Raw genomic sequence first — 57,671 nt, 5'->3', positions numbered from 1 at the left:
GGAATATGTCTTTGGAAAGGGCGGCGGGGACAAGCTGGCGGAGGAGCTGCGTGTATCAGTTCTTGGTCAAATCCCTTTAAGACAGCCTGATTGGAATGAGGACGATTTTGCACCTTCCGTCTATGATGAGAGTCATCCGACAGGGGAAGTGTATCAACACATTGCCAATAAAGTCATTGAACAATTAGCAGTGAAAGCATAATGAAAGCCCGAGTGGACCTTGTGCCACTCGGGTGATGTTTAACTGCCGCTTCCTTGTGAACCGGAATCATTGCTGCTTTCAGAGACTGCTTTTTTTAGCTCATCTTCGAATTTCTTCTTATAGAGAGGGCTGCTCAATGTTTCTGTGATGACTTTCTCTAAGTGCTTTCTGAACTCTTTGCTTTTGACCAGTTCACCGTATTTCTTTTCCATTTCAGGATCCTTGAGAATATCCATCATCATCTGTTGATAGTCAGGGTCCTTCATCAATTGTTTTAACATCTTTTCATGCTGTTGCTGCATGGATTTTGCGAAAGTCTCGGCAAATTTAGAATCCTCAAAGACCTTCTTCCAGAACTCTTTGCCTTTATCAGAAGTCAGTGTTTTCTCTATTGTTTTTTTCACAGTTTGTTCATCCATTACCAAAGCTTCATTCATTGCCTCGTCATTTAATAACTGTTGAATGGCCTTTTTACCGTCATCTGTTTTCAAAATATCGACGACCATTTTTTTCGTTTCGTCATAGTCCATATTAGATGAGGATTGGGTTTTGGGAGCACAAGCTGTTAGAGATAAAAGAAGAAAACAGCTCATTATACGCAAGATGCCTTTTGACATACTGTGGCTCCTTTCGTTACATGTCTTACTTTTAATATGAATGTTTCACGTGAATTTATACATAACAAAAATAGGGGTTGGGTCAATTCAATGAAAAGTCGGGATTTAGTTCGTTTTTTCTTCTCTGTGCTGGCTGTTGGAGCGGTCATTACAAGCGTGGTAGGTTTTGCGCTGGAGTGGGGGAAATATCAGAAGCTGTTTGTATCGTTTGAGATTTTAGAGATTGCGTCTGTGTTATTTTGGTTTATTGGTGTGGGGATGATCTTTAGTGTAATCAGTCAGATGGGGTTTGTTGTCTTTTTGACAGTGCACCGGTTTGCGCTGGAGATTTTCAGGTCGCATTCTTTATGGAATACCATTCAGTTATTCCTTGTGATTTTCGTGCTGTTTGATTTAGCTTATTTGCGGTTTTTGTTTTTCGGGGAGAATGAATCATTTCTTCCATACTTGTGGCTGCCTGTTTTTATCGGTGTGTTTGCATTGATCGTGTCTTATTTTAAACAGCAGCAGTCCTCTAAGAAAACATTTGTTTCTGCAATGTTTCTCATGGTCGTGATCACGTCGTTAGAATGGTTTCCGGCGCTTAGAGTCAATGAAGAGGACTGGCTGTATTTAATGCTATTCCCGCTATTAGGTTGTAATGCGTTTCAGTTGTTAGCTATGCCGCGGTTTTCAAAAGCAAAAGCTACTTAACCTCAGTTGACTTTGTTTTTGTATTAGAGATAAGCTCGCCAACCGTGACGTTTCTTAAATTCTTGTCTTTTAAGTGTTTTAAAATGGCTGGTAAGGCTTGAGCGGTTTGGGTGGCTGAATCTGAGGCGTGAAGGAGAATGATGTCTCCGCTTTTCATTCGATCATTTACATTATGAACAATCTGGTCGACGCCTGGGTTCAGCCAATCTTGAGAATTGATGCTGTAATGGACAACGGTATAGCCATACTGTGTTGCAATTTTCAATACCGTTTCATTAAATTGCCCAGTTGGGGGTCTTAATAATTGAATGTCTTCCAGTCCAAGCTTTTGGAATGTATTTTGTGCACGGACAAGATCACGCTTAATTTCGTTTTCTTCCAGCTGGCTATAATTTTTATATGCATAGCCAAGGCTGCCAATTTGATGGCCGTCCTCTTTAATCCTTTTCACAATATCCGGGTGACGCTCAGCCCAAGAAGCAGACAGAAAGAAAGTGGCGTTCTTTATATCGTACTCTCGGAGGACATTTAAAATAGGAACAGCCTTCTCGTCTCCCCAGCCAATATTAAACGTAAGGGATGCATGTTTTGATGAGGTCTCTCCTTTATAAATCGCTCGGGGTCCTTGTTCTGTTTTAAATACCGACAGCGGCGGTGCCTTTTGTACATAAAAAAAGGTTGCAGCTGCAAGGGCTGCTACAAGAATAATGACTACTTGCTTCAGCCGTTTAATAGGCAACACATATAATCGACTCAATTCAAACACTCCTGCCTTGTCCAAGATTGTTACTTGATTGTATGCAGGACAAGGGTTTAACATGCACAATAAAACTATTTTAAAAAAAGTTCTGAAAAGGCGTTGACCAACAGAATGTTTTCGTGATATATTATTAATCGTCGCTGACACACAGTGACAAACACAAACGCTTCGGGAAATAAACTTAAAAAAAGTTGTTGACATAAGATGAAGCGAAATGTTATATTATTAAAGCCGCTAAGAACGGCGAAGATGATCTTTGAAAACTAAACAAGACAAAACGTACCTGTTAATTCGAGTTTTTATAAAAAAATCCTATGATACATCATAGGTAGTCAGTCAAACGCTGACGAAAAACAAAACTTCGGTTTTGTACTTTTTCGGAGAGTTTGATCCTGGCTCAGGACGAACGCTGGCGGCGTGCCTAATACATGCAAGTCGAGCGGACAGAAGGGAGCTTGCTCCCGGATGTTAGCGGCGGACGGGTGAGTAACACGTGGGTAACCTGCCTGTAAGACTGGGATAACTCCGGGAAACCGGAGCTAATACCGGATAGTTCCTTGAACCGCATGGTTCAAGGATGAAAGACGGTTTCGGCTGTCACTTACAGATGGACCCGCGGCGCATTAGCTAGTTGGTGAGGTAACGGCTCACCAAGGCGACGATGCGTAGCCGACCTGAGAGGGTGATCGGCCACACTGGGACTGAGACACGGCCCAGACTCCTACGGGAGGCAGCAGTAGGGAATCTTCCGCAATGGACGAAAGTCTGACGGAGCAACGCCGCGTGAGTGATGAAGGTTTTCGGATCGTAAAGCTCTGTTGTTAGGGAAGAACAAGTGCAAGAGTAACTGCTTGCACCTTGACGGTACCTAACCAGAAAGCCACGGCTAACTACGTGCCAGCAGCCGCGGTAATACGTAGGTGGCAAGCGTTGTCCGGAATTATTGGGCGTAAAGGGCTCGCAGGCGGTTTCTTAAGTCTGATGTGAAAGCCCCCGGCTCAACCGGGGAGGGTCATTGGAAACTGGGAAACTTGAGTGCAGAAGAGGAGAGTGGAATTCCACGTGTAGCGGTGAAATGCGTAGAGATGTGGAGGAACACCAGTGGCGAAGGCGACTCTCTGGTCTGTAACTGACGCTGAGGAGCGAAAGCGTGGGGAGCGAACAGGATTAGATACCCTGGTAGTCCACGCCGTAAACGATGAGTGCTAAGTGTTAGGGGGTTTCCGCCCCTTAGTGCTGCAGCTAACGCATTAAGCACTCCGCCTGGGGAGTACGGTCGCAAGACTGAAACTCAAAGGAATTGACGGGGGCCCGCACAAGCGGTGGAGCATGTGGTTTAATTCGAAGCAACGCGAAGAACCTTACCAGGTCTTGACATCCTCTGACAACCCTAGAGATAGGGCTTTCCCTTCGGGGACAGAGTGACAGGTGGTGCATGGTTGTCGTCAGCTCGTGTCGTGAGATGTTGGGTTAAGTCCCGCAACGAGCGCAACCCTTGATCTTAGTTGCCAGCATTCAGTTGGGCACTCTAAGGTGACTGCCGGTGACAAACCGGAGGAAGGTGGGGATGACGTCAAATCATCATGCCCCTTATGACCTGGGCTACACACGTGCTACAATGGACAGAACAAAGGGCTGCGAGACCGCAAGGTTTAGCCAATCCCACAAATCTGTTCTCAGTTCGGATCGCAGTCTGCAACTCGACTGCGTGAAGCTGGAATCGCTAGTAATCGCGGATCAGCATGCCGCGGTGAATACGTTCCCGGGCCTTGTACACACCGCCCGTCACACCACGAGAGTTTGCAACACCCGAAGTCGGTGAGGTAACCTTTATGGAGCCAGCCGCCGAAGGTGGGGCAGATGATTGGGGTGAAGTCGTAACAAGGTAGCCGTATCGGAAGGTGCGGCTGGATCACCTCCTTTCTAAGGATATATGGAGCAGCGTACGTTTTTCGTCTTGTTTAGTTTTGAAGGATCATTCCTTCAAACATGTCTCTAGCGAGACAGGATTGTTCTTTGAAAACTAGATAACAATAAGTAATACATTCACATTGAATGCAATGCAAAGTTCATCACACATAGTGATTCTTTCTAAAGTAAGAAATGGTTAAGTTAGAAAGGGCGCACGGTGGATGCCTTGGCACTAGGAGCCGATGAAGGACGGGACGAACACCGATATGCTTCGGGGAGCTGTAAGCAAGCTTTGATCCGGAGATTTCCGAATGGGGAAACCCACTGCTCGTAATGGAGTAGTATCCATACTTGAATACATAGAGTATGAGAAGGCATACCCGGGGAACTGAAACATCTAAGTACCCGGAGGAAGAGAAAGCAAATGCGATTCCCTGAGTAGCGGCGAGCGAAACGGGAACAGCCCAAACCAAGAGGCTTGCCTCTTGGGGTTGTAGGACACTCTATACGGAGTTACAAAGGAACGATATAAGCGAAGAGGTCTGGAAAGGCCCGCCAAAGAAGGTAACAGCCCTGTAACTGAAATGTTGTTCTCTCCAGAGTGGATCCTGAGTACGGCGGAACACGTGAAATTCCGTCGGAATCCGGGAGGACCATCTCCCAAGGCTAAATACTCCCTAGTGACCGATAGTGAACCAGTACCGTGAGGGAAAGGTGAAAAGCACCCCGGAAGGGGAGTGAAATAGATCCTGAAACCGTGTGCCTACAAGTAGTCAGAGCCCGTTAACGGGTGATGGCGTGCCTTTTGTAGAATGAACCGGCGAGTTACGATCCCGTGCAAGGTTAAGCAGAAGATGCGGAGCCGCAGCGAAAGCGAGTCTGAATAGGGCGCATGAGTACGTGGTCGTAGACCCGAAACCAGGTGATCTACCCATGTCCAGGGTGAAGTTCAGGTAACACTGAATGGAGGCCCGAACCCACGCACGTTGAAAAGTGCGGGGATGAGGTGTGGGTAGGGGTGAAATGCCAATCGAACCTGGAGATAGCTGGTTCTCTCCGAAATAGCTTTAGGGCTAGCCTCAAGGTAAGAGTCTCGGAGGTAGAGCACTGATTGGACTAGGGGCCCCTACCGGGTTACCGAATTCAGTCAAACTCCGAATGCCGATGACTTATCCTTGGGAGTCAGACTGCGAGTGATAAGATCCGTAGTCGAAAGGGAAACAGCCCAGACCGCCAGCTAAGGTCCCAAAGTATACGTTAAGTGGAAAAGGATGTGGAGTTGCTTAGACAACCAGGATGTTGGCTTAGAAGCAGCCACCATTTAAAGAGTGCGTAATAGCTCACTGGTCGAGTGACTCTGCGCCGAAAATGTACCGGGGCTAAACGTATCACCGAAGCTGCGGACTGTTCTTACGAACAGTGGTAGGAGAGCGTTCTAAGTGCAGTGAAGTCAGACCGGAAGGACTGGTGGAGCGCTTAGAAGTGAGAATGCCGGTATGAGTAGCGAAAGACGGGTGAGAATCCCGTCCACCGAATGCCTAAGGTTTCCTGAGGAAGGCTCGTCCGCTCAGGGTTAGTCGGGACCTAAGCCGAGGCCGAAAGGCGTAGGCGATGGACAACAGGTTGATATTCCTGTACCACCTCCTCACCATTTGAGCAATGGGGGGACGCAGGAGGATAGGGTAAGCGCGGTATTGGATATCCGCGTCCAAGCAGTTAGGCTGGGAAATAGGCAAATCCGTTTCCCGTGAAGGCTGAGCTGTGATGGCGAGCGAAATTTAGTAGCGAAGTTCCTGATTCCACACTGCCAAGAAAAGCCTCTAGCGAGGTGAGAGGTGCCCGTACCGCAAACCGACACAGGTAGGCGAGGAGAGAATCCTAAGGTGATCGAGAGAACTCTCGTTAAGGAACTCGGCAAAATGACCCCGTAACTTCGGGAGAAGGGGTGCTTCTTAGGGTGTTAAAGCCCCGAGAAGCCGCAGTGAATAGGCCCAGGCGACTGTTTAGCAAAAACACAGGTCTCTGCGAAGCCGTAAGGCGAAGTATAGGGGCTGACGCCTGCCCGGTGCTGGAAGGTTAAGAGGAGCGCTTAGCGTAAGCGAAGGTGCGAATTGAAGCCCCAGTAAACGGCGGCCGTAACTATAACGGTCCTAAGGTAGCGAAATTCCTTGTCGGGTAAGTTCCGACCCGCACGAAAGGCGCAACGATCTGGGCACTGTCTCAACGAGAGACTCGGTGAAATTATAGTACCTGTGAAGATGCAGGTTACCCGCGACAGGACGGAAAGACCCCGTGGAGCTTTACTGCAGCCTGATATTGAATGTTGGTACAGCTTGTACAGGATAGGTAGGAGCCTTGGAAACCGGAGCGCTAGCTTCGGTGGAGGCATCGGTGGGATACTACCCTGGCTGTATTGACCTTCTAACCCGCTGCCCTTATCGGGCAGGGAGACAGTGTCAGGTGGGCAGTTTGACTGGGGCGGTCGCCTCCTAAAATGTAACGGAGGCGCCCAAAGGTTCCCTCAGAATGGTTGGAAATCATTCGCAGAGTGTAAAGGCACAAGGGAGCTTGACTGCGAGACCTACAAGTCGAGCAGGGACGAAAGTCGGGCTTAGTGATCCGGTGGTTCCGCATGGAAGGGCCATCGCTCAACGGATAAAAGCTACCCCGGGGATAACAGGCTTATCTCCCCCAAGAGTCCACATCGACGGGGAGGTTTGGCACCTCGATGTCGGCTCATCGCATCCTGGGGCTGTAGTCGGTCCCAAGGGTTGGGCTGTTCGCCCATTAAAGCGGTACGCGAGCTGGGTTCAGAACGTCGTGAGACAGTTCGGTCCCTATCCGTCGCGGGCGCAGGAAATTTGAGAGGAGCTGTCCTTAGTACGAGAGGACCGGGATGGACGCACCGCTGGTGTACCAGTTGTTCTGCCAAGGGCATCGCTGGGTAGCTATGTGCGGACGGGATAAGTGCTGAAAGCATCTAAGCATGAAGCCCCCCTCAAGATGAGATTTCCCATTCCGCAAGGAAGTAAGATCCCTGAAAGATGATCAGGTTGATAGGTCTGAGGTGGAAGCGTGGTGACACGTGGAGCTGACAGATACTAATAGATCGAGGACTTAACCTATATTCTAATGTGAAAAATGAACGTTGTTATCTAGTTTTGAGAGAACATTCTCTCCATCAGGTTTGGTGGCGATAGCGAAGAGGTCACACCCGTTCCCATACCGAACACGGAAGTTAAGCTCTTCAGCGCCGATGGTAGTTGGGGGTTTCCCCCTGTGAGAGTAGGACGCCGCCAAGCTTTTTGTTTATATCCTTCCAATGGAAGAAGTTACTTTATCCATTCCGCAGTAGCTCAGTGGTAGAGCTATCGGCTGTTAACCGATCGGTCGTAGGTTCGAGTCCTACCTGCGGAGCCATGCTTCCATAGCTCAGTAGGTAGAGCACTTCCATGGTAAGGAAGAGGTCAGCGGTTCGAGCCCGCTTGGAAGCTTTCCTCTAAATATTGTTCTGACAAGGTTTCTCGATGATGAGAAGGCTTTTTTTTATGTCTTTTTTAATTGCTGGGGGACGCAATGGGGACGCATTATCGAATTTGCAATAAGTTTGATATAGCTTCTGCATAACCTAAACGATGATAGACAGATTTGATATTAAACCCAGATATTTTGCCGATTTGATTTATTAGCATAGTAGCATGAGTGTGACGCATATCATGCAAATGAATTTTCTTATATCGTGCTTTTTTGCGAATCGCTCCCACTATTTATTTAAATATAAAAAGGTAGTTGAGAACGTACAATGCTAATTCGTCTAGTTGATGACAGAGCAAGGCATTCCATTGGTCAACGTTGTGCCACATAAAAGATGGAACGGTTCGAAGATAAAAGCAGCTCTTCAAAAAGCATTGAAAAAGTGAAAAAGGTAAAGCCTCTGATCATAGAGAACAGGGGCTTTTTTGATGTTATTTTTCAACGTTCTTTTTTTGAAGTGAATCCTTATCTCAAAATCCTTTTTCTTTTCTCTGTTACTTTATCGAGTGATTCTAGGTATATGAAAAAGTATTGTTTCCACACAATTTTACACTAATTATGTTTCTCCTCCTGAAAATGTAGTTGATAGAATTTCATCTTCCTTTTATGCATTTTAAATGTGTCGAATTTGTGAAATAAACAATTTCCACAAACTAAAATATGTGGTAGGTCTGTCTATAGTAGGTAACACGCTACTCATTGTTATGGTGAGTATTAATAGAAGGAGTTTTCATGATTATTGCCATAACTGGTGTTGCAGATAGTAGTAAAGTTAGAGAGCCAAAAGGTGATCTGCATTATTACTGTACACATGCCTTAGAAATCGGAAATTCTAAGGAAGAGCTTCTCATCTAAATGGACTTTGTAGACAAGCTCGAAAAAAATTACATGGAGGTAATAGGAAATGAGAATTAACCACAATATCGCGGCACTTAACACACTGAACCGTTTATCTGCTAACAACGGTGCGAGCCAAAAGAACATGGAGAAGCTTTCTTCTGGTCTTAAAATCAACCGTGCAGGAGATGACGCAGCAGGTCTAGCGATCTCTGAAAAAATGCGTGGACAAATCCGCGGATTAGAAATGGCTTCAAAAAACGCACAGGACGGTATCTCTCTTATCCAAACAGCTGAGGGGGCATTGACTGAAACTCACTCAATCCTTCAACGTGTTCGTGAACTAGTCGTTCAAGCTGGAAATACTGGTACACAGGATAAAGAGTCTGACCTTCAATCTATCCAAGATGAAATTAAAGCTTTACAAGAAGAAGTAGATGGAATTTCAAATCGTACAGAGTTTAACGGTAAAAAATTATTAGATGGTTCGTTTAAAGGAACCCCAGGAACACCAGCAATTCCGCCGACAGATCCAGATGATCCAGATACAGGTACACCTGCAGTTCCAGCAAGTGGTAATGCTTTAGTGTTCCAAATCGGTGCTAATGCAACTCAACAAATCTCAGTTCATATTGATAAAATGAGTACAGATGCATTGGGAGTGAAAGGTGCTAATGGAATTGTAGCGAATCAAGCGATTAAAGACATCGATGTAAGAAAGTTTGCTGATAATGCAGCAGATGCTACTGACGTTGGTTTTGATACTCAACTAAGTATTGTTGATGCAGCTATTAACCAAGTATCTGCTCAACGTGGAAAACTTGGTGCAGTGCAAAACCGTCTAGAGCACACGATTAACAACTTGGGTGCATCTGCTGAAAACTTAACTGCTGCTGAGTCTCGTATTCGTGACGTTGACATGGCGAAAGAAATGAGTGAGTTCACAAAGAACAACATTCTTTCTCAAGCGTCTCAAGCTATGCTTGCACAAGCGAATCAACAGCCGCAAAATGTACTTCAATTATTACGTTAATCAACCAAAAGCCCCTTTTATATAGGGGCTTTTGTTGTTTGTTTTAAATGTTGGACATGCTCAGTGACAAATAGACAATAGACTCATGAATGGAATAAATCGATTGGTAAGTAAGCCTTGTATCAATTTTCTATACATTCCTTCTTTTTGTGCTTGATTCCTTAGTTCCTTTCTTATATTCTTACTAAAGTGAAGATAATCCTCTCTAACAAAAGACTCTGTACGTTCCTCTTTTTCCCCGAAATTGAATGGTTATTGTTTTTTCCTTTCTGTATCTCCGGGTTTTATTCGCCTTCTTTTTCCTTGTGCGGTATGTATATAAAAAGGAGTAGATGGTTTGAAAGATTTATTTGTAAAGCAAGAATGGTTTGGACATGTGCGTCAGGATGTGCTGGCGGGTATTTTAGTGGCCTTGGCTTTGATTCCTGAAGCGATTGCGTTTTCGATTATTGCGGGCGTTGATCCAAAGATTGGGTTGTATGCTTCGTTTTGTATTGCCATTGTCATTTCGTTTGTTGGTGGACGGCCAGGTATGATTTCGGCTGCTACTGGTGCTATGGCTCTGGTTATGGTTAATTTGGTAGCCGATCATGGATTGCAGTACTTGTTTGCGGCTACGATTTTAACAGGACTGATTCAAATTTTGTTTGGAGTGTGCCGTGTTTCTTGTCTGATGAAATTTATTCCGAGGTCTGTGATGGTTGGTTTTGTTAATGCATTGGCAATTATGATCTTCATGGCACAGCTGCCGCATTTCGTTGGGGAATCCATGGCTATGTATGTCATGACAGGTGGAGCATTGTTGATCATTTATGTATTGCCGATGGTCACAAAAGTTATTCCCTCTCCACTTATTGCAATTATTGTGATGACGATGATTGCTGTATTTGGGCATATTGATGTCAGAACGGTTGGAGACATGGGAGAGCTTCCTAGCTCTTTGCCAACTTTTCTTATTCCCAATGTACCGTTTAGCTGGGAAACACTTGCTATCATTTTTCCTTATTCCTTAGCACTTGCGATGGTTGGTTTACTTGAATCTTTATTAACAGCACAAATTGTAGATGATATGACGGAAACGTCTAGTCGTAAAAATAAGGAAGCGAGAGGCCAAGGAATTGCCAATGTGGTGGCAGGATTTTTTGGCGGTATGGCTGGCTGTGCGATGATTGGTCAATCTGTGATTAATACAAAGGCAGGGGGACGAGGCCGGCTTTCTACCTTTGTGGCTGGTGCATTTTTAATGGTATTGATTTTTGTGCTCGGTGATGTGGTTGTTCAAATTCCGATGGCTGCTCTTGTGGCTGTCATGATCATGGTTTCTATTGGTACCTTTGATTGGAGTTCATTCCAGCAGCTGAAAAAGAACCCAAAAACAGATTCTCTTGTGATGCTTGTCACGGTCGTGACGGTGGTGTTCACTCATGATTTATCAAAGGGTGTTTTTGCAGGGGTGCTGCTTAGTGCCGTATTCTTTGTGGCTAAAATATCAAAACTGCATATTACCTCTACAGAAAGCCAAGCTGGTACATGGATTTATCGAATTAAGGGTCAAATTTTCTTTGCTTCCGTGACTGAATTGATTCAAGCCTTCCATCATGGAAACGACTTGAACACGGTTGTGATTGATTTGTCTGAAGCGCGTATATGGGACGAATCAGGTGTGGCCGCAATTGAACGTGTGAAGGAAAAATATCGTACAGCTGGTGTAGAGGTGGACGTAGTTGGAATGGATACGTCTAGTCAAAAACTTATGAAACAAGTGATCGGATCTTAAAAAGACTTTTCTGTTTGTTACAATAGAACAAGGAAGAAAGTGAAGGATGGAGGTGGCCGGCATGCTTGTCCGTTTGAATCAGGTGCTCGGCCGGATGATGCCGCTCATTACGCCTGTCAGCGTGCTATTTGGTGTATTATTGGCGGCGTATTTAAAAGATTTCACCTTTTTGGTGCCTTGGGTGTTTGCTGTGATGACATTTTCAGGGAGCTTGTCATCTACTTTTTCAGCTTTAAAACATACGGTGATGCATCCATTGCCTTTGATTTTATCGTTTATGATTTTGCATGTGCTGATGCCCCTTTATGCATGGTCAGCGGGGCATTTGATATTTGCGGGCGATTCTATGACGATCACCGGTTTGACGCTTGCGATGGTGATTCCGACAGGTGTGTCTAGTTTAATATGGGCGGCAATGTATAAAGGGAATGTGGGGTTAACGTTATCTATCATATTAATTGATACATTGCTTTCGCCATTGATTGTGCCAGTAAGTTTGTCAATCTTCGTTGGTACACAGGTCCATATGGACATGGTGGCGATCATGAAAGGACTATTCGGTATGGTGGTGTTGCCCTCTATTTTAGGGATGCTCGTTCGTCAGTATGCAAAGCCATCGGTGACAAAAGCAATGAGTCAGACCTTGGCTCCTTTTTCAAAATTAGGCTTGTTTGTTGTCGTATCGATTAACAGTTCTGTTGTCGCCCCATATTTGCGTGAACTGGATGCTGCATTTTTTAGCAAAGCAGCGACTGTCTTTTTCATTGCAATGAGTGGGTATGCTTTTGCGTGGTTGATTGGAAAGGCGATGAAATGTACCCAAGGAGAAATTGTGGCGATTGTGTATACGGGCGGTATGCGGAACATTAGCGCGGGTGCTGTGCTTGCCATTAGCTTTTTCCCGCCTGCTGTTGCTGTTCCTGTCGTGATTGGCATGCTGTTTCAGCAAGTGCTTGCAGCCTTGTTTGGCTTTTTACTTCATCGTTTCGAGCTGAAAGTACCTGCTGTGACTAAGTCTTTATCATGAAAAAACCTCCAACCTTTAAGGTGGAGGCTTTTTTGCGATTAATAGATGAGGTATTTCTTCCGTTTCTTTTCGAATGTCTTTAGATCATGGTGGTATTGTTTCATGATGTGTTTGATGGAAGTGCCTTTATTGATTTCTTCTTTGATCCAGCTATTCCCGATGAGTTTATCAAAGCTGCCTGTTTGTAGGAATTGAAAGTCATTAGGATACAAGTCATGTATTGCTTTGATGATGGATAGACCTGTTTTGACTGCTTCGAATGATTTTCGGTCTGTGACATAAAGCTGTACCCCGTGAGACAAAGTCCCGGCATGTTTTGAAAAGGTAGGGGTAAATGAGACAGGTCTAAATTGAACGCCTTTTAGTTTTAACCCATTTAAATGATCTGCTAGCTCATTGCTATTGATATATGGAGCGCCAATGAGTTCGAACGGTTTTGTCGTTCCTCTGCCTTCAGAAACGTTTGTGCCTTCGATTAATCCTGTTGCTGGGTAAACAAAGGTACTGTCAACGGTCGGCATGTTAGGTGAAGGGAGGACGAACGGCAGCTTCGTGTCATCGAACGTCATGGATCGTTTCCAATGTTTCATTTTGATCACTTTTACATCAGCGTTGATATGAAACTCTTTGTTAAACATGTATGCAAGTTCTCCAGTTGTCATCCCATGTCTTAATGGGATGGGATAGAGACCTACAAAAGAGGCGTGTTCTGGCTCTAATACGGGTCCTTCTACTTTTAGCCCGCCTATTGGGTTTGGACGATCTAAGACAACAAATGGAATGTTGTTTTCCTTAGCTGCTTCCATTGCATACGCCATCGTGTAAATATAGGTGTAATAACGAGCACCAACGTCTTGAATATCAAATAGCAGGACATCTACATTTTTGAGCATTTCAGGAGTTGGCTTTCTTGTTTTTCCATAAAGAGAGTAAACAGGCAGGCCTGTTTTTTCGTCAGTATACGATTCGACGCCTTCTCCTGCTTGTGCATCACCACGGACGCCATGTTCAGGCCCATACAAGGCAGTCAGTTTAATATCGGGGTGTTCAAATAGCAGATCGACACTGCTTTTCATGTTTGCATCAATGCCTGTAGGATTCGTAATAAGCCCTACTTTTTTCCCTTTAAGCCAAGAGAGGTTACTTGAGAGTAATGTTTCGATACCTGTTTTGACTGTTGCTTTTTTTCCTTTTGTATCTGTTCGTTCTGAATCTGCGGGGGAGGCGGCGGTCAATGTGCTGATCATGAGAATGCTAGCGAGTATCAAGCTTGCTGTCTTTTTCAAGAGAATCCCTCCTATTTGATCTGTTTGCCTTTTAAATTGAGTCCATAGCCAAATGGGTAAAGGGTTTGATTAGGATGAGTGACTGATGGGATAGCGACGGGCAATTTTCCTTTAGGTGAGGCCGCTCCAAAAATCACTTCTAGTCCCGCAGGAATATTGGGTTGATTGAATTGTCCATTTGAGTAGCCTTTAAAACCGTACACAGCCAGTAAGGCGTCGGCTTCCTCGAAATTTGCAGCATCATATGGGTTTCTAAGACTCATGATGACCAATTTTTTGTTTTGTGCTGCTGCTTCATTCATGACAGCACGAGGAAAGGCCGTTGCCCATTTTTTCGGATCCTGTACACCGTCATCAATGACACCATCATTCACAGCTGGGTCATTTTGGACAACGTAAGAGCCGGTAATGACATAGTCAGCATCTTGAATGAGTTTGGCTGTTTCTTTTGAGAAACTCTTATCTGCAAATGCGTACGATTGGACACGCACAGGTTTGATCTTTTTTTGTTTGTTTAATGATTCAATTGTGACGGACATTGCTTTTGTTTGATCTTCGTACGGTGCCATGAGCAAGATTTTGTCATTCTTTTTAGGCTTAAAAGGCAAGGTTTTGTCGTTGTTTTTAAGTAGAGTGATTCCTTCACGTGCCATTTTCTGTTCTGCTTTTCGGTGAGACTTTTGACCAACGAGCTGAGTGGCTTTTTTGATTTTCTTCTCAAGGCTTACTGATTTGTTGGCGGAAATGATGCCGCGTTTAATCTTTAATTGAAGGATTTTTTCGACAGATTGATTGATCTGAGATATCGGAATTTCTTTTGTGAGAACTGCTCTTTTTAAAGCATTGAACACATTCTCTAGGTTTTTTTCTGTCTTTAAGGACGTGACAGGTGCTGGCATGAGGGCAATGTCGACGCCTGCTTTAATAGCCATTACCACAGCTTCTTCCTGTCCGAAGTTATCTGCAATCGCTTTCATATTGAGGGCGTCTGTTACAACCACTCCTTGAAAGCCCATGTCTTCTTTTAATAAGTTTGTGATGACTTTTTTTGATAAGGTTGCTGGAACCATAATGTCCTCGCCATCTTTTTTACTTTTATACGTTGTGTCATCAATGGCTGGGAATTGAACATGAGCGGTCATGACCATATCTGCCCCTGCGTTGATTGCTTGTTGAAATGGATACAGCTCCACCTTTTTAAGACGATCTAGATCATGTTCGACAAGCGGAAGACCGTAGTGACTATCAACAGCTGTATCACCATGTCCCGGGAAATGCTTTAATGTGGAAATGGTCTTTTCCTTTTGAAGTCCTTTCATGGTTTGCAGACCAAGTCTCGTGACAAGTTCAGGGTCAGAGCTAAAGGAACGGACACCGATGACGGGGTTATTCGGGTTATTATTCACATCAAGAACAGGAGAGAAGTTTGTATTGATACCTAGAGCGTTTAATTCTTTGCCGATGATTTTTCCTGTGTCATATGCATTTTTCTTACTTCTAGAGGCACCAATCGACATATTTCCTGGGAAATGTGTTCCCTTTTGTAGTCTTGTGACGATTCCGCCTTCTTGATCAATGGAAATGAGTAAAGGAATGTTGGGTGATGCTTGTTGAAATTCATGTGTGAGTTTGACGGTTTGTTTCGTATCAACGACATTTTCTGCAAATAAGATGACACCGCCTAAATGATATTTCTCTACAAGGTGAGAGACTTCTTTATTCATTTTTGTGAAGCCTGTAGGAGCGGATTCACCTTCTGCTTGCCAATTGCGAAAGTCTGGCATGAGCATTTGGCCAATTTTTTCATCCAAGGACATGTCTTGAACCATTTGTTTGGCAGTTGGGAGAGGGGCAGAGCTCACCTTTTCCGTTGGAATGGAAGAGGTGAGCAGGGCCAAAACGAGTGCAGCGGGGAACAGAGCTTTTAACATCGAATTCCTCCTTTTACTTAAAAGATTCGTAGATTGCGGTCATGATGCTTCCATAAGTACCAGTTGGGAAAAGGTCACCTTCAAATTGATTTGGGTTGACTTCAGGTGAAACGACGGGTGAATGTTTTTTATTTGTCAGCAAGACGACGCCTAGATTGTGTTTTGGATCAATCAAAGTCATCGTTCCGGTCCAGCCTGTGTGTCCATACGCTTCTTTACTTGCGTATTTCCCAAACATCCATTCCATGTCAGTATTGCCGTTTTTCCGCCAGCCTAGCCCGTAAGTTGGGTTCGTGTCTGATGATTCCGTAAAGAGATCGATAGAAGCTTGGTCAAAGATGGTTGTTTTCCCATAGCCTCCTTTATTGAGCATCAGCTGAAGCAGTACGGCCATATCTGATGTATTAGAGAAAAGTCCAGCATGTCCGGAGACACCTGCCATTGAGTAATAGGCTTTCTCATCGTGGACTTCACCTAGCAAGGTATACCTGCGAATGTTTTCAAAATCAATGACACCATCTCTTGTATTGCCTAGACGCTCGGTTGCTGCAAAATGCTTTGGCTTGAATCCCTTTTTCAGCGGATTGAACATGGTATGTTTGAGACCAAGCGGTCGATAAATCGTCGACTCTACATATTGATCAAGTGGCATACCGGTTTTTTTCTCAATGATCATGCCTAACAGCATGTAATCAATATCACTATAAATATGCTGAGTGCCTGGCTTGTATTGCAGAGGCACCTTTGGTAGCCATTTCATGGTTGTTTGTCTATCTTGAGAGAAAAAAGAGCCCGCTTGCTCTTTGCTATAAAATAAAACACTGGAAGGCAGTCCGGCAGAATGGGTGAGAAGATCCTTGACTCGAAGCTGATCTTTGCCGGTTACCTTTGCATCTGGTTCATCTTGAAAGTCAGGCAGGATGGTTTGTATTTTTTCATTTACATCTAGTTTTTGTTCATATACTAGCTTTTGCAGGGCATAGTTGGTGGCATACATTTTTGTGTTGGATGCCAAATCGAACAGTGTGTTCTTTTTCATTTTCTTATAGAATTTGAGTTCTGTTGTCCCTTTATATTTTTGTCTGTAGCCATAGGCTTTTTGATGGACGATCTGACCATCCTTGATAATGATGAGTGCTGCCCCTGGAAATCCTGCGTTGATATCGTTTTGAATCATGTGATCAACCTTCCTAAGCTGCCTAGAAGAAAAACCTACTTGTTCCGGTCGTTTTGCTTTTTTTAAGACGGGATATTCTTCAGGTGCTGTTTTAGACAAAGACGATACAGGATGGGAGCTAGTTGCAAATGTTTGTACTGGTAACCCTAGGAGCATGAACAGAGTTGTGATGATGAGAAAATATTTCTTCAAGAGCTAGACCTCCTATTGCTTATTTTCCTCGAATTCAACAGCCATATCATCATGAAATCCGAATAAGTATGTGAAGATAAATCCAGCGACATATGCAATGAAGAGTCCTATTAAGTAAAGTAGCATTTGATGTGTGTGAACGATAAAGGTTAATGGGAGACCTGATACCCCGATTGCTTTAGTGGCGATTTGGAAATAGGCTTGAAATGCTCCGCCGATTCCTGCGCCGAGACAAGCAGTGAGGAAGGGTCTTCCGAGCGGGAGTGTGACACCGAAAATGAGCGGTTCTCCAATTCCAAGCATTCCTGAAGGAAGTCCGCCTGCAATGGCTCTTTTCAGCTTTTTCTTTTTTGTTTTCATATAAATGGCAAAGGCAGCACCGACCTGTCCTGCGCCTCCCATAGCGAGGATTGGCAGAAGCGGGTCATCTCCAATTGAATGAATCAGTTCCATATGAATAGGTGTTAGGCCTTGGTGAAGTCCAGTGACAACAAGAGGAAGGAAGGTCGCACCAAGAACAAATCCGGCAAAAATACCGCCAATGTTTAATAGATAAGTAAGTCCAGAGGTGATGGCATCAGATATAAATCCGCCGACGGGCATGAAGATAACGTACGTGAAAATGCCTGTAATGAGTAGTGTGATTGTTGGTGTGACGATGATATCGAGTGATTGCGGGACGAAGCGTCTGATCCGGGTTTCAACAAGTGCCATAAAAATAGCTGCAAGAAGAACACCGATAAGTCCGCCTCTACCTGGTAGAATATTAGTGCCAAATAACATAATATCAGCGGCAGCTGGGTTAATGATGAGAATACCTGCTAATGCGCCTAATGCAGGAGAGCCACCAAATTCTTTTGCGGCGTTTGTTCCTACTAATATACCGAGATAAGCAAACAAGCCTGAGCCTATAACGGTTAGGATAATCGCAGCTTGAGATTTTTCATCGAGCCAGCCTGCTTGCACGACCGCTTTTGTAATACCCGTTATAAGACCCGATGCAACGAGTGCTGGAATAATGGGAATGAAAATGCTGGCGATCCGCCGTAAGAACAGCTTGAATGGTGTGCGGTTCTTTTGTGAAATGGCTTGTTTGTTTTTCTGTGCTTCGTTGTTTAAGTCATATGAACCGGAGGCATTGAGCAGCTGTTCAAACGCACTTGATACTTGGTTGACAACACCTGTGCCTAAAATGATTTGCAGTGTTTCCGCTTCGACGACGCCAATGACGCCATCGAGTTCTTTGATCGCGGTGGTTTGCACTTTTTCACGATCAATGGGTGTAATTCGGAGACGTGTCATACAATGTGTGTGGGAAGAGATGTTTTCAGAACCACCACAGAGTGAAAGGATTTCTTTCGCCAACTGCTGATATTTTTTTTGATGACTCATGTTGAATCCCCCTTTGTTTTTCGTTTCATGGAGCGGATGGCATGCCTTGTTTTGTCAATATATTGTGCTGTCTGTTCATATTGACGGGAGGCTAAACTGAGGAACAAGACATCGATTAAATAGAGCTGTGCCATTCTAGAGGAAGTGGCAGCACTGCGAAAAGGTGCTTCATTGGAACCGGACGTTGATAGATGAACATCACACAATGCAGAAACGCTTGTATGACCTGGGTGCGTTAAAGCAATGGTTTTTACTTCATTTTCTTTGGCGAGCTGAAGGGCTTGGATGATGTCTAATGTTTCTCCTGAGAAGGATATACCGAACACAATGTCATTCTTTCCAGCATTTGCGATGACCGTAGATGCGATGTGCATGTCAGTGAAGGCGGTGGCTGCATAATTGATCCTGAGAAATTTCTGCTGGGCATCAGCTGCGACGATGCCAGATGCACCCACACCGATAAAATGGATTTGGTTTGCATTCAGCAGCAGTTGCACAGCTTTTTCTAAAGCTTCTACATTTAAAATAGAGGCTGTATCTTTGATCGATTGAATGGTGTTTCCTGCTGTCTTTTGAATAATGGATTGAAGTGGTTCATCTTGTTCGATATCCCGGTAGCCTTGTTTATCAGTGTGCATTAAGTCTCCAGCGATCCGCATTTTCAAATCGTGATAGCCATCCAGCCCGAGAGACTTACAGAGGCGGATGACGGCAGAGCTGCTTGCACCGGCAGCCTGACTGATTTCATGCACTGTGCTTTTAATGACTTTGTCAGGATGGGCAAGGATATAGTCTGCAATGATTTTTTCAGATTGGGGAAGCTTTGATTTCATTGTGTGTAGTAGGGTGAGTCCGCCTGCTGACATGAGTTTCCTCCTTTAAGGTTGATGACGTAAGATGGCTTTGTCGATGTGACCATCTGCTTTGTTGAGCAGGTCTTTGGCTGTCTTTTTATCTGTTTTGGTTTGGAGCATGACGATGGCTGTTTTAACTTCTAAATCGGCTGCTTCAAGGGCTTTTACGGCTTGTTCGTAGGAAGCATTGGTCACATGCTGAATGATGGTGATGGCGCGTTCTTTTAGTTTATGATTACTTACTTTTACATCCACCATCAGGTTTTCATATACTTTGCCTTGTCTGATCATGACAGAGGTGGAAAGCATATTTAAAATCATTTTATGAGCGGATGCGGCTTTCATTCGTGTTGACCCAGTGATGGCTTCTGGTCCTACGACGACTTCAATGGCGCAGTCTGCTAGTTCGCTAATCTCTGCTTGTTCATTGCAGCTGAGGGCTACTGTTTTTGCTCCAATGGTTTTAGCATAGTTTAAAGCGCCAATGATATAGGGTGTTCTACCGCTCGCCGCGATGCCGACAACTGTATCTTTTGATGTCAGGTGAATGTGTTCTAAATCTTTTTGACCAGCTTCTTCACTGTCTTCCACATCTTCTGCTGCATGTGAAAAGGCAGAGTCACCACCGGCCATGATGCCTACGATGACATCAGGTGAAATGCTATAGGTAGGTGGACATTCGACCGCATCCATTACCCCAATTCTGCCACTTGTTCCAGCGCCTAGATAGATGAGTCTGCCCCCATGCGAGATGGATTCAAAGGCAAAGTCACTTGCTGTCTTTACGTCTGGAAGGACACGGTTGACGGCTTGAGCGACCTTCATATCTTCCTCATTTATCATTTGGAGCATTTCTAGCGGGCTTGCTTGTGAAATTCCCATGGTGTTAGGGTTTCTTGATTCTGTTGTCAAAGAACGCAGTTGAGATGGCTGCATGTGACATACCTCCTTATTTCTTCATTTTCAGTATATTGAGTATGACATGAAATTTCAATATTATATTTAAATACTGAAATTATATTTCAGTCAAAATGTTGTGCTGATGAGGGTTGAATAGTTAGAAAATAAAAAAAATAAAAATCCCCTTTACAAAAGGGGGACAACCTGTATATAATAACTTTTGTCAGCTTCACGGAAACAGTAAACTTGACAAACTGGCCCGTTGGTCAAGCGGTTAAGACACCGCCCTTTCACGGCGGTAACACGGGTTCGAATCCCGTACGGGTCACCATGATGTGGAGGATTAGCTCAGCTGGGAGAGCATCTGCCTTACAAGCAGAGGGTCGGCGGTTCGAGCCCGTCATCCTCCACCATATGCCGGTGTAGCTCAACTGGTAGAGCAACTGACTTGTAATCAGTAGGTTGGGGGTTCAAGTCCTCTTGCCGGCACTGTTTTTCTTTTATCAATTCCATATGTGGAGGGGTAGCGAAGTGGCTAAACGCGGCGGACTGTAAATCCGCTCCCTCCGGGTTCGGCGGTTCGAATCCGCCCCCTCCACCATTTTTGGGCTATAGCCAAGCGGTAAGGCAACGGACTTTGACTCCGTCATGCGTTGGTTCGAATCCAGCTAGCCCAGTTAAGACACCTTTTTTAAAAAGGTGTCTTTTTTTTATTTTGACGATTGGAATGTATAACTATTCAAAATATTGTTGAGTTGAGTCAGAAGGCACCGAGAAAGTAAAATATAAGCATGAACGGAAAGGGGATGTACATATGGGAGATCAAAAGAAGGTCACGATTGTTGGGGTGCCGATGGATCTCGGTCAAATGAGAAGGGGCGTTGATATGGGGCCGAGTGCCATTCGCTGTGCTGGTGTAAAAGAAAAATTGGAATCGCTTTCATTTGATGTCGAGGATCTAGGGGATATTCCCGTTGAGCAAAGAGATGATGAGAAAGGTCTCTATACAAGTGAAAAACTGAAAAACTTAACGGAGAATGCTGGCGCGAACCAGCTTCTTGCTGAAAAGGTTAGCAGTATTGTGCAGTCAGGTTCGTTTCCGCTGATTTTAGGCGGGGATCATAGCATTGCAATTGGTACACTAGCCGGTGTAGCCAAGCATTATAAAAGTTTGGGTGTCATTTGGTATGATGCGCATGGTGATTTAAATACAGAGGAAACCTCTCCTTCTGGAAATATTCATGGGATGCCACTTGCTGTCAGTCTCGGCTTTGGGCATGATGATCTAATCAATATCGGCGGTTATACACCTAAAGTAAAGCCTGAGAATGTGATCTTGATCGGTGCTCGTTCTTTAGATGAAGGAGAGCGGGCATTGATTAAAGAAAAAGGCATTAAAGTGTATACGATGCATGAAATAGATCGATTAGGGATGACGAGAGTAATGGAGGAAGCCATTGCGTATTTAAAAGAAAGAACAGATGGTGTTCATTTGTCGCTTGATTTAGATGGGCTAGATCCTGCGGAGTGCCCTGGCGTGGGAACGCCGGTTGCTGGCGGCATCAGTTATAGGGAGAGTCATCTAGCAATGGAGCTTTTAGAGGAAGCAGGTATTTTGACTTCTGCTGAGTTTGTTGAGGTGAATCCGGTATTAGATGAGAAAAATAAAACAGCAGAAGCGGCAGTTGCATTAATTGGTTCTTTAATGGGTGAAAAGCTATTATAGAGCGGGACTTGTTCCCGTTCTTTTTTTAATTTTGGGGAAATTTAAGGATATGTTAAGGTTTTTACCGGCTGATAAGCGTAACATGCTGTCAAAAATTTGTTACACTATTTTTTAGAGGAGAATGAAACCTTTTGGAACGAGGTTCGTATACATAAAGACCGGTGAAGGCAGAGGTTGAATATACTATGGAAACAATGATTAAAAAGAGAATTAAGCAAGTGAAAAAAGGCGACCAGAACGCATTTGCAGACATCGTAGACCTGTATAAAGACAAAATTTATCAGCTGTGCTACCGTATGCTTGGGAATGCACATGAAGCAGAAGATATTGCGCAGGAGGCGTTTATTCGTGCCTATGTGAATATTGAGAGCTTTGATGTGAATCGTAAGTTTTCCACGTGGCTGTACCGCATTGCAACCAACCTGACCATCGACCGTATTCGTAAAAAAAAGCCGGATTATTATTTAGATGCAGAGGTGGCAGGGACAGAAGGACTGAATATGTATTCTCAAATTGCGGCTGACGGCATTTTGCCAGAGGACGAGGTGGTGTCGCTTGAATTATCGAGCACCATTCAGCAAAAAATTTTAAGATTACCCGATAAATATCGCTCGGTCATCGTATTAAAGTATATTGATGAACTCTCGTTAAAAGAAATTAGTGAGATTCTGAATATACCAGTTGGTACGGTGAAAACGAGAATACACAGGGGTAGAGAGGCTCTCCGGAAACAGTTGAGAGACCTTTGAGTGAGGTGATTTTGATGAGCTGTCAGGAAAAAATCGTCCTGCTTATGCATCAGTATTTAGACGGGGACATTGAGCCCGAAGATGAAAAAGAATTAAAGAGCCATCTGCAATCGTGTGAGGAATGCCGTACTCATTTTCAACAAATTGAGAAATCCATCGCGCTCGTGCAGAGTACATCTCATATAGAAGCACCATCTGATTTCACTGCAAAGGTGATGGCAGGTCTTCCAAAGGAGAAAAAGCGTGTGTCGATTCAAAGATGGATCAAAGCTCATCCGCTAATGGTCGCCGCTGCCCTCTTTGTCATATTGATGGGAGGCAGTCTGTTTACTAGCTGGAATACGGATCATAATTTCAGTGTATCAAAGCAGCCGAATCTCGTGGTTGAAAATGATACAGTGACGGTACCTAAAGGGGAAACCGTCAAAGGTGACGTCACTGTGAAAAATGGCAAGTTGATTGTAGAAGGCAAGGTTGATGGAAACGTAACAGTCGTCAATGGAGAACAGCTGACTGCTTCTGCCGGACAAGTCACTGGTCAAATCAATGAAATTAATGAAGTGTTTGATTGGGTTTGGTACAAAATGAAGTCTACAGCACAAGACGTGATGCGGGTCATTGGACCAGAGGAGCAAAAGTAAATCAAACAGCTTGAGAGCAGTCTCTAAGGGGACTGCTCTTTTTCTATTGATGGACAGACTTGAATGCCAGCCAGATATGGCAACTATTTTCCTTGCTGAAACAAAATGTGGTATAATAGCCACGCTATGTACTTACACATAGGCTCTTTTTTTATAAAAAATAAATCGAACGAAGAATAACTGAAAATTCTGGAGGACGAGGAAATGGCTTTAGGGGATATTCCTTTTTTGCAGTACCTCGGTAATGCTGTTGATATTCTCGTTGTTTGGTATGTGATATATAAATTAATGATGGTCATCCGCGGAACAAAAGCGGTTCAGCTTTTAAAGGGAATTGTCGTCATTGTTCTCGTCAGGATGGGAAGTGCGTATCTCGGTCTTAACACACTTCAATGGCTGATGGATCAAGCGATTACGTGGGGGTTCCTTGCGATCATTATTATTTTTCAGCCAGAGCTAAGGAGAGCGCTTGAGCAGCTTGGGCGCGGCCGTTTCTTCTCTAGAAGCGGAACACCTGTAGAGGAACAGCAGCAGAAAACGATCGAGGCAATTACAAAAGCAATTAACTATATGGCAAAACGAAGAATAGGTGCGCTGTTAACGATTGAGCGCGATACTGGGATGAATGATTACATAGAGACCGGAATTCCTTTAAATGCAAAGGTCAGTTCTGAGCTGCTGATTAATATCTTCATTCCGAATACACCGCTTCATGACGGCGCTGTGATTATGAAGCGTGATGAGATTGCAGCTGCAGCGTGTTATTTACCGCTGTCTGAAAGTCCTTTTATCTCTAAGGAGCTCGGTACACGTCACCGCGCGGCAGTTGGTATTAGTGAAGTAACGGACAGTTTAACCGTTATTGTCTCCGAGGAGACAGGCGGCATTAGTGTCGCAAGAAATGGTGATCTCCATCGAGAATTGACAGAAGAAGCGCTTGAAGAAATGCTGATTGCTGAGTTTAGTAAGAACAGCAAAGATGCTTCCTCGACCAAATGGTATTGGAGGGGCAAGAAAAATGGATAAGATTTTGAATAATCGCTGGGCCGTTAAGTTTCTTGCATTGGTCTTCGCTTTATTGCTGTATGGTGCAGTCAATTCAGCGCAAGCGCCCACGCCGAAAAAAATCGGTGAATCCTTTTTCCCAACATCGACAACAGACGAAGCAACCTTAACGGACATTCCTGTTAAAGCATATTATGACGACGAAAAGTATGTAGTCACTGGTGTGCCGCAGACAGTCAATGTCACGATTAAAGGATCAACTAGTGCTGTGAAAACAGCAAGACAAACGAAAAATTTTGAAATTTACGCAGATATGCAAAACCTGACGACAGGTACACATAAAGTCGAATTGAAGGCAAGAGATGTATCGAAAGGAATCACGTTAACGATTAATCCGTCTGTGACGACTGTGACGATACAAGAAAAAACGACAGCTGAATTCCCTGTTGAAACGGAATTTTATAATCAAAATAAAATCAAAGACGGCTATTCACCAGAGCAGCCTATTGTGAATCCGAAAAATGTCACGGTTACTGGCTCAAAAGACGTGATCGACAAAATTTCTGTCATTAAAGCATTTGTGAACTTAGAGGATGTCGATCAGCAAATTGAGAAAGAAGCGAAGCTCACTGTGTATGATAGCAGTGGGAATGAGCTACCAGTCGAAGTGAGTCCGTCTGTGGTAGATATTACGGTCCCGATTACGAGTCCAAGCAAGAAAGTTCCGTTTAAGATTGAGCGGACGGGCAGCTTGCCAGATGGGATCAGTATCTCAAGCATCGAGACAAGCCCAAGTGAGGTGACAGTCTACGGTTCTCAAAAGGTGCTGGATGCACTTGATTTTATTGACGGCGTTAAGCTCGACCTAAGCAAGATTAAAGATGATACAGAGATTGATGCCGACATTCCACTGCCAGATGGTGTGAAAAAGGTATCGCCTGAAACTGTTAAGATCAAAGTGAAGGTTGCAACAGCTGAAGAAAAAAAGATCGATAATGTCCCAATTTCTGTCGTGGGTCTGAGCAAGGATCTTAGCTCTGCATTTGTGAGTCCGTCTTCAGGGCGTCTCACACTAACAGCAAAAGGTTCAAAGAGTGCAATTGATAAACTAAAGGCTTCAGATATTGAAGCCTATATCAATGTGGGGGACTTAAACGAAGGAACACATGAGGTCAAAGTACAAGTGAATGGCCCTCAAAATGTGACATGGACATTATCTAGATCGAAGGTCAAAGTGAAACTGACTTCTACTGATACAGAAGATCAGCCGGCTTCTACGAATGATCGGAAAGATCAATCATCCGATGATGATCAGGAAGAGAAGAGTCAAAAGGAATCAACACAAGATAAAGCAAAAAAAGAATCGAGTCAAAGACAGCGGGTCAAAGAAGATAACAAAGAGGACGCAGCGTCCTCTTGAATGGTAAAAAAGGAGCGATTGAAACATGGGCAAGTACTTTGGAACTGATGGTGTAAGGGGTGTGGCTAATAGCGAATTAACGCCAGAGCTCGCATTTAAAATTGGGAGATTTGGCGGCTATGTGCTCACGAAGGATAAAGAACGTCCAAAGGTACTCGTTGGACGAGACACGCGTGTATCTGGTCATATGTTAGAAGGAGCACTCGTAGCAGGCTTACTTTCAATTGGGGCTGAAGTCATGCGTTTAGGTGTGATCTCAACACCTGGTGTGTCTTATTTAACGAAGGCAATGGATGCAGAAGCAGGTGTCATGATTTCAGCTTCGCATAACCCAGTTCAAGACAACGGAATTAAATTTTTCGGCGGTGACGGCTTTAAACTGTCAGATGAACAGGAGAATGAAATCGAGCAGCTGATGGATCAGCCGGTCGATCAATTGCCACGCCCAGTTGGAGCGGACCTTGGAACAGTAAATGACTACTTTGAAGGCGGTCAGAAATACTTGCAATTCTTGAAACAGACAGCAGACGAGGATTTCACAGGTATTCACGTAGCGCTTGACTGTGCACATGGTGCAACCTCTTCTCTTGCGACACATTTATTTGCGGATTTAGATGCGGATGTGTCAACAATGGGAACATCACCAAACGGATTGAATATCAACGATGGCGTAGGTTCTACTCATCCAGAGGCACTTTCTGCTTTTGTGAAAGAAAAAGGAGCGGATATTGGTCTTGCGTTTGATGGTGATGGCGACCGCTTAATTGCAGTTGATGAAAAAGGTGATATTGTAGACGGCGATCAAATTATGTACATATGCGCACGTTATCTAAAGGGTGAAGGCCGATTGAAGGATGACACGGTCGTGTCAACGGTCATGAGTAACCTAGGTTTCTATAAAGCGCTTGAGAAGCAAGGCATTAAGAGCATTCAAACCGCTGTTGGTGACCGCTATGTGGTCGAGGCGATGAAAAAGGATGGCTATAATGTCGGAGGCGAGCAGTCAGGCCACTTGATTTTCCTTGATTATAATACGACAGGTGATGGCATGCTTTCTGCGATCATGCTGGTGAATACACTAAAAGCAACAGGAAAAACATTGTCAGAGCTTGCAGCTGAAATGGAGAAATTCCCGCAACTTCTAGTGAATGTGAAGGTATCTGATAAGTATAAAGTGGAAGAAAATGAAAAAGTAAAAGCTGTGATCCAAGAGGTTGAAAAAGAGATGAACGGTGACGGACGTATCCTTGTGCGTCCATCAGGAACAGAGCCGCTTGTACGTGTCATGGCAGAGGCGAAAACAAAAGAGCTGTGTGATGAATACGTGGCTCGCATTACGGCTGTTGTCAAAGAAGAAATGGGTATTGAGTAATTGATCAAAGCAAATCGCTAAGCAGCGGTTTGCTTTTTTTCGAATAAACGTCATAAGAGGAAAGTTCTATACGAATGATATAAGCGAGGGCAATTTGCTGCTTGCTTTCATACATAAGAGAGCACATCAAAGGTAGAACGTGACAAGCCTCATCGCATATAGTGTAGGGAGGTCTTACTTTCTAACATGAAGGGATCACCCGCTAAATTGTGATTGACGGAGGTCAGACCTTATAGTACAATCATCCTTGTGTTACTGGATTTTTATTCTAGCAGGAAAGGCAGGGTAGATGTTCAGCCACTCTTATAATTATAGCGCCCGAACTAAGCGATCGAACGAGACAGATGCTTAGTTGACGAGGATGGAGGTTATCGAATTTTTCGGCGGATGCCTCCCGGCTGATCAAATATAGAGATCACAGCCGTAAGTGTTTCTTTAAAGCAAAGAGGTGACTCTTTGTACAAAGGGAATACACATGATCTCCCAAAATAAACATGTAGAGAGGGACGAAGAAATGTCCCTTCTATTTTAGTAGGCTTTCTTTGTCCCTTTCACATGATCGGGAGGAAGAATATTTATGTGTGGAATCGTAGGTTATATTGGTCAGAATGATGCGAAGGAAATCTTATTAAAAGGTTTAGAGAAGCTTGAGTACCGTGGGTATGACTCAGCAGGTATCGCTGTGGCAAACGAAGAAGGCGTGCATGTGTTCAAAGAAAAAGGACGTATCGCTGAGCTTCGTGAAGTCGTTGATGCAAACGTGGCATCTTCAGCAGGAATTGGACATACACGCTGGGCAACACACGGTGTACCAAGCCATCTAAATGCGCATCCGCATCAAAGTGCTTCTGGCCGTTTTACGCTTGTTCATAACGGTGTCATCGAGAACTATGTACAATTGACACGCGAATATTTACAAGACGTCACACTAAAAAGCGACACAGATACAGAGGTTGTTGTTCAAGTCATCGAACAATTTGTGAATAGAGGTCTTGATACAGAGGAAGCTTTCCGTCAAACGCTTCTTCAACTAAAAGGCTCTTACGCAATTGCCCTTTTCGATAACGAAAACAAAGAAACAATCTATGTGGCGAAAAACAAAAGCCCATTATTGGTTGGTTTCGGCGAAGATTTCAACGTTGTGGCTTCTGACGCAATGGCGATGCTTCAAGTAACAAACGAATATGCGGAATTAATGGATAAAGAAATGGTCATTGTTACTAAAGACGAGGTTATTATTAAAAACCTTGACGGCGATATTATGACACGTCCTTCTTATATCGCTGAGCTAGATGCAAGCGACATTGAGAAAGGCACATATCCTCACTACATGTTAAAAGAAACGGATGAACAGCCGCTAGTGATGCGCAAAATCATCCAAGAATATCAAGACGAAAACGGCAAGTTATCAGTCGCTGGCGATATCGCAAGCGCAGTAGCAGAAGCAGACCGCATCTATATTGTGGCTTGCGGAACGAGCTACCATGCTGGACTTGTTGGTAAACAATACATTGAAGACTGGGCGAAAGTACCTGTAGAAGTCCATGTAGCAAGTGAATTTTCTTACAACATGCCGCTTCTATCGAAAAAACCGTTGTTCATCTTCCTTTCTCAATCTGGGGAGACTGCGGACAGCCGTGCTGTACTTGTTCAAGTCAAAGAACTTGGTCATAAAGCATTAACGATCACAAACGTACCAGGATCTACGCTTTCTCGTGAAGCAGACTTCACATTGCTTCTTCATGCAGGACCAGAAATCGCAGTGGCTTCAACAAAAGCCTACACAGCACAAATCGCTGTTCTTGCGATCCTTGCATCTGTTGCAGCTGAATTAAATGGTCAATCTCTTGACTTTGATCTTGTGAAAGAGCTTGGGATTGTAGCAAACGCAATGGAAGCCCTTGTCGATCAAAAGGATGAAATGGAACAAATCGCTCGTGATTTCTTCACAGTGACACGTAACGCATTCTTTATCGGAAGAGGACTTGACTACTATGTGTGCCTTGAAGGTTCACTCAAACTAAAAGAGATCTCTTACATCCAAGCAGAAGGCTTTGCTGGCGGAGAACTCAAACACGGCACCATTGCTTTAATTGAAGAAGGCACACCGGTCATTGCCCTTGCCACGCAAGAGCACGTGAACCTCAGCATTCGTGGTAACGTCAAAGAAGTTGTTGCACGCGGCGCAAACCCATGTGTCATCTCACTAAAAGGCCTAGAAGACGAAGGCGACCGTTTCGTCCTTCCAGCTGTACACCCAGCACTTGCACCACTTGCATCTGTTGTGCCATTACAGCTGATCGCTTACTACGCAGCCCTTCACCGCGGGTGTGATGTGGATAAACCACGTAACCTTGCGAAGAGTGTGACGGTGGAGTAGGTTTTAAATAAAATCGGTTTTTTGATACCCCTTTTAGATATAATTGTCTAAAGGGGTATTTTTGTGTCAATAGAACTAGCAGTTGAAAGATTTAAGCTGAACTTTGATTGATAGATACTATTTCCATGTTGCTATTATGATAAATATTCTTAGGGGGAAATATTATTTTTATTCGATACGTAAAAAAAGAAAAATGGGGAATTGTTTTTTTCTTCATTGGTTATATTGCATTGTTTATCATTTCTTATTGTTTAATTGGTGGTCCTGTCTCAAGTGGAGGACCAATAGGTGTATTCCTTGGATTTTGTATTGTTCAATTTCTTAAATATAGAGCTTTCAAAAAAGATGAAAGAAATAATAAAGGCATATATCATCGTTTATAAGTTATATTTTTAACACATTATACTAAGTGCATAATGAGAGAGCGTCCCCTTGAGAAAGCGTGACAGTTTAAATATTTAACGAAGAAAGAGAGCAGATACATGACCAAACCTAAAATTTACACAATGAGCTTTGCAAAAGTCTATCCTCTCTACATCGCAAAGGCAGAGAGAAAGGGAAAAACGAAAGCTGAAGTCGATACGATTATTTGTTGGTTAACAGGCTACAGTCCAGAAGAGCTTGAGGAACAGTTGGACAAGCAGATAGACATTGAAACTTTTTTTGCCGAGGCTCCTGAGCTTCATCCTTCCCGCAGCTTAATTAAAGGAGTCATCTGTGGTGTTAGAGTAGAGGACATTGAGGAAGAGACCATGCAGAACATTCGTTATCTAGATAAGCTGATTGATGAGTTAGCGAAGGGAAAGAAAATGGAAAAGATTTTGCGAGATTCGTCATGAACATCACAAGCGAGCCCAGTGAATAAACTTCACTGGGCTTTTTTATATTTATAGACCATTCGACCAATAAAAATAAAATCCATTTGAACGAATTCTCTCTTCATGTCGTCAAAAGAAGTAATATCAAAACAAATTGACGTTTGAAAAGGGAGTGGCGTGTATGGATATGAAGATGATTTTACCTCTTATTTTGCTACAAGCGATTTTAATGGTGATTGGTTTGTTTGATTTGTTGAAAAGAGATCCATCGAGGATTAGGGGAGAGGTGAAGTGGGTTTGGGCTTTGGTGATTGTGTTTGTGGCGAGTGCCGGTCCTATTGCGTATTTCATTTTTGGTCGTAAACAATCTTAGTAGGGGGATTCGCTTGAATATGTTGGAGTGTTACGGGCTGACGAAATCGTATGGACGGCATGAAGTGTTAAAAGATGTCTCTTTTTCTGTTGGGGAGGTTGGATGTGTTGGCTTTTTAGGAGCCAATGGAGCGGGGAAGACAACGACGATCCGAATTTTGACGGGGCTTGCTCGTCCTACGTCTGGCGTTGTGAAGGTGGCGGGTTTGGATGTCACAAGGGACATGGATCAAATCAGTCAGGTGATTGGGTACTGTCCGCAGCATCCTGCATTTTATCAGGATATGACGGGGCAGGAGTGGATGCATTGGGTTGGCGGGTTATTTCATTTAGAGAAAAACATCATTCGTTCCAAAACAGAGGAGCTGTTGAAGCTTTGCCGTGTGTATGAGGCGAAGGATCGCGTTATTGGTAGCTATAGTGGAGGCATGAAGCAGAGGCTTGCCATTGCACAGGCGCTGATCAATAGCCCACAGGTTCTGATCCTAGATGAGCCTGTGTCGGCACTTGATCCCATGGGGAGAAAAGACGTCCTGACTTTGATTGAGCGTCTAAAGCATGAGATGCTGATCTTTATGTCGACCCATATTTTAGATGACATTGAACGTGTGGCTGATCATATTATCATGATCAACAGCGGCAAAATTGAGATGTCCTCTTCGATGAAACAGATCAAAGAAGACTATATCCAGCCCGTGATTGAATTTCAATTAGAACAACAGAATACGAAACTAGTGGCTTTGTTAAAAGAACGGGATTGGGTGGAGGAATGTATGGAGACAGGAGACGCTTATCAGGTGCGAGTCAACAATCAACATACGGCATTGAAGGAGCTGCCGGGTCTCATCACTGAAACTGGCGGTGTTCTTATCCAATATCGATTATCTAAGCTGACGCTTGAAGATATTTTCATGAAGGTTGTGACGGCATGATGATGTTGAAAAAGGAATTTAGGGAGTTATTCACTAGTTATAAAATCTTATTTATGCCGATCATTTTTACGATTTTAATGATTACACAGCCTATTACGCTCAAAATGCTGCCGGATCTTTTATCGAATTCGGCTAATTTACCTGAAGGGTCTACATTTTATATACCAGAGCCTAGTGCTGGAGAGGCTTTAGCCAGTGCTTTGAGTAAATTTGATTCGCTTGGCGTGTTTATCCTCATTATGATCGTGATGGGGACGATTGCTGGAGAGCGTGCCTCTGGGGTGACGGCGATGATTATGGTGAAACCGATCAGTCGAATGAGTTATTATGTCTCAAAAACATGTGCCTATGCCTGCTTAACTTTGTTTAGTTTGATAGTGGCAGTGCTTGCTTCCGTTTATTATGTTGACATCCAATTTGGGCTTGTGGATTGGGTCAACGTGTTAAAAGGGACGCTTTTGTATTATCCGAACCTACTGCTCATTGTGGTATCGACCATTTGTGCATCGGCGTTCTTTAAGCGCTCAGTGACTGCGGGCGGTGTTTCCCTTTTGATCAATCTCATCCTGTTTACCGTTCCTTCGTTTTATGAGGACACATTAGGGAAGTTTGCACCTAAAGGCGTCACAAGTGCGGCTGAGGAGATGATTCATAGAGGGACTTATTCGGATCAGGCACTTACAAGCTTTCTAGGTGTATCGGTATTGATTGGTTTCTTTTTTCTCATCGGATGGTTTCTTTTTAGAAAACAAGAATTATAGCATGATGTACCCTTTGGATATGAAAATCTAAAGGGTCTTTTATATATTTAGTAAGTAAAAAATAAGACATAAATGCATATTATCATGATTTTGATGTTGAAATAATATATACTTAGTATATAATTACTCCGTAAAGGGATGGGAGGAGTTTGCAGATGATTCAGATCAAGAATGTGAAGAAGGAATTTTTTCAAGGCCAGGAGCGGACTGAGGTGTTGAGGGCGTTGATTTGACGGTAGAAGAAGGGGAGTTTGTAGCGGTGATGGGACCGAGTGGTTCTGGAAAAAGTACATTACTTCAGCTGTTAGGCGGGCTTGATCTGCCTTCAGATGGAGAGATTTTGATAAATGAACATCAGTTAAGTGAGATGAATGAGAAAGAGAGAACGATTTTCCGCAGAAAACAGATTGGGTTTGTGTTTCAAAATTATCAGCTGCTGCCTACATTAACTGTCGAAGAAAATGTGGCGTTTCCGCTGCATGCAGATGGACGTTTAACAAAGGAGAATCAACAGACGGTTGTAGAGCTGTTAGAGGCTGTTGGCTTGAATGGACTTGGGCGGAAACGGGCTAGTTTGCTGAGCGGCGGGCAGCAGCAGCGTGTAGCGATTGCAAGAGCTCTAGTCAATCAGCCGTCAGTGTTGTTAGCAGATGAGCCGACGGGGAACTTGGACCGGCATAGAGCGGAGGATATTTTGGCGTTAATGTGCAAGTTCAATCGAGAAAGCAAGCAGACGATTATCATGGTGACGCATGATATTTTCGCAGCAGGATTTGCGGATCGAATCATCCTTTTTAAAGACGGTGTTATTGATCAAGTGATCTCTAGAAAGGATGATGATTATGCTCAGTATGTGGCGAATTTCATGGCGTAACATGATTCAGCATAAAAAGCGGTTCGCCATTTCTGTCTTAGGCATCATGGTGGGGATTGCTTTTGTCACGTCGATGCTCATTGCCGATCGAACGACAAATGATGTGTTTCATTACTATGAGCAAATGTATGTCGCTGATGCAGATTATTGGGTGTTGAGTGATGATCATACGTATGATGAGGAACAGATCTCATCCATTTTAAAGCATCCTGATGTGACAGGATCATTATTAGCGCTGGATAAACAGACGTTTTTTGATGTAGAAGGTGATCACTCTCTTAACCAACGGGCGGTACGAATTACCGGAGTACAAGATCAAACGAGCTCTTTACTGAAGCTGCCTGTGATTGAAGGGCGTTTGGATAATCAGGGGTTGGTCATACCAGATGTTGTGGCGAAGCTGCTGAATAAAAAAGTGGGAGATACCATTCGTTTTTCTGATTTGGGCGAAGCGAAGGTATCTGCCATTGTGGAATATACACAGCTGCTATCAAGTCCGAGTGACTGGGAGGGTGCAGAATCATCGAGTTTTCGTGTGATGGCGCCGCTTGATTTATTGAGAGACTGGACGGGACTCGATCATCAGCTTTCTTATATGAGATTTCAGACGAATGATGGCGGAGAGCAGCTCTTTCAATCTTTACAGAAAGAGTTCAAGGATGCCGATGTTTTTGTCCAGCCTGTGGTGGCGGATGACCGGCAAAGTAATGACATTGGCGGGTTGTACACGTTCTTTTACCTCATCGCAGGGCTGTCGATGTTTATGAGCGGTTTTATCGTGTTTAATATGATTTATACGAGTGTGATGGAACGGAAAAAGGAATTTGCGATTATGAAGAGCTTTGGTTATACGCAGGGCTCTGTTTTTAAGCTGATGTTGATTGAGGTTTTGATCTTGGCATGTATTGGAACAGCCATTGGGGTGCCGATTGGCGTTTGGCTTGGAGATGTGTTCATGCAAACACTGCTTGGTGTGTTCGCTTTTGATATGGTGTATTCGTTAAATTGGCAAGTGCCTGTTGTAATTTCCGTGATCATTGGTATTGTGTTCCCTGTGCTGTTTTCGTTATTTCCGATCTATCATGCAGGGAAAACGTCTGTGCTGCTGACTTTAAAATCCACTACCCAAACTTCTGCACCGAAAAAACGATCGGTCATTAGGGCGGTGATAGGAATAGGCTTGCTTTCATTCATATGGGTGGATCATCCGGCTGCTTATCTTGCCATTTTAGCCAGCATGATTCTGTTATTCCCATTTTTCCTGCTCTTTTTGAACCGGTTGTTGGCACCTCTTTTGAAGCTGGTTTTTGGCTATCCAGGTCATCTATCAGCGCAGCATGTCACGCAGCAACTGAATCGAAACGCTAATACGGCGGCGATTCTAGCTGTTGGGATTGCTGTGATCTTGCTTTTAAGTGCGGTCATTGAATCGGCTCCAGACGGCTACGAAAAAGAGATTCGTCAAACGTACGGCGGTGATCTCAGGGTTACTTCTGAAGCGCCATGGACGAAAGCGGATCAAGAAAAGCTGTCATCCTATGAGGCTGTTGAACGGGTGAAACCGATGATGGAAGCGGCTCCTTTGACATGGGAAACGGCTGATGGAGAGAAAAGACAATTTTCTCTGATCGGCGTAGAGGAAAAGGGACCGTCTTTTATAGAAGGTGACAATAAAGGCGATTTGTATCAACGATTATCAGAAACGCCTTCTATCGTGTTAGGAGAGCGTGCGTTTGATGAATGGGGTGGGCGTATTGGAGAGAGTGTGTATCTCAATGCACCTTCTGGCCGGCAGCAGTTACAAGTCATTGATGTGGTCAAGACTTCTCATCATTCGGGTTATGTGGCATTTGTCGATCAGACATTTTTACAAGAGGATTTAGGGTGGGCGCAGCCTCTTGATATCCTGCTTACGTTAAAAGACAAAGGTGCCGGTGAGTCTTTACGAGATCAGCTATGGGAAGACTTTGGACAGCGGCTTTCAAAGGTGAAAACAGTAGAGGATGAGATTAAATCAACGACATCGGCTTTCACTGGTATGAACGAGTTAATTTCTATGATGCTCATTTTCATTATGGGGCTCGCGAGCATTGGAACAGCCAATACACTGCTGATGAACACGCTTGAACGAACATCTGAGATTGGCACCATGCGGGCGCTGGGGCTGACAAAGCAGCAGGTGAGAAAAATGATCGTCGGAGAAGGTGTGCTCATTGGGTTAACAGGTGTGATTGGCGGCATTTTATTTGGTGTGATTCTTCTATATATTTCAAGCCAATCTGATTGGCTGGGTGGATTTGTTTCATTCCAATTGCCGTTTGTGCATCTAATGCTGGCAGTGATCGCAGGAATTGCACTCAGTTTAGCGGCTTCATGGATTTCTAGTGCGACAGCGAGTAAAATAGAGATGATATCATCTCTCAAAGAAGGTTAAATCATATGTCAGTGAAATACGGAATTTTAACATCGCTCTGTCAGCAGCAACATCATGGATATGAATTAAAGCTAGAGCTGGAGTCATTGCTCGGAATAAAAGGAAAAATCAACCCGGGTCAAATCTACACGACGCTTGATCGGTTAATTCGTGATCAATTGGTGACAGCAGTGGGAATAGATGACCAAGATCGAAAGTTGTACGACGTGACGGAAGAAGGCAGACAAGAGCTGGAATCATGGCTGTTGACACCTGTTCCATATCATGCTGCAAAGGATGATTTTCACTTTAAATGGGGCTGTGCACGGAAAATCAGATTTCATCAAGAAAAAGAAATGCTTCAGCAGCAGAAAGCCGTCATCATGAAAGATGTGATGGAACTCACGAAGCTAAAAACGGAATGTCTTGTGCAAGGTGATGAGAGTCGGTACTTATTGATTTCTGGCACTCTGCTTCATTTAGAGGCGGATTTGAATTGGATTCATCAAATTGAGCATCGGAGCGGGTCATCATTTTAGAGAGGTCTTTCTTTTGAAGAAAGGTCTTTTTTTTGGCTTCGTTTGGAGCATATGCAGATAGGATGGGAAGAAAGTTTGGTATGATAGGTGGAAATTGATTGTATTTTCAGAAAAGGGGTTTGATCAATGAAAACATCACGTAATCCTGAGACCATTCACGCACCAGTTGCACCGTACATCCATCAAATAGAGACAACAGGGCCGCAGCGGTGGTTAACCTTATCAGGGCAAGTGGGGATGGAAGTCGATGGAACCATCCCAGCGAGCCCGATGGAACAGCTCGAGCTAGCGTTAGAGAATGTAAAACGCAATGTAGAAGCGGCAGATATGAAAGTAGAAGATATAACAAAGCTTGTGTTTTATTTGGTAGGTGAGTTTGATGCTGAGAGTAGAAAACGAATCATGGGTCAGTTTTTAGGAGACCATCTGCCTTGTATGACGATGATTTATGTGGTGGCTTTGGCTTCACCTGCTTTAAAGGTCGAGGTGGATGCTTGGGCTTGTCGGGATATGGATTCGGTTTGAATTGGTTTATTTAATAGATAAAAGGTTGGGATGATTGATGCCCAATCTTTTTTGTTTTGTTATCTTTTAGTATTTTAAATGATTATAATTCTCTTACCCTTTTATACCTAATATGGTAATATTGTGGTAAATGATAAGTGGGTCTAATTACATTTACATTCCACCGTAAAAACACCATAGATCAGCATACATCACTCTAATAAAAGGGAGAGATTTGATGCCATTCATGGAGGTTCAGAATGTAAGCAAACGATATAGCAATGGTGATGGGATAGAGGGCCTTTCATTTTCTATTGAAGCAGGGGAGGTTGTGGCACTGCTTGGGCCTAATGGTGCGGGGAAGACGACAACCATTCGATGTTTAACAGGTCTCTATCAACCTGATCAAGGGGAAATACTCATAGAGGGATTTCCTCCTGGTCATTCCCATGTCCAAAAACAAGTAGCTCTTATTCCAGATCAGCCATATTTGTACCCAGATTTAACGGTTGCTGAACATGTTCAATTCCGTGCAAGAGGCTATCATAAAGGTTTAAAACAGATCAAAGAAAAGGTATTTGAGGCGTTGAAAGAAGTACATATCGAAATGAAGATGAACGAATTGTGCGGAAGGCTTTCAAGAGGTCAAAAACAGCGTGTCGTCTTAGCAGGGGCCATTGTGCAAGATGCCTCCCTTTTTATTTTAGATGAGCCGACTGTTGGGTTAGACATTCCTTCAAAACAATGGCTGTCAGATTGGCTGATACAGAAGAGCCTTCAAGGTGGTTCGGTTCTTGTGTCCACTCATAGTCTAGAGTTTGTTCTTGATACGGCTAGTAGGGTGATATTGATTCGAGACGGTGCCATCATGAAAAGTATCGCTGTTCCTAAGCGGCAGGAAGAACAAATGAAGTGGCGGGCAGAAGTCATTCAACTTCTAGGGGAGTGGTCTAGTGAATAACACGCTTTCCCTTTTATGGATGAAATCCCAAAGGCGCTTGATCAGTAAAAATCAAGAAAAGAAAATGCCCTTTTTGATCTTGCTGCTTATGATTGCTGCCATTGGTTTTCAGCTGAGCGCAGTCTCAAGTATGGGCGATTGGAATGCGAGTACAGCTGGATGGTTCATTGTCGTTTTATTTGTTCTTTATACTGGCTTTGGTTTGTTTTCGAATCGATTGCCTAGTCAGATGAACGATATCATGTGGTTGTATGGAAGTGGTGCTTCCTTATGGACGGTTGTGATGAGTGTATGGGTATATCACATTTTTTGGCGATGTGCTCTTCTCATTGTTTCTGCTGTGATGGCTGATATCCTCCTTCTTTGTTTAACGAAGCAGTACTTTTTTCTACTTGGTAAATCACTCCTGTTAACAGCGCTGTTATGTATGATCGAAACATGGATGATTGCGGTATCTTGTGCAAGAACCATTCAAGTATATAAGCGAGTGCTCTTCATTGGTTTTATACTGATGTTTGGTTGTCTTTCATTGCTTATTATGAATCAATTGATATTGAAACAGTCGTCAATGATGGAGATATCTGCTTCTTTTATGTATCAAGTCGGACGCATGATAGTGGAGTTTTCATTCATTTCTGTATTGATATTACTTGGAATGATGATTTTATCTTTCATGATGATGTACAGGTCGAGTCATCGTATAGAGATGATGGAGTCGTTAGTCAAAGAGGCGGCATTTTGGGAGGAATTTGAGGGGAAACAGGTTCATGCAAATCCAATAAGTCCAAAGAAAAGCAAGACGTGGTGGGGGCTTTCAACATTAACGGGCATCTGGGCTTTCCTTTGGCTAGAAATATTGATGATTAAAAAGTATGCTACCTTCCACCTGTTATCCACCATGCTGTTGATCGGTACTTATTATGTCGTCAGTTCTTATTTTTCAAATTGGTTGACTCTATTCTTTCTGGTCATTGGTGCATCTGTCCTGCTCAGTTCATATTACGCGGGGATTGTAAGACACGGGCAAACGGGAATGCTGTATCTTTTTCCGGGTGCTTTATATCAAAAAATTCTTCTATTGGAAGTGTTTCAAACCTTTTGGTTGTATGGTGTCTACTTGGTTTCTCTTATCTTGTTAGAGATTCATGATGTATTGTATTGGGCCATTTATGGGGTAGGGGTTTATATTTGGTTTTTGACCATTCGGCTCTTTGCCTTTACGCAGCCTTTGAGACGAGAAGCGAGTCTTTCTTTGGGCATCTATTATCGATCATTGCTCATCGGATCTGTCATAAGTGCTGCAGTCATCATTGGGATTCATCTGTTCACTAATGGCTGGTTTACAACGATGACATGTGTATTTGCTGGATGTGTATGTTATGTGATGTGTTATCGATGCCGTGGGACTCATTAAAAAGAGGAGTTGATTGTCATGAAACCAGAAGATAAGCTATCCCAATCGGTTCAACGTTTAGTCAATACGAATGAAGTAACAATCGTTCAAGCCATGGGGGAATTAAGGAAATCAGGAAAAGAGGCAGTGCCAGTGCTTGTTGAAGCCTTAAAAGAAGAGGGTTCTTTGCGGAATATTGCAGCAGCGGTTCTTGGTGAATTTGGAGCAGATGCAGGGGATGCAGCAGAAGCTCTTGCTAAACTGTTAGAAAGTGAAGAAGAGGAGACAAGAATGGCGGCTGCGATCTCACTCATGAGAATTGGTCAGCCTAGTTTGCCATTTCTTCTGTCTTTGGCAAAGCGTTATGAGGGTCCTACTTGTTTTTGGGCATCGTGGTGCATCTCTTGGATTGACCCATCAAAAATCGAAAAAAATATGTACGAGTGCCTAAAACAGGAACAAGAGAATCCATCAGGAAATGTGGCCCCTTTTGCCGCAGAAGAGGCACTAGGAAAAATCATCGCTTTTCAATTAAAAGAAAAGGGGGATGAGTAGTGGAAACGCAAATACTTAAATGGCCTGAGCACCTTCCTTGGATTCATTCTTCACATCAGCGGTGTTTACCTGAAGAGCATACTCAGCTTCTTTATTTTTGGTCAGTTAACTGTCCGCATTATGAAGAATTAACCGACCACATTCTACATAGTGTGGATCAGTTGAGTATCCATTTAACCTGTGTCCATGTTCCATATACGGAAGAAGAAAAATCGATAGAGGTTGTTTCGAAATATGCAGAGGAAAAGAATCTCATTGCTCCCATTGTGTTGGATCAAGATTATGAGATTGTCACAAAATATAAAATTCAAGGATTGCCAAGTTTTTGCCTCATAGATAAAGAGGGACAATTAATTGATCGGAAAATGGGAGATACCGGCTGGGAAAAAATATTAAAAAAACTAGAAAAACGATCATAATTAGAGTTATGGAGGAGAGCGTTTTGTTTCAATCAAACCAAGAATTAAAAAAAACGGTGGTCTTTTATGCAGGTGTGGGAGCTGTTTTGCTGATTCTCATGATGTTGACATGGCTGCCGGTTTCTGCAGACTGGGAGTTGCCGTTGATTTTGTTTGGATTGGGGATTTTGTTTTATGTGAAGCGTGTGCTTTGGAAGGATGAAAAGAGTCATTAATCATAAGTAGGTTACCTAGAATATAAATTCTAGGTTTTTTTATTAAATTTACCTTAAAACATGATTTTTCACATGGGGATGAGATCCAATTTTTTAAAAGTGTGGTAGGATAAATATGCTTTATTTTTATATTTTCCGAAGGAGCTGTCGTGTTGAAGGGATCTAGGGTTGAGTTTATTGATAGTTTACGTGGTTTTAGTTTATTAGGTATTTTGATTGTGAATATGCTTAATTTTCAATATGATTATGATTTTGAGAAGATGTTTGATCCGAGCATATGGGGACAGGAGTTTGGGGTATATGTGACGGAGATCTTGTTCCAGGGGTCATTTTATCCGATTTTCTCCTTTTTGTTTGGGTATTCTTTTATCAAGTTGATTGAATCTACGAAGGCCAAGGGACTAAATACGAATGCCATTGTCGCTCGCCGTGGTTTCGGTCTCATTGTGCTTGGGATGCTGCATTACATATTCATTTGGAATGGTGATATTCTCTTATATTATGGAGCATGTACGTTTTTCTTGATGATGTTTTTAAGCAGCCGGATCAAAACAATGCTGATTTGGTCAGGTGTGTTAGGTGCTTTGTCATTAGTGGTTTTACCATATCTGATGACCTTTGTTTATGGAAATGATGATTTGTTAACTGATGTGTATGCGAAGGGTGCATACGGTGATATTTTATTGAGCCGGGTGACGATTGAAGACGATATGATGATTGTGACCATTATTATGGGGATCGTGACCATTACGTTGATGCCGATCTTAGGTTTTCTATTCGGTACGATCATGGTGGGGCCATTTGCACTGCTTGGCATGGCCATTGGGAAAAAAGGTCATCTGACAGAAGAAGATCGAGGAATGGCGTATCGTAAAGGCTGGATCTGGATGATTTTGATCGGGCTCGCTTTAAAATGTGCGACGTTTATTGATGCCCCTTGGAGTGAAATGGTGATGACGTTAGGAGCCTATGTCCTGACGATCGGTTATATTCAAGCTTTTATTGTCTTTTACTATTCAAAGGTTGCACAAGGATTGAAACGTCTGCTTGCAGGACTGGGCCGATTGTCTTTATCAAACTATTTGGCTCAATCTATTATTTGTACAACGATTTTCTATTCTTACGGACTTGGTTTATTTGGACAAATGGGCTCAATGTTTGGATTGCTGCTTGCTGTTGGACTTTACACAGCACAGCTGTTCATCAGCTATCTCTATTTGAAAAAGTGGAGAAGAGGGCCTGTGGAATGGCTTATGGGAAAATGGGTATATTGGAGATAAATTGATTTGTTGAGGAACCGCATGGCTGAAGAGCTGTGCGGTTTTTTAGTTGGATCGCATTCAAAAAAGTTCATAAAAGGAGTTGAATATTTTTTCAGTGTGTATATAATGTATATATAGTGTATATACAATATTTCATTGCGAATACCAGTACAGAAAAAAGAGGTTTTTATATGCAAATTACGATTTCTAACCATTCTAAGGAGCCTATCTATGAGCAAATTACGACGCAAATCAAATCGTTGATCTTAACGGGTGAGCTTGCAGAAGGTGCGGGACTGCCGTCTATCCGAAAGCTGGCGAAGGATTTACAAATCAGCGTCATCACAACAAAACGTGCATATGAAGAGTTAGAGAAGGCAGGATTTATTTATTCGATTGTAGGGAAGGGATCATTTGTTGCCGAGCAAAACCTAGAGGTCATGAGAGAGAAAAAATTGAAGGTGATTGAGGAACAGCTTGGAGCGGTTGTTACAAACGGCAAGGAATTAGGCTTATCTTTTGATGAATTGCAGCAGTTATTAAAGTTCTTGTATGAGGAGTGAGATGAGTGGAGCATGTGATTGAATTCAAAGGAGTATCAAAACGGTTCAAAGACTTTTCTGTGCAGAATCTTGATTTACAGGTCAAAAAGGGCTTTGTTACTGGGTTTATTGGAGAAAATGGAGCCGGTAAGTCGACCACGATTAAAATGATCATGAATTTGTTAAAACCAGATTCTGGTGAGGTTAAAATTTTTGGATTAGATTATCGCACCCATGAAAAAGAGATTAAGGAACGAATTGGCTTTGTTTACGATGCTAACGTTTTTTTCCCAGGATTGAATTTAAAAGACATCAAACGAATTGTGGCACCTGCCTATAAACGCTGGGATGATAGACTATTTTATCAATATATTGAACAGTTTGGTCTGCCGCTGAATAAAGCGATTAAAACATTTTCAAAAGGGATGCAGATGAAGGCATCGCTTGCGATTGCGCTGTCGCACCATGCAGAGCTGATTATCATGGATGAACCAACTGCTGGTTTAGATCCGGTATTTAGAAGAGAGCTGCTAAGTACGTTACAAGAATTGATGATTGATGGGAATCGGACGATCTTTTTCTCGACTCATATGACAACAGATTTAGACCGGATTGCGGATTATATTGCGTTTATTCAAAATGGGCAGCTCATCTTTCAGCAGTCGATTCATGATGTAGCGGAGAATTATGCGCTGGTGAAAGGAAGTCTGGATTTGCTTGATCGAGACACTGAAAAAGCCTTTGTCCATATTCAGCGAACAGCAGTAGGATTTGAGGCATTAACAGATCGTATAGAAGGTGTGAAAGCTATTTTCGGGGATGCTGTTGTCATTGAACGGCCATCATTGGAGGATATTATGTTTTACATGAAAGGCGGGGTGGAGCATGTTTCATTTAATTAAACGTGATGTGATTTTGCAAAAGAAGCAACTGATGATTTTTCTTCCGTTTATCTTATTTTTTATTTTCATGGATGTACATCCGGTATTGACGTTTCTAGTTGCTAGTGTCTTCATTCCATTTAACACATATGCGTACGATGAGAAGGCAGAAACGAATATTCTATTAAATTCTTTGCCGTATACCCGCAAGGAAATCATTGCATCACGTTATTTAGGTGCTGTTGTTTATATGATCCTTTCGATTGGGCTGACAAGTGCTGCTTTCATTAGTTTTGGGAAGCTATTTTCGATGACCGATATTGCGATTGGTAGCGGGCTATTTTTATTGTTTGCGGCGTGCACATTTCCATTGTTTTATATCTTAAAGCCTGGCTATATCACAACGGCAGTGATTATTGGCTTTATCATTTTATCTGCTATGGGGCCACCTGTTGTGATCTATTTAGCAGAGCAATTCAGTGGGATCACTGATTTTATAATGAATTTATCAATCCCTATTTTATACACTGGGTCCGTTGTGCTGATTATGCTTATTTACTTGCTATCTTGGGGGCTTTCTACTGCGATTTACCAGAGGAAAGTGTTTTAAATCAGATGATCACATCATTTATAGAGAATCATTCATTTTGAGGTAGGCCTTTCAAAATGGATGATTCTTTTTTGCATCCGGTGAAATTGACATCCAGTAGAAAACAGGTTATTGTTATTTAACATAATGTTAATTATTTTTAACATAATGTTAAATAAAACATCCTTTAAGAAAGGAATCTGAAATGGAAATTAAAAATAGAATTAAGGTATTACGGGCAGAAAGAGACTGGACACAAAAGGATTTGGCAGAGAAGTTAGGTGTGACTCGTCAAACTGTGGCAGCGATTGAAAATGGTAAATATTCTTTGTCTTTAAAATTAGCATTTCAAATTGCGAGAACATTTGAAGTTGATTTATATGACGTTTTTCAAGAGGTCGACAAGGAGGAACAACAGCGATGATGACAACGATCATACTTTATTCTCTGATTATCCTTTCTATCTTAAGTACGGTCTTTCAATTTAAGAAAAGCCGTGAATATAAACAGGATGAACGGGGTCAATTTATTTTAGCGAAAGCTGGAAGTTTTTCAATTGTAGGTGTGGCATTAGCCTATATATTGGTTGCTGTCGTTCAAGCTTTTGTTCATGAATTATCATCTCCAACAGAATGGTTTTATATAGCGATTACGTTTATGTATGTATCAAGTGTTTGCGCAAATACAATTGGCATTATCTATTGTGAAAGAAAATACTAATCTTTCATCTGCGGATGCAAGCTAGGGTACTTCATCATGAAGGGAAGAAAAAATATTGAAAAAATTACTGAAAATAATGCTGATTGCTCTATGTACCATTCTGACTGTCTTGGTTGTATTTGTAGCCAGTGTTTATGTTGTTAATCTAATTAGTAAGGAAAGAGAACAGGGGAAAATAGAAGCTTATGGGCAAAAGGTCTTGGTGGATGGGAAGCAGATGAATGTGCTCATTCAAGGCGATGGGAAAGAAACGATTGTCCTTCTCCCAGGCTATGGAACTGCTTCACCCGTGCTTGATTTTAAACCGTTAGTCAAGGAGTTATCGCCAGATTATAGAGTCGTTGTGATTGAACCGTTTGGTTATGGTTTAAGTGACGACACAGATAAAGTAAGGACAAGTCAAAACATTGTGGATGAGATTCATGAATGTTTGCAAAAACTCAACATTAAAAAATATACGCTGATGGGTCATTCGATTGCTGGCATTTATGGATTAGAATATTTGAATCAATATGAAAAAGAAGTCCAAGCCTTTGTTGGAATTGATACGAGTGTTCCTAAACAGGAAACGGATGAATTGCCAGTCTCCAGCTTACAGCTGCTTCATCAATCCGGCTTTTACAGATTGATAGTGAAAATGAATCCAGATCAACTGGTGATGCCTAAAGTAGATGATCAAACGAAAGCTCAGATTAAAATGCTGACTTTCCGAAATTTCTTGGATGAAAGCCAAGCGAGTGAGGCAGAAAACTTTAGAAACAATTTTAAAAACGCTCAACGCCTACATTTCCCTAAGAAGCTCCCTGTTGCTTTCTATCTAGCAGATCAAACGGAGAAAGAAACACCAAACTGGAAACCAATGCATGAAGAGCTGCTGAAACATGTAGACCACGGAAAAGTCGTTACTTTCAAGGGCGGCCATTATTTGCATCATACGAAATCAAAAGAAATCGCAGATGATGTGAGGGAGTTTCTATCGAACAACGAGCGCTCACGTTAGCGGTTTTCCTCCTCAGCTGGACAGATGAAACATCGCAATTTTGATCAAAACGAGTGAACTGATTTGTTTTATGATCAAGAAGAGGTGAGGGAGATGATGTATAGTCGGGTGACGCAAGAGGTGATTTCTTATTTGGAGTCGCATTTGATGGATGAGCTGTCGCTGAGACAGGTGCCTGAGAAAGTAGGATATTCACATTTTCATTTGCTGCGTGTGTTTAAACGAGAAACCGGGCTGTCGATGGGGGAATATGTGCGGAAACGAAGATTAGCTACGGCTGCACAGCTTCTTTTGTATACGGATCAGGGGATTTTAGACATCGCTTTTTCGTTACAATTCCAATCGCAGGAAGCCTTTACGCGTGCTTTTAAGCATCTGTATTCCTTACCTCCCGGAATGTACAGGTCCATGATGAGAGACATGCGAATGAAAAAGGAGGAAGATTCGATGACATTACATGAAGCAGTACCTGGCTGGGGTTTGAGTGGTTCACATCCGCATATGTATGAGATGGGTGTTGATACAGCAGAGTTCCATACGGGAAAGCAATCAGGTGTTTTATCATCTAAAGAAGGCGTACAAGAAGGACAGTTTGCGACGATGATGCAAGGGTTTCAAGCAAAAGAGTATGTAGGCAAGCGGTTGAAGCTTTCTGCTTTCTTGAAAACAGAGAATGTATCTTCAGCAGGAATTTGGATGCGGGTAGATGACGGAAAGGGTGATACGGTGCAGTTTGATAATATGCAGAATCGACCTGTGACAGATTCTACGGAATGGAATCAATATGCCATCGTATTAGATGTTCCTACGCGCAGTGAATCCATTCATTTTGGAGTGCTACTCAGCGGTAATGGAACAGTATGGGCTGACGGTTTTCGATTTGAGGAAGTGGATGAGAAAACACCTACGACGAATATGGAGGAGGCCTCGGCTCTGCCAGATGTGCCGATGAATTTGCATTTTGAGCTTGAGAAGACCGTGTGAGCGGTCTTTTTTTTGTATACAAATCTTGCATGAACCGTTTATAATGAAAAATATAAATAAACATACCGACGGTCGGTATGTAAAAGGAGGCGTTTGAACTGGCGCGAAATAAGTATCCAGAAAAGACGATGCAGCAAATTTTGGACGTGTCGACAAAGTTGTTTCAGGAAAAGGGATTTGAAAAGACAAGTTTGCAAGATATTATCCATGAATTGAATATGTCTAAAGGGGCTATTTATCATCATTTTAAATCGAAGGATGAAATATTACGCGGCGTGATGGATCGGCAGTTTCGTTACGCAACCGAGAAGCTTGAGGAGTTAATTGAGCATACGGAGGCAGCTCATGCGAAAGAGAAGCTGCAGCTTATCCTGGAGCAGCTTGTGGCAGACCCGCAGTCTCATTCGATTGATGGGATCTTGGTTGACCAGATGAAAAATCCGCAATTTGTGATTGAAGGCATGAAGACAGGTGTCAATCAGGATGCTTTGAGAATCAAACAGTTAATCATTGAAGGGATTGAGGATGGTTCGATGGAAACTGCGTTTCCTGGTGAAGTGGCAGAAGTATTTTTGCTTCTTGTGAATATATGGTTGAATCCCACATTGTTTGTACGCAATCATGAAGAAACGGTCCAGCGTTTGTGTTTTTTAAAGCAGATGATGAAGGGTCTTGGCGTGGATATTGTGAGTGATCTATTTATTCAAAAGGTGACAGCGCACTATGCTGAAATTGGCGGGTATGATCTGCCCGAAAGATAAAGAATGCCAACTGATAGGAGGATGACGTATGATTCATTTTATGAAGGTTGAGCTAAGAAAAGGCCACATGAAGCAGTATATTCAAGCTAGTTTTATCGCGAGTATTGTGCTGCTAGTATTCATCTATTTTATTGCGTTTGCTGCAAAAATTGAACGCGAACCGGGTTTTCAGCAATATACGAATATTTATTTGTTAACGAGTACAGTATGGATGATCTTTTTTTCTATCATCACGGCTATGCTGTATTGGCGTATAGGCAAGACTGTTGATCAGGAACGCACATCCAATTCAGTGAGATTCCTTTCTCATATGATATGGATGGTGTGCCTTTCAACATTTGCGATGATGTGCAGCATCGTTCCTTCATTTGTTGTGTTTAGTGTGTCTGAAATGTTCTTCCCTATTGTTCATGATACGCTGACGGCAGGTGCTCTGTTTCAATTGATGAAAACATTCTTTATGTTGATTGTTTGTGTTCAAGCGATTGGTTTGATGGCGATGAGAATCGGGTTGAGGAAGAAATCTGTTTTGATGACCGTCCTGACTGCAATTGTTTTATGTGCTGTTTTAGGAAATGTATCGCTGGCCATTTATGGAAATGATCACTTGAACCTCGTCCTGTCAGGAGTGATGATCTCGGCAATTCTCATTGTGATCTTGGAATTATGGAGCCGCATCGGCCGGCTGCAAACGAGGTAATTCATGATGGGAAAAGGATGGAGGCATGTGAAGCATACGGTTCAAATTGAAGAAGCAATAACGGAACTTTCGTTAAACTGGCTGGTGGGAGATGTTCGCCTTTATCACCATGAACATCCTTATGTATTGATGAAGCAGACCACCAATCACGTTTTTCCCCATCGGTATTTACTGCATCATCAAGTGCAGGAAGGCAGGCTAGTCATTCAAGATAAAAGAAAACGAGCGATCAGCTTGGGGCTTCATCTTCATCAAACGAATTTGGAGATTTATCTCCCTCAGGCACAGTTACAGTCCTTGTCTATTCATTGTAAAGGAGCAAATCTATTCTTGGATGGACTGAAGGTGAAGGAGGCTGAATGCCAATTGATTTCTGGAAAGTCCATGTTTACGGGAGAAATCAAGCATCTGCGCTTGCAGACAGTGGGTGGACTTATCTCTAGTCAACAGCTCAACACGCAGACATTGAGCCTGCGTACTACTTCGTCAAAAGTGGAGATGGTAGGTGCTTTTTCAGATATTGATCTGAATTTAATAGGCAGAAGGGTACAGATACATTCAAAGGCCATGCTACATTCGCTCAAATCGACGTCAACTGGATCATCTGTCAAAGTGGCGATTCCGGAAAATGATGGATTTATTTGTTATGTGAAGAAAAGATCAGGTACTTTTCACATTGACTTTCCATGTATTGATGATCAGGAGAAAATGATTTATAAAAATGGAGGGAAAAGCTTTGAGGTGGATATAAGGGGCGGTTCTTTTCTATTAAGTGATGGTCATTGAAGTGATGTTGATCCTCTAATTCGATATATCAATATAAAATAATTTGAATATCTTCTTATGTCAGAATATTTTGCTAATATTGTTTTCCTCAAAAAAACAATTGTTTTTTAAGGGTAGATTTATTATGATAATATACATCGAAAGATTGAAGATTTTGAATCAGAATGAAAATTCTGATTTTTTATTTTTTATGTTGTTTGTTGATGAGGGGGAATAGAAGTGGCTCAAAAGGAATTAAAGAGAGGGTTAAGTGCTCGTCATATTCAAATGATCGCGCTTGGCGGCACAATTGGTGTTGGCTTATTTATGGGGTCAGCTAAAGCCATTCAATGGACAGGTCCATCGGTTCTTCTAGCGTACGCAGTGTGTGGTATTTTTATCTTTTTTATTATGCGTGCGATGGGAGAAATGTTGTATCTTGAACCGAGTACGGGATCGTTTGCTACATTTGGGCATCAATATATTCATCCGCTTGCGGGGTATATGACAGCTTGGAGTAACTGGTTCCAGTGGGTCATTGTTGGAATGTCTGAGATTATCGCTGTAGGCGCTTATATGAAATATTGGTTCCCGGAGTTACCGGCGTGGATTCCCGGATTAATCGCCATGATCATTTTAGGTGCGGCCAACTTGATTTCGGTTAAGTCATTCGGTGAGTTTGAATTCTGGTTTGCGATGATCAAGATTGTGACGATTATTTTAATGATCATTGCAGGTTTAGGCATTATTTTCTTTGGGTTTGGCAATGGTGGAACAGCGATTGGTTTGTCTAACCTTTGGGCGCATGGCGGATTCTTTACAGGTGGATTTAGCGGTTTCTTGTTTGCATTGTCCCTAGTGATTGCTGCCTATCAAGGGGTAGAGCTCATTGGGATTACTGCAGGTGAGGCGCAAAATCCGCAAAAGACGCTGACAAATGCCATCAAAAGCATCATCTGGCGTATTTTGATTTTCTATATCGGTGCGATCTTTGTCATCGTGACGGTGTATCCGTGGGATCAGCTGAATACGCTCGGCAGTCCATTTGTGGCGACGTTTGCGAAAATTGGAATTACGGCAGCAGCAGGTATTATTAACTTTGTTGTCATTACAGCAGCGATGTCCGGCTGTAATAGTGGAATCTTCAGTGCGGGACGTATGCTTTATACATTAGGTGTGAATGGACAGGCACCTGCTTTCTTTACAAAAATTTCGAAGAATGGTGTACCGTATTTTGGGACATTTGCTGTGCTGATTGGTTTAGCGGTTGGGGTGGTCTTAAATTACGTTTCTCCGCCAAACATTTTCGTTTATGTGTATAGTGCGAGTGTCCTTCCTGGTATGGTGCCTTGGTTTGTAATTTTAATTAGTCACATTGGCTTCAGAAAAGCGAAGGGGGCAGCGCTTGATCAGCATCCATTCAAGATGCCGCTAGCACCAGTTTCTAATTATCTTACGATTGGCTTTTTATTGATGGTTCTTGTGTTTATGCTCATTAATCAGGATACACGTATTTCTCTTATTGTGGGGATTGTTTTCTTGATTGTTGTAGCGCTTAGCTTCTTCATCTTCGGAATTGGTAAACGAAAACCGATTGAAACAGCTTCTTCTGATCAAACGGTGAAATAATCAAAAGCCTTGCGGAGTGGACCCGCAAGGCTTTTGTCGTTTACAGAGAAGCTTTGACACGCTGAAAGACATCTGGAAAGTTGGTGAAAAGACCAGTGACGCCGTATTGCAGAAGACGTGTCATGTCTGCTTCGCTGTTTACCGTATATGGGTGAAGGAGGAGTCCATGGCTTCTGACCTGCAGTACATTTTCAAGTGTCAAAGCTCTAAAATTCGGTCCGATCCCCACTGCATACGTTTTGATGAAGTCGAGCTGATCATCTGTAATAGATGTCATTTGCGCCCTGTCTAAAAGCTGTACTTTTGGAAGTCGAGGGGCGAGTTTCTGCAATTTTAATAGACTTTCTTGGCTGAAAGATTGGATGATGACCTGCCCTTTTCTCGTATGTTTTCCAAGAAGATGATGTTTCTTTAAGACGGCCAATAGTTTTTCTTCCATTTGCGGATAGATGTCTGGTTTTTTGGTTTCAATATAATAATTTTCTCGTTTACCGAAGTAACGTAATACCTCATCTAATGTGAGGACTTGCTGTCCAATAAAGTGGGCATTTTGTTTGTCGGGGTTGGCTTCGTTAAACCATGCACCGGCATCAAGCTGTTTGATTTCGGCAAGTGTGAGGTCTTTGACCCAGCCTGTTCCGTTTGTCGTCCGGTCAACCGTTTCATCGTGCATGACGATGAGGTGTCCATCCTTTGTCATTTGAAGGTCGAGTTCGAGGTAATCTGCATTCATCTTTGTGGCGAGCTTGTAGGAAGCTAGGGTATGCTCTGGGGCATACCCTGATGCTCCGCGGTGTGCAACGGTTAAAATGCGATCTGGAGATAAAAGATGTTCATGTGCCGATATGGTGGTCGGCACCCAACCAAAAGACAGTAAAGCAAAAGAGAGTAACACGAAAGCAAGTAATCTACTTTTCTTCATATTTTATCCTCCTTTTACGGTAACTGCCTCCATCATAAGAAATAGATGTAAAGGGCATGTTGGGCGGAGATGAATCTTTTATGTGATTTTCATTAAGCTTGCTCTACGCGCTTTCCTGTATTCCATGTCATGGCGAGGAACACAATCGCAAGGATACAAGAACCAACTAGTAAAATGAAACCTCCTGTCCAGTCATAGTGATCGACGACGACACCCATCATGGCATTAGCAAAAGCAGAGCCACCAATATATCCAAAGAATCCTGTCAGCCCGGCAGCAGTGCCAGCGGCTTTTTTCGGAGCGAGATCAATGGCTTGCAGTCCAATGAGCATGACGGGTCCGTAAATTAAAAATCCGATGCTGATGAGGGCAATATTATCAACCATTGGATTGCCAGCAGGGTTTAACCAGTACACAAGAACCGCAATTAATACGCCAATCATAAAGAGGACGCCAGCAGGTGCGCGGCGGCTTCTAAAGAAACGGTCACTAATCCACCCGCACAATAATGTACCAGGGATGCCTGCATATTCATAAAGGAAATAAGACCAGCGTGAATGCTCTGGTGAGAATCCTTTTGCTTCTGTTAAATAGGTAGGTGCCCAGTCTACGACCCCGTAACGGACAAAGTACACAAAGACGTTGGCAATGGCGATATACCAAAGGAATTTATTGTTGAGTACATATTTAAACAAAATCTCTTTTACGGTTAATTCTTTTTCTTGATCTTCATATTGTTGTGCCGGATAGTCATTTCGGTATTCTTCAATTGGCGGAAGACCAGCGGATTGCGGGGTGTCCCGTACGAGAAGAATGATGACGAAGGAGACGATAATGGCGATGATGGCAGGGAAGAAAAAGATACTTTTCCACGTCGCAAACAAAACAATTCCTAATGTAATAAGCGGTGCAAGAATCCCCCGCCGATATTGTGAGCGACGTTCCAAATGGACATTTTCGTACCACGTTCACTCACCGAAAACCAATGCGCCATCGTTCGTCCGCATGGCGGCCACCCCATTCCTTGAAACCAGCCGTTTAAGAACATGAATAAAAACATGATCCATACACTGGATGTCACCCATGGAAATGAGACAAAAAGAATATTGATAAGAGCTGATAGAAAGAGTCCAGCGGCTAAAAAGTATCTTGGGTTACACCGGTCTGAGATCATCCCCATAATGAATTTACTAAAGCCATAAGCGATTGAAACAGCCGCCAGTACAAAGCCTAATTCACTTTTTGTGAACCCCTCTTCCTGTAAATAAGGGATGGCAAATGCGAAATTTTTGCGCAGCAAATAGTAGCCAGCATATCCGATAAAGATCCCCAAAAAGACTTGCAGACGCAGCCGTTTATAGGTTTCGTCTGTTTTGGCATCATCGAGCCTGTCGATATGCGGAGCGGGTTTAAACCATTTGAACATAAACATCCTCCTCTTGTAGATATGACTGAAACAAAAGTACGAGGTCTGTCTTTGATCTTGTACTTTTTCAGAGACAAAAGAATTGATAACGCTTTCTTTTGTACTCCCATCATATCGGATGGAGTAGATGTTTATGATGAGGCTTTTGTCATTATTTTGGAAAAACAGTTCTTGAAGTGATGAAAAAAATCCGCACAATGGCGGATTTTTAATAGTGGTTAAATTGATACATCAATTTTTGCAGATTTCTTTAGTTGATCAATTTCTTTTTGTACTTCTTTTTGCTTTTCTTGAGATTCTAACTGCTTCTTGATTTGTGATTTGACGTCTTTGAAATCAGGTGCTTTTTGTTTTTGTTTTTTCATTTGTTCGGCGTATTGGTCATAGTACGCTTTGACGTCTTTTTCAGACACAGAGGCTGATTTAATTTCTTTGTCGACATATTGGCTGTATTTGATGCTGTCGGCAATATCACTTTTCAGCTGATCCATTGTCAGTCCGCTCTTTTTGAGTGCTTCTTCAAATTGAGCATTGTCTTTAAATTGTTTCTTTTCTTCTTTTAGCTGCTGATCGACTTGTTTGTCAGAGGCTTTATAGCCCTTCTTCTCAGCATCTTGCAGGATGAGCTCTTGACCTACTAGCGCATCAATGGTTTGCTTTTTGACAGCTTTTGCGCCTTCTTTAGATGTTGGGTCTTGTCCTGACTGCTGAAGTTGACCTTGAATGGTTGATAGGGCGCTATTGTATTCACTGCCTGTGATTTTATCTTTGTTGACGGTCGCAACGACCTTTTGATCATCAATTTTTTGTGCGTCTAATTTCTTTTGCATCTCTTCCATTTGCTTTTGCTGCTCTTTTTGGTCAGCCTGTGTTGTTTCCTTGCTTTTGGCTGAATCGTTTTGCTTATCCTGTTTCGCATCGTTTGATGAGCAGGCTGCAAGCCCCACTGATAACAGACAAGCAATGAGTGTATATGATACTTTTTTCAACTATTTTCTCTCCCTTCGGTATGAGAACATCTAGTGCGCATTCTAACCGTTTTAGAGGAAAAATAAAACCGTATAGACGAATTGTTAGCGGATTGACATGTTTTTTATCTGTTTGTCCTCATTTTGTCTTCTCATAGTCATCATATGACAGCTCAAGTTTGGAATAATTGATCCATCGCTTCGTCGAGATTGGTGATCGGCTGGCGGCAGCTGTAGTTTTCACAAATATAGACCGTCGTGCTGTCGTTGATCGTTTTGTAATCTTTTGCAAAAGGTGCGAGCCTTGCTAATTCTTGCCCTGTTTCGGCAGTTAAAATGAGATCAAATGGCATGAATCGTTTTTGCAATGCTTGTAGAAGCTGTTCTTTTTGCGGATCGCCCTTTTTCCCGAGAATAATGATTTCTCGTTTGACGGCATATTGGCTTAATAGTCCTTGTAAAAAGGCGGTATGTCCGCTTGGATAGGAAGAGACATCGACGTAAAAGGCGCTGAACATCTTCTCTAGTGTTTCGATCCAGTCTTGACGTCCGATCATTCTGCTTAGTTTCAGAAGCTGTTGGAGTGCAGTACTGTTACCAGACGGCATGGCCCCGTCGTATACTTCTTTTTCACGAACAATAAGCGCTTCTGCATCTGAGCCTGAGAAGAAAAAGCCCCGATTTGCTCATCCCAAAACAGTTCAAACATATTTTCAGCAACGGCTCTGGCTTTTGTCAGCCAATCTAGGTCAAAGGTCGCTTCGTATAAAGACATATACGCTGTGAGCATGTGCGCATAATCCTCGATAAAGCCTAGATGCTTTACGTCCCCTTCCCTGTAGCGGACCATGAGCCGTTCCTGCTGGACGAGGTGTGTTTCTAGAAAAGACATTGCCTGTTTTGCTATGCGGATAGCCTCTTTTTCATGAAAGACACTCCCTGCTTTGGCAAGTGCGGAGATCATCAGCGCATTCCACGATGTGAGTACCTTGTCATCGATTAGCGGTGCAGGTCGCTGCTGTCTTACAGTGAGTAAGATGTGTCGAGCGGATTGCAGTTTGGAATGAAGGGTTTTGTCGTCGATTGAATATGCTGCCTTGATGTCATCAAATGAGGTGGAAATGGTATGAGGGATGTTCTGTCCTTCAAAATTTCCTTCCTCTGTGATGTGGTAGACCGCACAAAATAAAGTGCCGAGGTCATCACCTAAATGAGTCATGATCTCCTCTTTTGTCCAAACGTAATATTGCCCTTCCTTTCCTTCCGAATCGGCATCGATTGCCGAATAAAAAGAGCCATCACGATTCATCATGTCTCGTTTGATAAATTGAATGAGGTCTTGGACAAGCTTTTCGTACTCAAGGTGTTGAGTGATTTGATAGGCTTCGGTGTAGGCATCTATCAGCAAGGCGTTATCATACAGCATCTTTTCAAAATGCGGCACAAGCCATTTTTCATCCGTTGAATATCGAGTAAATCCAGAACCAATATGATCATAAATACCGCCGTTTGCCATGCCATTTAATGTTTTTGTGACGGCATATAACGCATTTTCTTGCCCTGTCCATTCAAAATAACGCATGAGAAACGTGAGCATATGAGGTGCGGGAAATTTAGGCGCAGAACCGAAGCCGCCATACAGCGTATCAAAGCTGCTCATGAGCTGATAATAGGCTTTGTGAATCGACTCCTGAGTGAGCGTATTTTCTGTCTGCCCTGCTGCCTTGATCCGTAAATTATTTGTTGCCTTTTCTGCCAATGATTCAATATGATCACGATCGTTGTGATACGCATCCAGCAATTGCGTCAGTGCTTCAATGAAGCCGGGACGGCCGTAAGCACTTCTTTTTGGAAAGTATGTCCCCGCATAAAAAGGCTTTTGATCAGGCGTGACAAACACGTTGAGCGGCCAGCCTCCTTGCCCCGTCATCATCTGACAAACGGACATATACATCGAGTCAATGTCTGGACGCTCCTCACGATCGACCTTGATTGAAATGAAATGCTCGTTTAGGATGTCAGCGACTTGTTGATCTTCAAAGCTTTCGTGTGCCATGACGTGGCACCAGTGGCAAGTGGCGTAGCCGATGCTGACAAGCACCGGTTTATTTTCACGTTTCGCTTTGTCGAATGCTTCTTGCCCCCACGGGTACCAGTGAACTGGGTTGTGGGCGTGTTGAAGGAGGTAGGGTGATTTTTCAGTGATTAATCTGTTCGGTTTATTGTTAGTAGACATGGAATCTCCTCCTTTTATATTTATTTATCAAATGAGTAAATAAAATAATTGATCAAATCTTTTTGAGTGTAAAGGGTGATGGGCTTAAGGAATTTCATTTGAATTTAGATAGTACTACTTCAAAAAAGTTACGTAGGATAATAACCGATAGTTCTTTATTTTGAAACTGAGCAAAAATCAAAAAACTATAATTAGGTCAAAGATTTATAGGGACTGCTGTGGAAATTTTAACTTTCGATAGATTTGTTTTCAATTCTTTTATTCACTTCATTAATTATGAAAACCTATATTAATACCTTTTAAATGGAATTTATTACTATATTTATCTTGTGTGTATTTAATCAATAATAACAAGCTGTTATAATAGCTTTGTGTTTTTATGAAAATATGTGTTAAAAGTGGTGTTGGAAATAAATATATACTATTCATTCTAGTAATCTCTTCGTTTGGTGGAGAAGCACTTTTAGCACATTTAATTTCAATAGGTCTAGCGGTGACTATTACAGGAGTTACTTATGTTGCATAATCTGAGTTTAAGAAGCATAAAAGAACTTACATTCAAAAAATCTAAAAAATGGGTATATGAGAAGGTGTAAATATGTTAGTTATTGATCAAAATCCAAAAGGTGAGCAGTACTCCAAATTAATTGATTTGGCTTTCGACATTTGTGATGAGTTTCATTTAGTTTTAAGAAAAGATATGGGATCTTTAAAATCTTTTGATCCCTTCCTAAAAAGACTTGAAAGTTCATTGAAAGAGATGAAAGAACAATCAGAATGGGCTAGCACAATGCTATTTAACAATACAGCAAAAGTTTATTACTATTATACAGATGAAAATGCGAAGAGTATTCTAAAAGAATTCGCAAATTCTTTATATGATTGGGAGCAACCAAATTTACCAGAAGACTTGTCCTTCTTCAAAAATGGAGAAGAATGGCTGGTTACATCTTCTCATGAAGAAGAAAGTTATATAGATACGGAAAATGATACAGAGATACAAAGGATATTAAGTATACCAGAATTAAAAGTACATATGGAAAAATGGGATTAATGCTATTTAGTATTCAATAATAGTGTATTGATATAAAAGTAAGGAGGCTAATAAGATAGTTTCCTTACTTTTAAAATGTTATGGGCGTTCTCATCCTTATCTTCATCCTCAAAACCGTCTAAACAGGAATATAATGAATATATCAGATAGCTGAGGTCCGTGATCAATTGTCTGTGAGGTATTCCCATCATGACAAATCAAGGACTATAAACCCTTGTTTTGTCATTATTTCACCTTTTCACCACTTCAATCGTAATGTTTTAACAAGATGGCTGAATTATGTCCTCCAAAACCAAAAGAATTGGATAGCCCATATTTCAATGGAAGCTGTCTCGCTTCTAATACAACATCTAAATTGCAATCTGGATCTTGTTTCTCTACATTAATAGTTGGCGGAATCAATCCTCGTCTCAAACTTTCCACTAAAGCAATCGCTTCTACTCCGCCAGCAGCACCAAACATGTGCCCAGTCATTGATTTGTTTGCCGTTGTTGGAATTTCACCTGAACGATCACCAAATAATTTCTTAATCGCTAGAACTTCTGAACGATCACCTACTTGTGTACTTGTTGCATGAGCACTAATAACATCGATTTCACTTGTTGATATATCTGCACTTCTCAATGCTTTCTTCATGGCTAAGTAGGCACCCCTACCTTCTGGGTGTGAAGCGACCATATGATGTGCATCTGAACTAGCCCCGTATCCCACTACTTCACATAATATCGGCGCATCTCTAAGAATTGCGTTGTCTAATGATTCTAATACTAAGATACCTGCGCCTTCACTCATAACAAAGCCATCTCTATCTGTATCGAATGGGCGGCTGGCACGACTTGGGTCTTGGTTTCTAGTAGATAGTGCATGTGCGTTTCCAAAGCTAGCCAAAGATATCTGATTGACAGCAGCTTCTGCTCCACCGGCAAATATAATATCTGCTTCATCATTTCGGATCGCATTGAAAGCTTCACCAATAGAGGTGTTCCCAATAGAGCAAGCTGTGACTGGTGACAATGATGGCCCTTGTGCGCCTAATTTAATACTGATTTGGGCCGCAGCT

Annotated in this window: 51 protein-coding genes, 7 tRNA genes, 3 rRNA genes and 2 pseudogenes (2 of these 63 running past the window's edge); 49 read left to right on the top strand and 14 right to left on the bottom strand. The window is 42.6% G+C overall.

Annotated features, from left to right (window positions below):
- On the top strand, positions 1-202 hold the 3' portion of the coding sequence (locus KFQ09_RS08675; protein ID WP_017366467.1) for an Mrp/NBP35 family ATP-binding protein. 857 nt of this gene lie to the left of the window's left edge; 202 of the gene's 1,059 nt are visible here — the last part of the coding sequence; its start codon lies off the left edge, out of view; its stop codon occupies positions 200-202.
- 38 nt (positions 203-240) lie between these two features.
- Here the strand turns inward: KFQ09_RS08675 and gerD are convergent, their stop codons facing one another.
- The gene (gene gerD, locus KFQ09_RS08670; protein ID WP_007496366.1) at positions 241-819 is read right to left on the bottom strand and encodes a spore germination lipoprotein GerD; all 579 of its coding nucleotides are present in this window, start codon (positions 817-819) and stop codon (positions 241-243) included.
- A 90-nt stretch (positions 820-909) separates the two neighbouring features.
- Between gerD and KFQ09_RS08665 the strand changes: the two genes are divergently transcribed.
- Positions 910-1,512 carry a KinB-signaling pathway activation protein gene (locus tag KFQ09_RS08665; protein ID WP_017366468.1) on the top strand — a complete coding sequence of 201 codons (603 nt, stop codon included), beginning with the start codon at positions 910-912 and terminating at the stop codon, positions 1,510-1,512.
- On the opposite strand, the gene pdaB is transcribed toward KFQ09_RS08665, so the two are convergent.
- Complete coding sequence (gene pdaB / locus KFQ09_RS08660; RefSeq protein WP_017366469.1) at positions 1,505-2,269, bottom strand: polysaccharide deacetylase family sporulation protein PdaB; 765 nt, start codon at positions 2,267-2,269, stop codon at positions 1,505-1,507. The genes KFQ09_RS08665 and pdaB overlap by 8 nt on opposite strands.
- A gap of 377 nt (positions 2,270-2,646) precedes the next feature.
- Between pdaB and KFQ09_RS08655 the strand changes: the two genes are divergently transcribed.
- The 9 genes from KFQ09_RS08655 (at position 2,647) to KFQ09_RS08615 (ending at position 12,391) form a co-directional block, all read left to right on the top strand.
- Positions 2,647-4,195 (top strand): 16S ribosomal RNA (locus KFQ09_RS08655).
- A gap of 182 nt (positions 4,196-4,377) precedes the next feature.
- Positions 4,378-7,308, top strand: a 23S ribosomal RNA gene (locus tag KFQ09_RS08650).
- A 61-nt stretch (positions 7,309-7,369) separates the two neighbouring features.
- A 5S ribosomal RNA gene (gene rrf / locus KFQ09_RS08645) occupies positions 7,370-7,485 on the top strand.
- The 16S, 23S and 5S rRNA genes sit together here with 2 tRNA genes alongside, the layout of an rRNA operon.
- Positions 7,486-7,528: 43 nt before the next feature.
- Positions 7,529-7,603, top strand: a tRNA-Asn gene (locus tag KFQ09_RS08640).
- Between the two features lies 1 nt (position 7,604).
- Positions 7,605-7,677, top strand: a tRNA-Thr gene (locus KFQ09_RS08635).
- Between the two features lie 772 nt (positions 7,678-8,449).
- Entirely contained in the window at positions 8,450-8,572 is a 123-nt protein-coding gene (locus KFQ09_RS08630) for a hypothetical protein (RefSeq protein WP_017358868.1), read from the top strand.
- A 49-nt stretch (positions 8,573-8,621) separates the two neighbouring features.
- Positions 8,622-9,587 (top strand): flagellin Hag, encoded by a 966-nt coding sequence (gene hag / locus KFQ09_RS08625; protein ID WP_017358869.1) that lies wholly within the window; start codon positions 8,622-8,624, stop codon positions 9,585-9,587.
- A gap of 337 nt (positions 9,588-9,924) precedes the next feature.
- Entirely contained in the window at positions 9,925-11,364 is a 1,440-nt protein-coding gene (locus KFQ09_RS08620; RefSeq protein ID WP_129548042.1) for a SulP family inorganic anion transporter, read from the top strand.
- Between the two features lie 61 nt (positions 11,365-11,425).
- Entirely contained in the window at positions 11,426-12,391 is a 966-nt protein-coding gene (locus KFQ09_RS08615; RefSeq protein WP_164999000.1) for a bile acid:sodium symporter family protein, read from the top strand.
- Positions 12,392-12,429: 38 nt separating this feature from the next.
- On the opposite strand, the gene KFQ09_RS08610 is transcribed toward KFQ09_RS08615, so the two are convergent.
- Genes KFQ09_RS08610 through murQ form a run of 6 tightly spaced genes read right to left on the bottom strand, consistent with a single transcriptional unit; the run spans position 12,430 to position 20,159 of the window.
- Positions 12,430-13,638: an exo-beta-N-acetylmuramidase NamZ family protein gene (locus KFQ09_RS08610; RefSeq protein WP_370648324.1), complete on the bottom strand. Its 1,209-nt coding sequence runs from the start codon at positions 13,636-13,638 to the stop codon at positions 12,430-12,432.
- A gap of 50 nt (positions 13,639-13,688) precedes the next feature.
- A complete protein-coding gene (locus KFQ09_RS08605; protein ID WP_129548044.1) occupies positions 13,689-15,608 on the bottom strand; it encodes a glycoside hydrolase family 3 protein in 1,920 nt (639 codons plus the stop codon).
- A 13-nt stretch (positions 15,609-15,621) separates the two neighbouring features.
- Positions 15,622-16,977: a penicillin binding protein PBP4B gene (pbp4b, locus tag KFQ09_RS08600; protein WP_255836203.1), complete on the bottom strand. Its 1,356-nt coding sequence runs from the start codon at positions 16,975-16,977 to the stop codon at positions 15,622-15,624.
- A gap of 12 nt (positions 16,978-16,989) precedes the next feature.
- Positions 16,990-18,369, bottom strand: a complete 1,380-nt coding sequence (locus KFQ09_RS08595; protein ID WP_110487736.1) for a PTS transporter subunit EIIC — start codon at positions 18,367-18,369, stop codon at positions 16,990-16,992.
- Positions 18,366-19,235, bottom strand: a complete 870-nt coding sequence (locus KFQ09_RS08590; RefSeq protein WP_007498558.1) for a MurR/RpiR family transcriptional regulator — start codon at positions 19,233-19,235, stop codon at positions 18,366-18,368. Before KFQ09_RS08590 ends, KFQ09_RS08595 begins: the two co-directional genes overlap by 4 nt.
- 12 nt (positions 19,236-19,247) lie before the next feature.
- A complete protein-coding gene (gene murQ, locus KFQ09_RS08585) occupies positions 19,248-20,159 on the bottom strand; it encodes an N-acetylmuramic acid 6-phosphate etherase (protein ID WP_116307330.1) in 912 nt (303 codons plus the stop codon).
- A 220-nt stretch (positions 20,160-20,379) separates the two neighbouring features.
- On the opposite strand from murQ, the gene KFQ09_RS08580 reads away from it, so the two are divergent.
- The 37 genes and pseudogenes from KFQ09_RS08580 (at position 20,380) to KFQ09_RS08400 (ending at position 50,005) form a co-directional block, all read left to right on the top strand.
- Positions 20,380-20,454, top strand: a tRNA-Glu gene (locus KFQ09_RS08580).
- A gap of 6 nt (positions 20,455-20,460) precedes the next feature.
- Positions 20,461-20,536, top strand: a tRNA-Val gene (locus tag KFQ09_RS08575).
- A gap of 3 nt (positions 20,537-20,539) precedes the next feature.
- Positions 20,540-20,612: transfer RNA gene (locus KFQ09_RS08570), tRNA-Thr, on the top strand.
- A gap of 28 nt (positions 20,613-20,640) precedes the next feature.
- Positions 20,641-20,724, top strand: a tRNA-Tyr gene (locus KFQ09_RS08565).
- 4 nt (positions 20,725-20,728) lie between these two features.
- Positions 20,729-20,800 (top strand) — tRNA-Gln (locus KFQ09_RS08560).
- Between the two features lie 137 nt (positions 20,801-20,937).
- Positions 20,938-21,849, top strand: coding sequence for an arginase (gene rocF / locus KFQ09_RS08555; protein WP_098681036.1), 912 nt, complete (start codon positions 20,938-20,940; stop codon positions 21,847-21,849).
- Positions 21,850-22,034: 185 nt separating this feature from the next.
- Complete coding sequence (sigW, locus tag KFQ09_RS08550) at positions 22,035-22,598, top strand: RNA polymerase sigma factor SigW (RefSeq protein WP_007498553.1); 564 nt, start codon at positions 22,035-22,037, stop codon at positions 22,596-22,598.
- A gap of 14 nt (positions 22,599-22,612) precedes the next feature.
- Entirely contained in the window at positions 22,613-23,239 is a 627-nt protein-coding gene (gene rsiW / locus KFQ09_RS08545) for an anti-sigma-W factor RsiW (RefSeq protein ID WP_008344028.1), read from the top strand.
- 204 nt (positions 23,240-23,443) lie between these two features.
- A complete protein-coding gene (cdaA, locus tag KFQ09_RS08540; RefSeq protein WP_008344027.1) occupies positions 23,444-24,265 on the top strand; it encodes a diadenylate cyclase CdaA in 822 nt (273 codons plus the stop codon).
- A complete protein-coding gene (locus KFQ09_RS08535) occupies positions 24,258-25,664 on the top strand; it encodes a CdaR family protein (protein WP_035704327.1) in 1,407 nt (468 codons plus the stop codon). The genes cdaA and KFQ09_RS08535 overlap by 8 nt, the downstream gene beginning before the upstream one ends.
- 25 nt (positions 25,665-25,689) lie before the next feature.
- A complete protein-coding gene (glmM, locus tag KFQ09_RS08530; protein ID WP_008360584.1) occupies positions 25,690-27,036 on the top strand; it encodes a phosphoglucosamine mutase in 1,347 nt (448 codons plus the stop codon).
- A gap of 577 nt (positions 27,037-27,613) precedes the next feature.
- Positions 27,614-29,416 carry a glutamine--fructose-6-phosphate transaminase (isomerizing) gene (glmS, locus tag KFQ09_RS08525; protein ID WP_008360582.1) on the top strand — a complete coding sequence of 601 codons (1,803 nt, stop codon included), beginning with the start codon at positions 27,614-27,616 and terminating at the stop codon, positions 29,414-29,416.
- A gap of 482 nt (positions 29,417-29,898) precedes the next feature.
- The gene (locus KFQ09_RS08520; protein ID WP_035390673.1) at positions 29,899-30,255 is read left to right on the top strand and encodes a DUF2200 domain-containing protein; all 357 of its coding nucleotides are present in this window, start codon (positions 29,899-29,901) and stop codon (positions 30,253-30,255) included.
- Between the two features lie 160 nt (positions 30,256-30,415).
- Positions 30,416-30,607: a PLD nuclease N-terminal domain-containing protein gene (locus KFQ09_RS08515; protein ID WP_003217265.1), complete on the top strand. Its 192-nt coding sequence runs from the start codon at positions 30,416-30,418 to the stop codon at positions 30,605-30,607.
- Between the two features lie 13 nt (positions 30,608-30,620).
- A complete protein-coding gene (locus KFQ09_RS08510; RefSeq protein ID WP_035390671.1) occupies positions 30,621-31,538 on the top strand; it encodes an ABC transporter ATP-binding protein in 918 nt (305 codons plus the stop codon).
- On the top strand, positions 31,535-32,299 hold the full coding sequence (locus tag KFQ09_RS08505) for an ABC transporter permease (protein ID WP_035390669.1): 765 nt from the start codon (positions 31,535-31,537) through the stop codon (positions 32,297-32,299). Before KFQ09_RS08510 ends, KFQ09_RS08505 begins: the two co-directional genes overlap by 4 nt.
- A gap of 155 nt (positions 32,300-32,454) precedes the next feature.
- Positions 32,455-33,173, top strand: a pseudogene (locus KFQ09_RS08500) (ABC transporter ATP-binding protein).
- Entirely contained in the window at positions 33,142-35,607 is a 2,466-nt protein-coding gene (locus tag KFQ09_RS08495) for an FtsX-like permease family protein (protein WP_255836202.1), read from the top strand. Before KFQ09_RS08500 ends, KFQ09_RS08495 begins: the two are co-directional and overlap by 32 nt.
- A gap of 5 nt (positions 35,608-35,612) precedes the next feature.
- Positions 35,613-36,125 carry a PadR family transcriptional regulator gene (locus KFQ09_RS08490; RefSeq protein ID WP_041091724.1) on the top strand — a complete coding sequence of 171 codons (513 nt, stop codon included), beginning with the start codon at positions 35,613-35,615 and terminating at the stop codon, positions 36,123-36,125.
- 126 nt (positions 36,126-36,251) lie between these two features.
- Positions 36,252-36,650, top strand: coding sequence for a RidA family protein (locus KFQ09_RS08485; RefSeq protein ID WP_039169392.1), 399 nt, complete (start codon positions 36,252-36,254; stop codon positions 36,648-36,650).
- A 217-nt stretch (positions 36,651-36,867) separates the two neighbouring features.
- The gene (locus KFQ09_RS08480) at positions 36,868-37,590 is read left to right on the top strand and encodes an ABC transporter ATP-binding protein (protein WP_019744076.1); all 723 of its coding nucleotides are present in this window, start codon (positions 36,868-36,870) and stop codon (positions 37,588-37,590) included.
- Positions 37,583-39,004 carry a sporulation killing factor system integral membrane protein gene (gene skfF, locus KFQ09_RS08475; RefSeq protein ID WP_008343916.1) on the top strand — a complete coding sequence of 474 codons (1,422 nt, stop codon included), beginning with the start codon at positions 37,583-37,585 and terminating at the stop codon, positions 39,002-39,004. The genes KFQ09_RS08480 and skfF overlap by 8 nt, the downstream gene beginning before the upstream one ends.
- An 18-nt stretch (positions 39,005-39,022) precedes the next feature.
- On the top strand, positions 39,023-39,538 hold the full coding sequence (locus KFQ09_RS08470; RefSeq protein WP_008343915.1) for a HEAT repeat domain-containing protein: 516 nt from the start codon (positions 39,023-39,025) through the stop codon (positions 39,536-39,538).
- Positions 39,538-39,957, top strand: a complete 420-nt coding sequence (locus KFQ09_RS08465) for a TlpA family protein disulfide reductase (RefSeq protein WP_098681033.1) — start codon at positions 39,538-39,540, stop codon at positions 39,955-39,957. Before KFQ09_RS08470 ends, KFQ09_RS08465 begins: the two co-directional genes overlap by 1 nt.
- A gap of 23 nt (positions 39,958-39,980) precedes the next feature.
- Complete coding sequence (locus tag KFQ09_RS08460; RefSeq protein WP_017366488.1) at positions 39,981-40,172, top strand: hypothetical protein; 192 nt, start codon at positions 39,981-39,983, stop codon at positions 40,170-40,172.
- A 152-nt stretch (positions 40,173-40,324) separates the two neighbouring features.
- Entirely contained in the window at positions 40,325-41,452 is a 1,128-nt protein-coding gene (locus KFQ09_RS08455) for a DUF418 domain-containing protein (RefSeq protein WP_370648318.1), read from the top strand.
- A 173-nt stretch (positions 41,453-41,625) separates the two neighbouring features.
- Entirely contained in the window at positions 41,626-41,997 is a 372-nt protein-coding gene (locus KFQ09_RS08450; protein ID WP_008343911.1) for a GntR family transcriptional regulator, read from the top strand.
- A 5-nt stretch (positions 41,998-42,002) separates the two neighbouring features.
- Positions 42,003-42,878, top strand: a complete 876-nt coding sequence (locus KFQ09_RS08445; RefSeq protein WP_129548050.1) for an ABC transporter ATP-binding protein — start codon at positions 42,003-42,005, stop codon at positions 42,876-42,878.
- On the top strand, positions 42,862-43,467 hold the full coding sequence (locus tag KFQ09_RS08440; protein ID WP_046527284.1) for an ABC-2 transporter permease: 606 nt from the start codon (positions 42,862-42,864) through the stop codon (positions 43,465-43,467). The genes KFQ09_RS08445 and KFQ09_RS08440 overlap by 17 nt, the downstream gene beginning before the upstream one ends.
- Before the next feature lie 184 nt (positions 43,468-43,651).
- Positions 43,652-43,870 carry a helix-turn-helix transcriptional regulator gene (locus KFQ09_RS08435; protein ID WP_144684438.1) on the top strand — a complete coding sequence of 73 codons (219 nt, stop codon included), beginning with the start codon at positions 43,652-43,654 and terminating at the stop codon, positions 43,868-43,870.
- Positions 43,867-44,166: a hypothetical protein gene (locus tag KFQ09_RS08430; protein WP_017358704.1), complete on the top strand. Its 300-nt coding sequence runs from the start codon at positions 43,867-43,869 to the stop codon at positions 44,164-44,166. Before KFQ09_RS08435 ends, KFQ09_RS08430 begins: the two co-directional genes overlap by 4 nt.
- Positions 44,167-44,221: 55 nt before the next feature.
- Complete coding sequence (locus KFQ09_RS08425) at positions 44,222-45,166, top strand: alpha/beta fold hydrolase (protein WP_129548051.1); 945 nt, start codon at positions 44,222-44,224, stop codon at positions 45,164-45,166.
- A 93-nt stretch (positions 45,167-45,259) separates the two neighbouring features.
- The gene (locus KFQ09_RS08420; RefSeq protein ID WP_129548052.1) at positions 45,260-46,150 is read left to right on the top strand and encodes a helix-turn-helix domain-containing protein; all 891 of its coding nucleotides are present in this window, start codon (positions 45,260-45,262) and stop codon (positions 46,148-46,150) included.
- Positions 46,151-46,278: 128 nt separating this feature from the next.
- A complete protein-coding gene (locus KFQ09_RS08415; RefSeq protein WP_008343904.1) occupies positions 46,279-46,911 on the top strand; it encodes a TetR/AcrR family transcriptional regulator in 633 nt (210 codons plus the stop codon).
- A gap of 28 nt (positions 46,912-46,939) precedes the next feature.
- Positions 46,940-47,611 carry a bacitracin ABC transporter permease gene (locus tag KFQ09_RS08410; RefSeq protein ID WP_065459715.1) on the top strand — a complete coding sequence of 224 codons (672 nt, stop codon included), beginning with the start codon at positions 46,940-46,942 and terminating at the stop codon, positions 47,609-47,611.
- A 27-nt stretch (positions 47,612-47,638) separates the two neighbouring features.
- A complete protein-coding gene (locus tag KFQ09_RS08405; RefSeq protein ID WP_048002341.1) occupies positions 47,639-48,397 on the top strand; it encodes a DUF4097 family beta strand repeat-containing protein in 759 nt (252 codons plus the stop codon).
- 219 nt (positions 48,398-48,616) lie between these two features.
- Entirely contained in the window at positions 48,617-50,005 is a 1,389-nt protein-coding gene (locus KFQ09_RS08400; protein WP_035702983.1) for an amino acid permease, read from the top strand.
- Positions 50,006-50,045: 40 nt separating this feature from the next.
- Here KFQ09_RS08400 and KFQ09_RS08395 read toward each other — a convergent pair whose 3' ends face one another.
- The 5 genes and pseudogenes from KFQ09_RS08395 to KFQ09_RS19530 all read right to left on the bottom strand — a co-directional run bounded on the left by KFQ09_RS08395 (position 50,046) and on the right by KFQ09_RS19530 (position 55,557).
- Positions 50,046-50,927 carry a glycerophosphodiester phosphodiesterase gene (locus tag KFQ09_RS08395; RefSeq protein ID WP_035702984.1) on the bottom strand — a complete coding sequence of 294 codons (882 nt, stop codon included), beginning with the start codon at positions 50,925-50,927 and terminating at the stop codon, positions 50,046-50,048.
- A 92-nt stretch (positions 50,928-51,019) separates the two neighbouring features.
- Positions 51,020-52,353 (bottom strand): annotated as a pseudogene (gene glpT / locus KFQ09_RS08390) (glycerol-3-phosphate transporter).
- A gap of 218 nt (positions 52,354-52,571) precedes the next feature.
- Positions 52,572-53,342 carry a SurA N-terminal domain-containing protein gene (locus KFQ09_RS08385; RefSeq protein WP_035702985.1) on the bottom strand — a complete coding sequence of 257 codons (771 nt, stop codon included), beginning with the start codon at positions 53,340-53,342 and terminating at the stop codon, positions 52,572-52,574.
- Positions 53,343-53,494: 152 nt separating this feature from the next.
- Positions 53,495-53,878: a hypothetical protein gene (locus KFQ09_RS08380; protein WP_255836200.1), complete on the bottom strand. Its 384-nt coding sequence runs from the start codon at positions 53,876-53,878 to the stop codon at positions 53,495-53,497.
- 11 nt (positions 53,879-53,889) lie between these two features.
- The gene (locus KFQ09_RS19530; protein ID WP_370648317.1) at positions 53,890-55,557 is read right to left on the bottom strand and encodes a thioredoxin domain-containing protein; all 1,668 of its coding nucleotides are present in this window, start codon (positions 55,555-55,557) and stop codon (positions 53,890-53,892) included.
- A gap of 598 nt (positions 55,558-56,155) precedes the next feature.
- On the opposite strand from KFQ09_RS19530, the gene KFQ09_RS08365 reads away from it, so the two are divergent.
- Positions 56,156-56,611 (top strand): hypothetical protein, encoded by a 456-nt coding sequence (locus KFQ09_RS08365; protein WP_035702989.1) that lies wholly within the window; start codon positions 56,156-56,158, stop codon positions 56,609-56,611.
- 246 nt (positions 56,612-56,857) lie between these two features.
- Here KFQ09_RS08365 and fabF read toward each other — a convergent pair whose 3' ends face one another.
- On the bottom strand, positions 56,858-57,671 hold the 3' portion of the coding sequence (gene fabF, locus KFQ09_RS08360) for a beta-ketoacyl-ACP synthase II (RefSeq protein ID WP_035702991.1). It continues 419 nt past the right edge of the window; 814 of the gene's 1,233 nt are visible here — the last part of the coding sequence; its start codon lies off the right edge, out of view; it ends in the stop codon at positions 56,858-56,860.

The organism is Bacillus sp. FS02 (assembly GCF_024398395.1).
GTDB lineage: Bacteria > Bacillota > Bacilli > Bacillales > Bacillaceae > Bacillus > Bacillus altitudinis.
This window is presented reverse-complemented; position numbering and strand designations above follow the sequence as displayed.

Bases quoted from the DNA above. Each gene is read 5' to 3' on its own strand.
- KFQ09_RS08515 (WP_003217265.1), top strand. From the start codon at position 30,416: ATGGATATGAAGATGATTTTACCTCTTATTTTGCTACAAGCGATTTTA.
- KFQ09_RS08395 (WP_035702984.1), bottom strand. From the start codon at position 50,927: ATGAAGAAAAGTAGATTACTTGCTTTCGTGTTACTCTCTTTTGCTTTA.
- KFQ09_RS08480 (WP_019744076.1), top strand. From the start codon at position 36,868: ATGCCATTCATGGAGGTTCAGAATGTAAGCAAACGATATAGCAATGGT.
- glmM (WP_008360584.1), top strand. From the start codon at position 25,690: ATGGGCAAGTACTTTGGAACTGATGGTGTAAGGGGTGTGGCTAATAGC.
- KFQ09_RS08610 (WP_370648324.1), bottom strand. From the start codon at position 13,638: ATGATCAGCACATTGACCGCCGCCTCCCCCGCAGATTCAGAACGAACA.
- KFQ09_RS08415 (WP_008343904.1), top strand. From the start codon at position 46,279: ATGCAGCAAATTTTGGACGTGTCGACAAAGTTGTTTCAGGAAAAGGGA.
- KFQ09_RS08440 (WP_046527284.1), top strand. From the start codon at position 42,862: ATGTTTCATTTAATTAAACGTGATGTGATTTTGCAAAAGAAGCAACTG.
- KFQ09_RS08520 (WP_035390673.1), top strand. From the start codon at position 29,899: ATGACCAAACCTAAAATTTACACAATGAGCTTTGCAAAAGTCTATCCT.
- KFQ09_RS19530 (WP_370648317.1), bottom strand. From the start codon at position 55,557: ATGTCTACTAACAATAAACCGAACAGATTAATCACTGAAAAATCACCC.
- KFQ09_RS08365 (WP_035702989.1), top strand. From the start codon at position 56,156: ATGTTAGTTATTGATCAAAATCCAAAAGGTGAGCAGTACTCCAAATTA.
- KFQ09_RS08665 (WP_017366468.1), top strand. From the start codon at position 910: ATGAAAAGTCGGGATTTAGTTCGTTTTTTCTTCTCTGTGCTGGCTGTT.
- KFQ09_RS08605 (WP_129548044.1), bottom strand. From the start codon at position 15,608: ATGTTAAAAGCTCTGTTCCCCGCTGCACTCGTTTTGGCCCTGCTCACC.
- murQ (WP_116307330.1), bottom strand. From the start codon at position 20,159: ATGCAGCCATCTCAACTGCGTTCTTTGACAACAGAATCAAGAAACCCT.
- KFQ09_RS08470 (WP_008343915.1), top strand. From the start codon at position 39,023: ATGAAACCAGAAGATAAGCTATCCCAATCGGTTCAACGTTTAGTCAAT.
- rocF (WP_098681036.1), top strand. From the start codon at position 20,938: ATGGGAGATCAAAAGAAGGTCACGATTGTTGGGGTGCCGATGGATCTC.
- cdaA (WP_008344027.1), top strand. From the start codon at position 23,444: ATGGCTTTAGGGGATATTCCTTTTTTGCAGTACCTCGGTAATGCTGTT.
- KFQ09_RS08490 (WP_041091724.1), top strand. From the start codon at position 35,613: ATGTCAGTGAAATACGGAATTTTAACATCGCTCTGTCAGCAGCAACAT.
- KFQ09_RS08450 (WP_008343911.1), top strand. From the start codon at position 41,626: ATGCAAATTACGATTTCTAACCATTCTAAGGAGCCTATCTATGAGCAA.
- KFQ09_RS08595 (WP_110487736.1), bottom strand. From the start codon at position 18,369: ATGAGTCATCAAAAAAAATATCAGCAGTTGGCGAAAGAAATCCTTTCA.
- KFQ09_RS08590 (WP_007498558.1), bottom strand. From the start codon at position 19,235: ATGTCAGCAGGCGGACTCACCCTACTACACACAATGAAATCAAAGCTT.
- gerD (WP_007496366.1), bottom strand. From the start codon at position 819: ATGTCAAAAGGCATCTTGCGTATAATGAGCTGTTTTCTTCTTTTATCT.
- KFQ09_RS08505 (WP_035390669.1), top strand. From the start codon at position 31,535: ATGATGATGTTGAAAAAGGAATTTAGGGAGTTATTCACTAGTTATAAA.
- KFQ09_RS08485 (WP_039169392.1), top strand. From the start codon at position 36,252: ATGAAAACATCACGTAATCCTGAGACCATTCACGCACCAGTTGCACCG.
- KFQ09_RS08495 (WP_255836202.1), top strand. From the start codon at position 33,142: ATGCTCAGTATGTGGCGAATTTCATGGCGTAACATGATTCAGCATAAA.
- KFQ09_RS08630 (WP_017358868.1), top strand. From the start codon at position 8,450: ATGATTATTGCCATAACTGGTGTTGCAGATAGTAGTAAAGTTAGAGAG.
- glmS (WP_008360582.1), top strand. From the start codon at position 27,614: ATGTGTGGAATCGTAGGTTATATTGGTCAGAATGATGCGAAGGAAATC.
- KFQ09_RS08430 (WP_017358704.1), top strand. From the start codon at position 43,867: ATGATGACAACGATCATACTTTATTCTCTGATTATCCTTTCTATCTTA.
- KFQ09_RS08410 (WP_065459715.1), top strand. From the start codon at position 46,940: ATGATTCATTTTATGAAGGTTGAGCTAAGAAAAGGCCACATGAAGCAG.
- KFQ09_RS08380 (WP_255836200.1), bottom strand. From the start codon at position 53,878: ATGATCGGACGTCAAGACTGGATCGAAACACTAGAGAAGATGTTCAGC.
- rsiW (WP_008344028.1), top strand. From the start codon at position 22,613: ATGAGCTGTCAGGAAAAAATCGTCCTGCTTATGCATCAGTATTTAGAC.
- KFQ09_RS08435 (WP_144684438.1), top strand. From the start codon at position 43,652: ATGGAAATTAAAAATAGAATTAAGGTATTACGGGCAGAAAGAGACTGG.
- KFQ09_RS08615 (WP_164999000.1), top strand. From the start codon at position 11,426: ATGCTTGTCCGTTTGAATCAGGTGCTCGGCCGGATGATGCCGCTCATT.
- KFQ09_RS08535 (WP_035704327.1), top strand. From the start codon at position 24,258: ATGGATAAGATTTTGAATAATCGCTGGGCCGTTAAGTTTCTTGCATTG.
- hag (WP_017358869.1), top strand. From the start codon at position 8,622: ATGAGAATTAACCACAATATCGCGGCACTTAACACACTGAACCGTTTA.
- KFQ09_RS08420 (WP_129548052.1), top strand. From the start codon at position 45,260: ATGATGTATAGTCGGGTGACGCAAGAGGTGATTTCTTATTTGGAGTCG.
- sigW (WP_007498553.1), top strand. From the start codon at position 22,035: ATGGAAACAATGATTAAAAAGAGAATTAAGCAAGTGAAAAAAGGCGAC.